We start from the raw sequence: 57,671 nt of genomic DNA on the forward strand, positions 1-57,671 counted from the left end.
CGATCGCGGTGACCTGGCCCGGCGCGGCGGCCGCGACGTGCGTGAACATCGCGAGCGACACGTCGAAGTGGTTGTTCGAATGCGAGCCCCACGTGAGGCCCCAGTCGCGGCACATCTGCGCGACGCGCACCGAACCCTGCATCGTCCAGAAGTGCGGATCGGCGAGCGGGATGTCGACGGCCTGCAACTGCACCGCGTGACCCATTTGCCGCCAGTCGGTCGCAATCATGTTGGTGGCGGTCGGCAGCCCGGTCGCGCGGCGGAATTCGGCCATCACCTCGCGGCCCGAGTAGCCGTTCTCCGCGCCGCACGGATCTTCCGCGTACGCAAGCACGTGATGCTGGTCGCGGCACAGCCGCACGGCCTCGTCGAGCGACCACGCACCGTTCGGGTCGAGCGTCACGCGCGCGTCGGGGAAGCGCTCGGCGAGCGCCGTCACGGCCTCGATCTCGCTCGCGCCTTCGAATACGCCGCCCTTCAGCTTGAAGTCGTTGAAGCCGTAGCGCGCATGTGCGGCCTCGGCAAGCCGCACGACGGCCTCGGGCGTCAGCGCGGCTTCGTCGCGCACGCGCGTCCAGTCGTCGGTCGCGCCGCGGCCGTCGCGGTAGGCGAGGGCGGTCTTCGTGCGGTCGCCGATGTAGAACAGGTAGCCGAGCATTTCGACGCGCTCGCGCTGCTGGCCCTCGCCGAGCAGCGCGGCGACCGGCACGCCGAGATGCTGGCCGAGCAGGTCGAGCAGCGCGGCTTCGAGCGCGGTGACCGCGTGGATCGTCGTGCGCAGGTCGAAGGTCTGCAGCCCGCGGCCGCTCGCGTCGCGGTCGGCGAAGGTGCGCCGCACGTCGTTGAGCACCGCGTGGTAATTGCCGACCGGCTGGCCGACGACGAGCGCGCGCGCATCGTCGAGCGTGCGGCGGATGCTTTCGCCGCCCGGGACTTCGCCGACGCCGGTGCGGCCCGCGCTGTCCTTCAGGATCACGAGGTTGCGGGTGAAGAACGGGCCGTGTGCGCCGCTCAGGTTGAGCAGCATGCTGTCGTGGCCGGCGACCGGAATCGCTTGCAGGTCGACGATACGCGGCGTGTCGTGGGAGGGCGAGGCAGTGACGGCGTTCATGGGCGGCGATGGCGAAAGGGTGGGCAATGCCGTGCGGCAAAAGCTTTACCGCGCGCGACGGGAGGTGCGATCATTCGACAACCGACATGCGCGGCGCGCAAGCCCCGCAGGTCGACGCAACCCGAAACGGGGTGGGAGCGACAACCTGACCAGCGGAGCGCAGAACGCGAACGCTGGCCGATCGTAAGGCATGGGACCAGGCGGCGCAGAGCTGCTCGCTTGAGTCGACAGGAGATCCGTGTTTCGATCATCAGTCGTCGGATGACTTGTGACGCAGTATAATGAATCATCGGCTTTCGCTCAAACCCCGCGTAAACCCTCGGCTCACATTACGATCATTCAAAAAGGAACCGGCCTCATGTCCGTGCCTACGCTTCCCGCAGCGCCGCGCCGTCGCGCACGCAGCCTCGCACAAGATGTCGTCGACGCGCTGACCGCGCAGATCGAAAACGGCACGCTGCGTCCCGGCGACAAGCTGCCGACCGAAACCGAAGTCATGGCGGCGCAGGGCGTGAGCCGGACGGTCGTGCGTGAGGCGATCTCGCGGATGCAGGCGAGCGGCCTCGTCGAGACGCGCCACGGCATCGGCAGCTTCGTGCTGGAGCCATCGCGCCGCCAGACGCTCGGCATCGACCCGGCGACGATCACGACGCTGCGCGACGTGCTCGCGGTGCTGGAACTGCGCATCAGCCTCGAAAGCGAATGCGCGAGCCTTGCCGCGCAACGCGCGAACGATACCGACCTGGCCGCGCTGCGGCGCGCGCTCGACGCGATCGCGTCGGGGGCCGGCGGCGGCCGCGACACCGCGCAGCTCGACTTCCAGTTCCACCTGCAGATCGCGCAATCCACCGGCAACCGCTATTTCGTCGACATCATGACGCAGCTCGGCACGTCGATCATTCCGCGCACGCGCGTGAATTCGGCCCGCTTTGCCGGCGACGATCTGGAGCGCTACGTCGGCCGGCTGAACCACGAACACGAGGATATCTACGAGGCGATCGCGCGCCACGACCCGGAAGCGGCACGCGCGGCGATGCGCACGCACCTCACCAACAGCCGCGAACGGCTGCGCCGCGCGCACGAGGCGGCCGAGGCCGAGGCTGGCTGACGCACCGGGCGGCGCGGCCCACAGTGCCGCCGGCCCGGTCGAATTGCCTCAACATCAGTCGTCATACAAGATCGATATCCGTTCATCGATCACCGGGGCCGGGCGGCGTTGCCGCCGCCGGCCGCCGGCACCGCCGATCAGCCTCCCTTCGTCGTGATCGTCTTCCACGCACCGCTCTTCACCTGGTACAGCGTCGACATCCCGCTCTTCAGCGAGCCGTCGTTCGCGAACGAGATGCGGCCGGTGACGCCTTCGAAGTCGATCTTCTTCAGCGCCGGGCGATAGACCTTCGGGTCGGTCGAGCCGGCCGCCTGCATCGCCTTGATCGCCGCCCACGCGGCGTCATAGCCGAACTGCGCGTACGACAGCACGTCGACGCCGAAGCGCTTCTTGAAGCGCTGTTCGAAATCCTTCCCCTGCGGCAGCTCGTCGAGCGGCCGGCCGTATTCCCACGCCATCGCGCCTTCGGCGGCCGGGCCCGCGATCTTGATGAACTCGTTGTCCTTCACGCCGCCGCCGCCGACGAACTGCGCGTTCAGCCCGAGCTGGCGCATCTGCTTGATGAAGTTCGCGGCGAGCGAATCGAGGCCGCCGAAGAAGATCAGGTCGGGGTTCTTCGCCTTCAGGCTTGTGATCTGCGCGCGGAAGTCGACCGCCTGGTTGCTGGTGAATTCGCGGCCGATGAGGTTGCCGCCCGCGGCCTTCACGGCCTTCTCGAACTCGTCGGCCTCGCCCTGGCCGAACGCGGTGCGGTCGTCGATGATCGCGATGCGCTTCGCCTTCGTCACGTCGACCGCGTACTTGCCCGCGTTGCCGGCGTTCTGGCCGTCGGTCGCGATCACCATGAACATGTTCGCGAGCCCGCGCGCGGTGAGCGTCGGGTTGGTCGCGGCCGGATCGATCACCGGGATGCCGGCCTTGTCGTAGACGACCGACGCCGGAATCGTTGTCCCCGAGTTGAAGTGGCCGACCACGACCGACACATTCTGGTCGACGAGCGCCTGCGCGGCCTGCACACCGATGCGCGGGTCGGCCTGGTCGTCCTGCACGACGAGGTTGAAGTGGGCAGGCTTGCCGGCGATCTGCACCTTCTGCGCGGCGGCATCGTCGAGCGCGAGCTGCACGCCGTTCTGCAGATCCTTGCCGTAGCCGGCGTTCACGCCCGTGAGCGGCGCGGCGAAGCCGACCTTCACGTCGGTCGTATCGGCGGCCTGGGCGGCCTGTTGCGAGAGGATGGCAAGCGCGGATGCAATCGACACCGACAGCAGGGAATGACGGAATTTCATGTTGTTCCTCTTGTTCGACACCTGCGAGTGAGTACCGCATGCGCCCGGGCGGGCCGGACGCGTGCGACGGGCGGGCGGTTCGACCGCTTCTCGGAATCGGGCGGGGGAGGCCGGCATCGTTATCCTCGGAAGAATCTCCCGTCAGGCTCCGCGAAGAAGAGCCCCGATCGCCTCGATATATAGGTCGCCGATATGCCCGGGTCTTGGCAATTCGCCGCGCATTCGGTGCGGATTTGCGCATAGCTTCCGCGCGTGCGGCGGCAGCCGGTATCGGGAGTTTCCCGTCGCGAACGGAGCGGGCCGAGAGGAGGGGGAGCAGGGAGGCGGCGCGGCCCGCCCGGGGCCGCGCCGCGCACGGGATGCCGTCAGTCGGACAGGGCGTCCGATGCGGCTTCCGCATCGTCGTGCGATGCGTGCGTGCGGATCAGCGGATCACTGGTGCTCGGGCGGCCGGTTTCGACGTGACCCGCGAAGCGACGCAGGAAGCCGAGCAGGCGGCCGTCGCTGACGGTCAGGTCGTACCAGCCGTGGCTGCCGCGCAGATCCCAGTAGTCGTCGACCTGCTGGCCCGGTGCGAGGTCGAACGTGCGCGCGTGGCCGTGGCCATACGCGTTGGTGACCTTGAGCCGCACGGCCTTGTGGCCGCGGTTCATCAGGCGCAGCGTGATGTTGCCGTTCGCGACGTCGTAGCCGTAGATCACCTCGGGGTTCACGTTCGCGCTGCCGACACCGGTCGCGAACGGGCCGCGGAAATGGCAGTAGAAGCCGTTCGGGCCGTACACGTCGAGGTCGTACAGGCCGAGCGACGCCGCGGCGCTCCACGTGTCGGCGATCCGCTTGCCGGCTTCGACCGTGTACGCCCACGGGCCGTCGAGGCGATTGCGCGACTGCACCTGGAACGCGGCGCCTGCCCGGCCCGTGTTCGCGAAGGTCAGCCGGAACAGGCCGTTCACCGATTCGACGCGGCCGTGCACGAACAGCTCGTACGGCAGCGCGCGCGCCGGACGCAGCCCGGCCTCCTGCTTCGGCAGCTTCTGCAGCACCGGCGGCACGGGGATGTAGTCGGGATGGCGCAGGCGGTCGGGCGGCGCATAGCCGCTCGTGTCCGGCAGTGTCGGCCAGCCGGCATCGGCCGTCGCGAAATCGAACGCGGCGGTCAGGTCGCCGCACACCGTGCGGCGCCACGGCGAGATGTTGCCGGCCTTGACCGGGTATTGCGCGCCGAAACGTGCCTCGATGAATTGCAGCAGCGACGTGTGATCGTAGGTCTGCGAGCAGACCCAGCCGCCCTTCGTCCACGGCGACACGACGAGCATCGGCACGCGCGGCCCGAGCCCGTACGGGCCGGCCATGTGCGATGCGTCGCCGGGGAACACCTCGTTGGTCGTCGCGACCGTCGACAGCCCGTTGTCGCGCGACTGCGGCGCGAACGGCGGCGGCACGTGGTCGAAGAAGCCGTCGTTTTCGTCGTACGTGATGAAGAGCGCGGTCTTGCTCCATACCTCCGGATTCGACACGAGCGCCTGCAGTACCTGTTCGATGTACCACGCGCCGTAGTTCGCCGGCCAGTTCGGATGCTCGGAATACGCTTCCGGCGCGCAGATCCACGACACCTGCGGCAGCGTGCCGTTCTTCACGTCCTGCTGCAGCACGTCGAACAGCGTGCCGCCCGCGCTGATGTTGGTGCCGGTGCGCGCCTTCTCGTACAGCGGCGTGCCGGGCAGCGCGGTGCGGTACTGGTTGAAGTAGAGCAGCGAGTTGTCGCCGTAGTTGCCGATGTACGGGTTCTGCGTCCAGCCCCACGACCCGGCGGCGTTCAGGCCGGTGCCGACGTCCTGGTAGATCTTCCACGACACGCCGGCGTTCTCCAGCACTTCCGGATAGGTCGTCCAGCCGTAGCCCGCTTCCTCGTTGCCGAGCACCGGGCCGCCGCCCGTGCCGTCGTTGCCGACGTAGCCGGTCCACATGTAGTAGCGGTTCGGATCGGTCGAGCTCGGGATCGCGCAGTGGTACGCGTCGCAGATCGTGAACGCGTCGGCGAGCTGGTAGTGGAACGGGATGTCGTCGCGCTTCAGGTACGCCATCGTCGTGGTGCCCTTGTTCGGCACCCACTGGTCGTAGCGGCCCTTGTTCCAGGCGGCGTGCATGTCCTGCCAGCCGTGCGGCAGATCCTGCAGGAACTGCAGGCCGAGCTTGTCCGCGCCCGGGTGGAACGGCAGCAGCTCGGCCGGGCCGACCGGCTGGTGGAACACCGACTTGCCGTTCGCGAGGCGCAGCGGACGCGGGTCACCAAAGCCGCGGACACCGCGCATCGTGCCGAAGTAGTGGTCGAACGAGCGGTTCTCCTGCATCAGGATGACGATGTGTTCGATATCGCGGATGGTGCCGGTGCGGCGGTTCGCGGGAATCGCAAGCGCATCGCGAATCACGGGGGGGAACAGGTTCAGCGCGGCGGCGCCGGCGGTGCCGGCAGCGACGCGCAGGAAGTCACGACGGTTCGATCGGGTCATGGTCGTTATCGTGCGGTAAAGGGGGGAGCCGATTGGCAGGACCTGCTGGAAGGGCGCGCCCGGATCGCAGGATGCGGCTGCGCCGGGTGGTGCCGCCGCGAGCATAGCGAGAAATCGGTGTCATTCATGTGAAGTCCGGAAACGTTTGCATCCGCATCGAAGCGATATCGAAGCGGCATCGGGATGCATGTCGCCGGCGGTCGCGGTGCGGCGGGGGGAGGCGGGAAAGCGATGCGGCGCGGGATGCGCACCGGTGAAGCGGAGGGCGATGCCGGCGTGTCAGGCATCCGTGACCCACGCGCCGAACCATTCGCTCGGGCGCGCGATTTCGTCCTGCGCGGCGACGAGTTCGAGCTCGTAGCGGCGCGCATCGTAGGTGGCCTTCACGACCGCGTGGACGGCCGCGAGCGTGTGCTCGAACGCCGCGCGCACGGAGTCGCCGCGCAGCCGGCATGCGACGAAGATTGCGCTGGTCAAGTCGCCGACGCCGACCGGATGGCGCGGAAACGCGTACAGCGGGCGCTGGCCGATCCACGCTTCGGTTTCGGTGACCGCGAGCATGTTGAAACGATCGGCGGGGCTATTGCGGTCGTGCAGGTGCTTGACGAGGATGATCTGCGGGCCGCGACGGATCAGCGCGCGACAGGCTTCGACGGCTTCGGCGACGGTTTCGATGCGCCGCCCGGCGAGCTTCTGCAGTTCGGTGTGGTTCGGCGACATGCCGTCCGCGAGCGCCGGCACCTCCTGGACCATGAATTCCTCGACGCCGGGCTCGGGCCGGATGCCGCCTGTCTGGCCCATCGCCGGATCGCAGAAGTACCACGCGTTCGGGTTCATCGCCTTCACCGAGCGGACGATCTCGATCGCCGCACGCGCCTGCGGCGGCGAACCGAGGAAGCCGGACAGCACGGCGTCGCAGCGCTTGAGTGCGCCGATCGCGGCGATGCCGTCGACGAGCTGCTCCATCTTCGCGGCATCGATCGCGCTGCCGGCCCAGTTCCCGTACTGCATGTGATTCGACAACTGGACGGTATTGAGCGGCCAGACGTTGACGCCGAGGCGCTGCATCGGGAACACGGCCGCACTGTTGCCGGCATGGCCGTAGATGACGTGCGACTGAATGCTGAGGACGTTTTTCATGGGAATCGCCTGCACGCGTTTCAGGGTCACGTCACACGATACCCGAGTTCGTCGCGCGCGCGGAAGTCGCGCGGCGCCGGAGTGTTGCGCGCCGTCGTCAGCGCGACCGCGTAGAATCGCGGGGCGCGAGGCGGCCCGGCCGCCCGCGTGCGTCTCCAATCACCGTGATCGCCATGCTTTCGATTCGCAAGATGTTGTTTGCCGCGCGCGCCGCCGTGCTCGGCGCGGGTGTCGCCGTCGCGTGCGCCGTGCCCGCCATGGCGGCCGCCGCCTCGCCCGCCGGCAACGACGGGCCCGTGTATGGCCCGCGCCTGGAAGGGTTCACTTATCCGGCGCCCGTGCATCTCTACACGTTCGTGTCGCAGCGCGAAACCCTCGAGATGGCCTACCTCGACGTGCAGCCGGCACACCCGAACGGCCGCACCGTCGTGCTGCTGCACGGGAAGAACTTCTGCGCGGCGACCTGGGAGGACACGATCGGCGTGCTGAGCCGCGCCGGCTATCGCGTGATCGCGCCGGACCAGATCGGCTTCTGCAAGTCGTCGAAGCCCGATCGCTACCAGTACAGCTTCCAGCAGCTCGCACGCAATACGCATGCGCTGCTCGAATCGATGGGGGTGAAGTCGGCGACGATCGTCGGCCATTCGACGGGCGGGATGCTCGCGATGCGCTACGCGCTGATGTATCCGAAGGCGACCGACCAGCTCGTGCTCGTGAACCCGATCGGCCTCGAGGACTGGAAGGCGCTCGGCGTGCCGCCGCTGCCGGTCGATTACTGGTATGCGCGCGAACTGAAGACCACGGCCGACGGCATCCGCCGCTACGAGCAGGGCACGTACTACGCGGGCAAGTGGTCGCCGTCGTACGAGCGCTGGGTGCAGATGCTGGCCGGGATGTACCGTGGCGCCGGTCGCGACGCGGTCGCGTGGAACTCCGCGTTGATCTACGACATGATCCTCACGCAGCCGGTGGTCTATGAACTCGGCGCGATCCGCGTGCCGACGCTGCTGATGATCGGCAACAAGGACACGACCGCGATCGGCAAGGACGTCTCGCCGCCCGACGTGCATGCGAAGCTCGGCCGCTACCCGGAACTCGCGAAGCGCACGCAGGCGGCGATCCCCGGCGCGCAGCTCGTCGAGTTCCCGGCGCTCGGGCACGCGCCGCAGATCCAGGATCCGGGCGCGTTCCACAAGGCGCTGCTCGACGGGCTGGAGGCCGTGCACCCGCAGTGATGCGGGGCCGGCCGCAGGCGGCCCGGGCGCGCGCCGTCAGCGCGTTTCGCTCGCGAGCTCGTCGCGGATCTGCGCGGTCAATTCGAACGAGCGCAGCCGTGCCGCGTGATCGTAGATCTGTGCGGTGACGATCAGCTCGTCGGCCCCCGTCTGCGCGATGCGGTCGCGCAGCTTGTCGCGCACCGTGTCGCGCGAGCCGACGGCCGCGAACGACAGCGAATGCGCGACGGTCGCGAGTTCGAGCTCGTTCGCCTCGAGCACGTCGACCGGCGGCGGCAGCTTGCCCGGCGTGCCGCGCCGCAGATTGATGAACTGCTGCTGCAGCGACGTGAACAGGCGCCGCGCCTCGTCGTCGGTATCGGCGACGAACACGTTGACGCCGACCATCGCATGCGGCTTCGGCCACGCAGCCGACGGCCGGTACTGCGCACGATAGATCTCGAGCGCGCGCATCAGGTAATCCGGTGCGAAGTGCGACGCGAACGCGAACGGCAGCCCGAGCATCGCGGCGAGCTGGGCGCTGAACAGGCTCGAGCCGAGCAGCCACACGGGCACGTCGAGCCCTGCGCCGGGCACCGCACGCACGCGCTGGCCGGGCACCGGCTCCGCGAAGTAGCGCTGCAGCTCGGCGACATCATCCGGAAACGAGTCGGCGCTGCCGATCAGGTCGCGGCGCAGCGCGCGCGACGTGGTCTGGTCGGTGCCGGGTGCACGGCCGAGGCCGAGGTCGATGCGCCCCGGATACAGCGACGCGAGCGTGCCGAACTGCTCGGCGATCACCAGCGGCGCGTGGTTCGGCAGCATGATGCCGCCCGACCCGACCCGGATCGTCTGCGTGGCGCCCGCGACATGGCCGATCACGACGGCCGTTGCCGCGCTCGCGATGCCGGGCATGTTGTGATGCTCGGCGAGCCAGTAGCGCCGGTAACCCCAGCGTTCCGCATGCTGCGCGAGATCGACGGTATTGCGGAATGCCTGGGAGGCGTCGGCGCCGGCCGGAATGGGGGCGAGATCGAGTACGGAAAACGGAGTCATCGGATGGCCTTCGAAAGGGGCGCGCGCGGTGATGCGCTGACGCAACAAATGCCAAGGATTTTGCCAAAGGGTTCCGGAACGTGCTGGAGGCGGCCCGATACCCATGCGCCTTTCAGGGGCGCAGGGTCGAATTCGGTGATCGTTGCAAAAATCAATCTAATCAATGATTAATTACCAATCTTTACGGCGATTGGATGTGAATTCGCATCGACGTACAAATTTGCACGAAACGTATGATTTTCAAGACTGCAATACGCCTGCAAACCGCTTACGCTAACGTGAACGCGGGTGCGCCCAAATGGTTCGCCGACTGCACAGCTTTGCCGGAAATGCACCAGTCCGTTTCTCGTAGTGCCGAGCGCGGGGTGCCGCAGGCTGCTAAAATCCGGCGCCTACCCATGTTGTGCCGAAGGTAGCCATACGAATCTTCCCGCATCCCGTCCGGGCGTCGCGCGGAGATGCACCACGCGAAGCCGGGCATGGCCGTATCCGAAAGATGGGTCGAGCCTCCCCCATACACAGACGCTGCTGGAACAAGGAGTCGGGTCGTGCCCGCGTTCGTCGTTGCCGGAATATCGAATCACGCTCAATCATGCTCAAGCGTTCTCCATGGCGTTCAGGTCGCCGGGAGGCGTCGCGCATGACGGCACCCGCAACGATGCTCGACTGGCTCCTGATCGTCTTCACGCTGGCCGCGGCCGGCTATGCGCTCGTCGCCGCGTTCGCGCCGCGGCCGCGTACGCCGCGCACGGCCGTGCGCGACGGTTTCGAGCCGGTCAGCGTGCTCAAGCCACTGTGCGGCGCGGAGCCGCACCTGTACGAAAACCTCGCGACGTTCTGCGAGCAGCGCCATCCGCGGTATGAAGTGCTGTTCGGCGTCGCATCGGCGGCCGATCCGGCGATTGCCGTGGTCGAACGGCTGCGCGCCGATTATCCCGAGTGCGACATCACGCTCGTGATCGACGCGCGCGTGCATGGCAAGAACCTGAAGGTCAGCAACCTGATCAACCTCGCCGAGCGCGCGAAGTACGGCCGCATCGTGATCGCGGACAGCGACATCGCGGTGAAGCCCGACTATCTGGAGCACGTGACGGCGCCGCTCGCCGACGTGTCAGTCGGTGTCGTCACGTGCCTGTATCATGCGCGCAGCGTCGGCGGGTTCTGGACGCGGATCGGCGCGCAATTCGTCGACGCATGGTTCGCACCGTCGGTCCGGATCACGCACCTCGGCCGCTCGAGCCGCTTCGGCTTCGGCGCGACGCTCGCGCTGACGCGCGACACGCTCGACCGGATCGGCGGCTTTCCCGCGCTGAAGGACGAACTGGCCGACGATTTCTGGCTGGCCGAGCTGCCGCGCCGTCTCGGGCGACGCACCGTGCTGTCGGAGGTCGAGGTCGCGACCGACGTGATCGAACCGTCGTTCGGGCCGCTGTGGCACCGCGAGACGCGCTGGCTGCGCACGATCCGTTCGCTGAACCCGGCCGGCTTCGCGTTCCTGTTCATTACGTTTACCGTGCCGTGGCTCGCGATCGGCGCGGTGCTCGCGCTGCGCCTCGACGGCACCTTCGCCGGCTCGCTGGCGGGCTGGGCGGCCGTGGTGGGCGCGTTCGGGCGGCTCGTGCTGCACGCCCGCGGCGAGGATGGCTGGCGCGCGTTCTGGCGCGACCTGCCGCTCGTCGCGGTGCGCGACACGCTGCTCGCGCTCGAGTGGCTCGCGGCCGTGTTCGGCACGCACGTGGTGTGGCGCGGCGCGAGGATGACGGTCGTCGGCGGCGAACGCGCGACGGCGGCAGTGGAAGCAGTGGACGGCCGCTAGGGCCGTTCCGACCGAACCCGGCCCGAGGGCCGAGACGCGCTGCGCGGCGAGGCCGCGCGGCGCGACATGACAGAGAGGCGGGCGCCGGCACGGCGGCCCGCGGTTTTTTGACTGAATCGTTGTGACGAATCGAACTATGCAGGCTACCGGAGCATTCATGAAAACGCTGTTCTTGCAGGCCCCTTCGTATGACGGCTTCGACGGCGGAGCCGGGTCGCGCTATCAGGCGAAGCGCGAAATCCGTTCCTTCTGGTATCCGACGTGGCTCGCGCAGCCGGCCGCGCTCGTGCCGGGCAGCCGCGTCGTCGACGCACCGGCCGACGGCCTGTCGGTCGAGGAAACGCTGAAGATCGCGAACGACTACGACCTCGTGATCATCCACACGAGCACGCCGTCGTTCCCGACTGACGCGATGTTCGCGCAGGACCTGAAGAAGATGAAGCCGTCGATGCTGGTCGGCATGGTCGGCGCGAAGGTGATGGTCGATCCGCACAATTCGCTCACGGCGAGCGAGGCCATCGACTTCGTATGCCGCGAGGAATTCGACTACACCTGCAAGGAAATCGCCGAAGGCAAGCCGTTCCCCGAGATCAAGGGCTTGAGCTGGCGCGCGAAGGACGGCTCGATCGAGCACAACGAAGCGCGTCCGATCCTCGAGAACATGGACGAATTGCCGTTCGTCGCGCCCGTCTACAAGCGCGACCTGAAGATCGACAACTACTTCATCGGCTACCTCAACTATCCGTACGTGTCGATCTACACGGGCCGCGGCTGCAAGTCGCGCTGCACCTTCTGCCTGTGGCCGCAGACGGTCAGCGGCCATCGCTACCGCACGCGCTCGGTCGAGAACGTGCTCGCGGAAGCGAAGTGGATCCGCGACAACATGCCGGAAGTGAAGGAACTGATGTTCGACGACGACACCTTCACCGACGACCTGCCGCGCGCTGAAGCCATCGCCATCGGCCTGGGCAAGCTCGGCATGACGTGGTCGTGCAACGCGAAGGCGAACGTGCCGTACAAGACGCTGAAGGTCATGAAGGAAAACGGCCTGCGCCTGCTGCTGGTCGGCTTCGAATCCGGCGACGACCAGATCCTCGTGAACATCAAGAAGGGCGTGCGCACCGATTTCGCGCGCCGCTTCAGCGCGGACTGCAAGAAGCTCGGCATCAAGATCCACGGCACCTTCATCCTCGGCCTGCCGGGCGAGACGCAGGAAACCATCAAGAAGACGATCGAGTACGCGAAGGAAATCAATCCGCACACGATCCAGGTGTCGCTCGCCGCGCCGTATCCGGGCACGACGCTCTACAAGCAGGCCGTGGAAAACGGCTGGATGGAAGAGAACAAGACCATCAACCTGGTGAGCAAGGAAGGCGTGCAGCTCGCGGCGATCGGCTATGCGCACCTGTCGCGCGACGAGATCTATCACCATCTCGAGCAGTTCTATCGCCAGTTCTACTTCCGCCCGTCGAAGATCTGGGAGATCGTCCGCGAGATGCTGACGAGCTGGGACATGATGAAGCGCCGCCTGCGCGAAGGCGTCGAGTTCTTCCGCTTCCTGCGCGCGCACGAGGCCTGATTCGTGGCGACGCACCCGGCGGCGCGGGCGCTGATCTTCACCGCGGACGACTTCGGGCTGCACCCGCGCGTCAACGCGGCGGTCGAGCGCGCGCACCGCGACGGCGTGCTGAACGCCGCCAGCCTGATGGTCGGCGCGCCCGCCGCGCAAGATGCGATCGAGCGCGCGCGGCGGCTGCCGTCGCTCGCGGTCGGCCTGCATCTCGTCCTCGCGGACGGGCCGGCCACGCTGCCCGCACGTGAGATTCCCGCGCTCGTCGGCCCCGACGGGCGGTTCGGCGATGCGATGGCGAAGGACGGCTGCCGCTTCTTCTTCCTGCCGCACGTGCGCGCGCAGTTGCGCCGCGAGATTCGCGCGCAGTTCGACGCGTTCGCGACGAGCGGCCTGCCGCTCGACCACGTGAACGCGCACAAGCATTTCCACCTGCATCCGACCGTACTGTCGCTGATCATCGAGATCGGCCGCGACTACGGGCTGCGCGCGGTGCGGCTGCCGTACGAGACGAGCGCGCCCGCGCTGCTCAAGCCGTGGATCGCGCTCGTGCGCGCGCGGCTCGACCGCGCGGGGCTCGCGCACAACGACTACGTGGTCGGGATCGAGCATACGGGCGCGATGGACGAGGCCGTGCTGCTCGACGCGCTGGCCAAGCTGCCGCCGGGCGTCGGCGAGATCTACTGCCATCCGGCCGAGGCCGGCGACGGCCCGATCACGCCGACGATGGCCGGCTACCGTCCGGTGGACGAACTCGATGCGCTGCTGTCGCCGCGTGTCGCGGCCGCGCTGAAGGCCGCGGGCGTCGCGACCGGCGGCTTTGCCGACATGTTCGGCCAGGCCGCCGCACGGCGCGGCACGCCGGCGTCGCGCGCACCGGGAGCGCAGCCGTCATGACCAAGTGGATCAAATGGCTCGGCTGGCCGCTCGGCATCGGCATCCTGCTCGCGCTGGGGCTGCACGAGGGCATCGGCGACGTGTCGCAGATGCTCGCGCGCGCCGGTTATGCGCTCCTGTGGCTCGTGCCGTTCCATGCGCTGCCGCTGCTGCTCGACGCGTACGCGTGGCACCTGCTGCTCGACAAGCGCTCGTCGCTGCCGTTCCTGTGGTGGATCGCGACCGTGCGCGAGGCCGTGAACCGGCTGCTGCCGGTGGTCGGGATCGGCGGCGAGATCGTCGGCATCCGGCTCGCGCGCTGGCAGGTGCCCGACGCGAGCCGCGTGACGGCATCGGTGATCGTCGAGCTGCTCGTGACGATCGTCGTCCAGTATGCGTTCGCGGCGCTCGGCCTCGTGCTGCTGCTCGCGACGACGGACAGCATGGGCGGCGGCACGATCGGCCTCGCGCTGCTGCTGACGCTGCCGTTGCCGGTGCTCGGCGTCGTGCTGATGCGCCGCGGCGGCATCTTCCATGCGATCGAGCGTTTCGCGGGCCGCCTGCTCGGCGATTCGCACCGGCTGCTGCAGGGCGTCGACGGCAAGCGGCTCGACACCGACATCGACGGGCTGATGTCGCGCACGGGCCTGCTGTTCAGCGCATTCTTCTGGCAGCTGGCCGGCTACGTGCTCGGCGCGCTCGAGATCTACTGGGCGCTCGCGCTGCTCGGCCATCCGGTGTCGATCGGCGGCGCGATTGCGATCGAGGCGATGACGCAGGCCGTGCGCCATGCGGCGTTCATGGTGCCGGGCGGCCTCGGCGTGCAGGAGGCGACCGTCGTGCTGCTCGCGCAGATGTTCGGCGTCGACCGGGAGACGGCGCTGTCGCTCGCGCTCGTCAAGCGCGGCCGCGAGGTGCTGTTCGGCTGCCTGGCGCTCGGTTCGTGGCAGCTGGCCGAGCTCGTGCGCACGCGGCGCCGCATCAGTGCGCCGCCGGCCGTGCCGCGCTCGCCCCAAGCGGCGAGCCGCGTGGCCGAGACCGAAACCGAAACGACGCACTGAATACGAGACGGGCCGCGCGCCCGTCTCGCGCTTTTGGCGTTGCGCGGGTATCCTTGCCGCGTGTTTTCTCGACGCGCAACTCTTCCGATGATTTTCCGTTTCCGGCTGCTTCCCGTGACGATGCTGGCCGCCGCGCTGGCGCTGACCGGCTGCGACGACCAAGGCCATCTCGACGTGCAACGTATCAGGGACTTCTTCAACGCGATCAAGCCCGCGCCGCTGCTGCTGAAGGGGCTGAAGGTCGGCGAATCGACCGAGGCCGACGTGCGCGGCACGATGGGCAAGCCCGAGACCGTGCGTGAGTTCACCGACGGCTCGAAGCGCTACGAATATCCGCGTGGGCCGATGGGCAACCAGACGTGGTTCGTCGATCTCGATGCGAACGGCCGCTACACGGGCGCGACGCAGGTGCTGACCGCCGAGAATTTCGCGAAAGTGCGCCCGGGAATGAACGAGGACGAGGTGCGGCGCCTGCTCGGCAAGCCCGGCGACATCGCGCAGTATCCGCTCAAGCCCGAGATCGTCTGGAGCTGGCGCTGGCTCGAGGACGGCGTCAACACCGACGCATTCTTCAACGTCCATTTCGGCCCGGACGGGCTTGTCTATACGACTTCGCGCTCCGACATCCTGAAGGGGCGGTAGGCGCAACCCGTCTTCGGCGCTATATCGAAAAAGCGACCGGAAAATTGCAAAAAGTCCGCTTCCCCGCCGGTTATCCGGTTGTCAGGGAGCGGCTTTTTTCCTTTTGAAACAGCGCCATAGGTCGCAGTTGCAAATGATGGGACGGATTGTTGCGATGCAGCAATCGCGTGCCAGGTGGTTTGAGGCAATCAATTTCGCTTGCGACTATCCGCGTCAGCCCGGCGCGGGACAGGTAGACGCGTCGGCATCCATTCCAACTCTGGAGACGCGCGTGTTCCTTTACGGCTTTGGTCCTGTCCTCTGGGCCGGCACCGTGCAGACCATCGAGCTGTCGGTGCTGTCGCTCGCCACTGCGGTGGCGCTGGGGCTGATCGGCGCGGTGGCGAAGCTGTCGCACAACCGGGTGCTGCGAGCGATCGCGACCGGCTATACGACGCTGATCCGCTCGGTGCCCGATCTTGTCCTGATGCTGCTGTTGTTCTACAGCATCCAGATCTGGCTGAACCAGTTCACCGACTTCGTCGGCTGGGACCAGATCGACATCGACCCGTTCGTGGCCGGCGTGCTGACGCTCGGCTTCATCTATGGCGCGTACTTCACCGAGACGTTCCGCGGCGCGTTCCTGTCGGTGCCGCGCGGCCAGCTCGAAGCCGGTGCGGCTTACGGGATGAGCGGCGCGCGCGTGTTCGCGCGGATCATGTTTCCGCAGATGATGCGCTTCGCGCTGCCCGGGATCGGGAACAACTGGCAGGTGCTCGTGAAGGCCACCGCGCTGGTGTCGATCATCGGCCTCGCGGACGTCGTGAAGGCCGCGCAGGACGCCGGCAAGAGCACGTTCAACATGTTCTTCTTCATCCTCGTCGCGGCGCTGATCTATCTCGCGATCACGACCGTTTCCAACCTCGTGCTGATCCAGCTCGAGAAGCGTTATTCCATGGGCGTGCGGCACGCAGAACTATGATCGAGATCCTCCAGGAATTCGGCCAGGCGTTCCTTTACTGGGACGGCCAGCGCCTCTCCGGCCTCGCGGTGACGCTGTGGCTGCTCGTCGCGTCGATTTCGCTCGGCTTCGTGTGCGCGGTGCCGCTCGCGGTCGCACGTGTATCGAAGAACAAGTGGGTGTCGACGCCGGTGCGGTTCTACACGTACGTGTTCCGCGGCACGCCGCTCTACGTGCAGTTGCTGCTGCTCTACACGGGCATGTACAGCCTCGAGTTCGTGCGTTCGCACTCGCTGCTCGACGCGTTCTTCCGCAGCGGCTTCAACTGCGCGATTCTCGCGTTTGCGCTGAACACCTGCGCGTACACCACGGAGATCTTCGCGGGTGCGATCCGCGCGATTCCGCACGGTGAAGTGGAGGCTGCGCGGGCGTACGGGATGTCGCCGTTCACGATGTACCGTCGCGTGATCCTGCCGTCGGCGCTGCGCCGCGCGCTGCCGCTATACAGCAACGAGGTGATCCTGATGCTGCACGCGACGACCGTCGCGTTCACCGCGACCGTGCCGGATATCCTGAAGGTCGCGCGTGACGCGAATTCGGCGACCTACATGGCGTTCCAGTCGTTCGGGATCGCCGCACTGATCTATCTTGCGGTATCGTTCGCACTCGTCGCGGCGTTTCGTCGCGCGGAGCGCCACTGGCTTGCGTATCTCGCGGCCGCCCGTCATTGAATCACTTCGAGGAGAGCCAGTTGGCCGAGATCACTCAAACGAGCGCTGCCGCTTCCACCAAGCTTGCCGCGGTCGACATTCACAAGCGCTACGGTGACAACGAAGTGCTCAAGGGCGTATCGCTGAACGCGAAGGCCGGCGACGTCATCAGCATCATCGGCGCGAGCGGCTCGGGCAAGAGCACGTTCCTGCGCTGCATCAATTTTCTCGAGCGGCCGAATGCGGGGCAGATCATCGTCGACGGCGAGGCCGTGCGCACGAAGACCGACCGCGCCGGTGCGCTCGAAGTCGCCGATCACAAGCAGCTGCAGCGCATCCGCACGAAGCTCGCGATGGTGTTCCAGCACTTCAACCTCTGGGCGCACATGAACGTGCTCGAGAACGTGATGGAAGCGCCGGTGCACGTGCTCGGCATTTCGAAGAAGGAAGCCGAGGAACGTGCGCGCACGTATCTCGAGAAGGTCGGTCTCGCGCCGCGCGTCGAGAAGCAGTATCCGTCGCACCTGTCGGGTGGCCAGCAGCAGCGCGTGGCGATTGCGCGTGCGCTGGCGATGCATCCGGACGTGATGCTGTTCGACGAGCCGACGTCGGCGCTCGACCCGGAACTGGTGGGCGAAGTGCTGAAGGTGATGCAGAAGCTGGCCGAGGAAGGTCGCACGATGATCGTCGTCACGCACGAGATGGGTTTCGCGCGCAACGTGTCGAACCACGTGATGTTCCTGCATCAGGGGCGGACCGAGGAAGAGGGCGATCCGAAGGAAGTGCTGGTCCGCCCGCAGAGCGAGCGGCTGAAGCAGTTCCTGTCGGGCAGTCTCAAGTAACGCGACAGGGCAGGTTTCAACCGTGGTACCGGTGTCTCGTCCCGCAGGCGCCACCCGCACGACGCAGGTGGCGATCGTTGCATTGCCGCCCGTGTCGATGTCGGGCGTGGGTCCGATCGTCGATGCGCTGAACCTCGCGAACGAGATTGACGGGCGGCTGCTGTATCGGTGGCAGGTGTGTTCGTGGGACGGGCGGCCGGTGCCGCTTGCCGGCGGCGCGCAGTGGCATGCCGATGCCGCGTTCAACGATGCGATCGCGTGTGACTGGGTGATCGTCGTGTCGGAGCGGTTTCAGCAGTTTGCCGACTATCGGTTGTTTCTCGCGAGTCTCGCGAGGGTGGGGCAGCGGACGCCGGTCGTGACCGGTATTCACCACGGCGTGTGGTGGCTCGCGATGGCCGGGCAGCTTTCCGGGTATCGCGTGAGCGTGAACTGGGAGACGTATCAGCAGTTCGCCGAACAGTTCGAGCGGTCGATCGTCACGCAGCAGATCTTCGAGATCGATCGCGATCGGGCTACCTGTGCTGGTGGGCAGGCTACCGTTGATTTCATGCTGGCCATGATTGGCCGGGAACATGGGCCGGATCTCGCCGAGAGGATCGCCGATGCGCTCGGCGCCGGGACTTTGCGCAGTGGCGAGGAGCGGCAGCGGATTCCTTTTGTTACTGCGCCGGGCGAGCGGCATCCTCGGTTGAATGATGCGTTGCTTTTGATGGAAGCCAATGTCGAAGATCCTTTGACGACCGATGAGATCGCCGAGCTCGTTGGCGTGTCACGCCGGCAACTCGAGCGGCTCTTTCGACAGTATCTCGGGGCGATGCCCTCCAAGTATTACCTCAATCTTCGGTTGCTCAAGGCCCGGACGCAGTTGCAGCGGACCAGCAAGTCGGTTGTGCAGGTTTCTCTCGCTTGTGGGTTTTCTTCTGCCGCGCATTTTTCTAATGCGTACCGCGAACGGTTTGGTGTGACGCCGCGGGAGGATCGGAGAGCCTGGCTCGAAAAGCAGACCGGCGGTGGCGGGGAGCCTCGGGGCGGCGCGCTTGTCGAGCGCGGTGCGAAGGATTGATTTTTTTTTGTGGTTCGCTTGCGGTTGGCGTGAAGCACCTGTGGACTTGTCGGTCTATTAGTGTCGCCCCTGCGCGGGGCGGCGGTTACTTTTCTTTGTCTTGCCAAAGAAAAGTAACCAAAAGAAAGGCGCTCGGAGAACGCATGACTTCCCGGTGCCATAGCACTCAGAGTGGACCGCGCCTAAGTGTCCGCGCCAGTCACGAACACGGAGTGGTTCGAGCAATGGTTCTGACACCTCCCACTACCCAACAGAGCGGTATACCGCCCGCCAGCTCCATCCTCGCTACGCTCGGCTGCAAGGTACTTCACGTCGCATTGCATGCGCTCACATGCTTCTGCCAGCGCTGCATCGGCAAACCGCCACCCCCCCTTTTCTCAGACCATTCGTACCTATCGGACTGCTTGCCATCGGTGAAGTGTTTGGTAACGTCGTCAGCACGTAAGTGCGTGCTGCGTCCCTTTTTCCTGGCGAATGAGGGCATGCTTTGATTCGCTGAATTCGGGGTGCTCGCGAGCGATTGCTGGAACTAATTGACCTGAAGCGTTACTGGAGGGGGTGCCCCTGTCGGCCGAGCGAAGCGAGGGCGGAGCTAGCGGGCGGTATACCACTCTGTAGGGTAGTGGAGGGTGTCAGAACCATTGCTCGAACCACTCCGTGTTCGTGACTGGCGCGGACACTTAGGCGCGATCCACTCCGAGTGCCACGGCACCGGGAAGTCATGCGTTCTCCGAGCGCCTTTCTTTTGGTTACTTTTCTTTGGCAAGACAAAGAAAAGTAACCGCCGCCCCGCGCAGGGGCGACACTAATAGACCGACAAGTCCACAGGTGCTTCACGCCAAACACAAGCGAACCACCCAAAAAGCCTCAAAATACCGACACTCAACGAACCACCCCCGCCCGAAAGGGCAAAAACAAACCGCACTATCCGCTTCCGATAGAACCCGTCGCAATTCCGCAAGACGCTTGCGTCACCCTTACCTAAACTTGATCCTGTTGAACCCTCTTACGAAACCGAAAGGAACGACCATGACGACCTCGACCGTGACCCGCCAGACATTCGATGAAGTGATGGTGCCGGTATTTTCCCCCGCCCCGTTCGTGCCGGACCGTGCAGAGGGCTCCCGCGTGTGGGACACGGCCGGCCGCGAGTACATCGATTTCGCGTGCGGCATCGCGGTAACGTCGCTGGGCCACGGCCACCCGGAACTGCTGAAGGTGCTGGACGAACAAGGCCGCAAGCTCTGGCACATCGGCAACGGCTACACGAACGAGCCGGTGCTGCGCCTCGCGAAGCGCCTCGAATCGCTGACTTTCGCCGACCGCGCGTTCTTCGCAAACTCGGGCGCGGAAGCAAATGAAGCCGCACTGAAGCTCGCGCGCCGCGTCGCGTTCGACCGCCACGGCGCCGACAAATACGAAATCGTGTCGTTCGTGCAGTCGTTCCACGGCCGCACGTTCTTCACGGTCAGCGTCGGCGGTCAGCCGAAGTACTCGGAAGGCTTCGGCCCCGTGCCGGAAGGCATCAAGCACCTGCCGTTCAACGACATCGAAGCCGCGAAGGCCGCGATCGGCCCGAAAACCTGTGCCGTGATCGTTGAGCCGGTGCAAGGCGAAGGCGGCGTGATCCCGGCCGATCCGGCGTTCCTGAAGGCGCTGCGCGAAGCGTGCGACGCACACGGCGCGCTGCTGATTTTCGACGAAGTGCAAACGGGCGTCGGCCGCACGGGCCAGTTCTACGCGTACATGGATACCGGCGTCACGCCGGACATCCTGACGACCGCCAAGGCGCTCGGCAACGGCTTCCCGATCGGCGCGATGCTGACGACGAACGAACTGGCCGCGCACTTCAAGGTCGGCGTGCACGGCACGACGTACGGCGGCAACCCGCTCGCATCGGCGATCGCCGACAAGGTCGTCGAACTGATCGGCGACCCGGCACTGCTCGAAGGCGTGCGCGAACGCAGCGTGCGCCTGAAAGGCGCGCTCGAGCGCATCAACGCGCGCTTCGGCATCTTCAAGGACGTGCGCGGCAAGGGCCTGCTCGTCGGCGCGGAACTCACCGCGGCATTCGACGGCCGTGCGAAGGACTTCGTCACCGCCGCCGCGGAAAACGGCCTGATCATGCTGATCGCCGGCCCGAACGTGCTGCGCTTCGTGCCGTCGCTGGTGATCCCGTTCGACCTGCTCGACGAAGGCATGAAGCGCTTCGAGAAGGCAGTCGAGCAAGTGCTCGCCGCCCAGGAAGCCACCGCGCGCTGATCGGCGCACCCATCGCAGACAGGAACGACGATGCTATTTGTTCGCCCCGGCAAACTCACGGATCTCGATGCGCTCGCGCACATGGCGCGCACCGCGCAGCCGGTCCTGCACTCGCTGCCGCACGACCGCGCGGCGCTCGAAGCGCGCGTGGCGCTTTCCGAGGATTCGTTTCGCGCGGACGTCGACTTCGCCGGCGAAGAGTTCTACCTCTTCGTGCTCGAGGATTCGTCGACCGGCAAGCTGCTCGGCACGGCGAGCATCGTGGCCGCGGCCGGCTACTCGGAACCGTTCTACGCGTTCCGCAACGACGCCTTGATTCACGCGTCGCGCGAGCTGCACGTGAACCGCAAGATCCACGCGCTCACGATGTCGCACGAGCTCACCGGCAAGAGCCGGCTGGCGGGCTTCTACGTCGATCCGTCGCTGCGCGGCGACGCGGCCGCGCACCTGATCTCGCGTGCGCGGATGATGTACATCGCCGCGAACCGCCGCCGCTTCACGCCGGAAGTGTTCACGCTGCTGCTCGGCGTGAGCGACGGCAACGGCGCATCGCCGTTCTGGGAAGCGGTGGGCCGCAAGTTCTTCGGCCGCGACTTCACCGACGTCGACATCGCGTCGGGCGGCCGCAGCCGGACCTTCATCGCGGAAGTGATGCCGGCCTATCCGCTCTACGTGCCGCTGCTGCCGGAAGCCGCGCAGCGCGTGCTCGGCGAGCCGAACGAATCGGCGCTGCTCGCCTATGACATCCATCTCGAGGAAGGCTTCGAGCCCGACCGCTTCGTCGACATCTTCGACGCGGGCCCGGTGCTGACCGCGCAGGTCGACCGCACCGCGTGCGTGAAGCACGGCGCCGAGCGCATCGTGCGCGAGGCCGCGCACCAGCAGGGCGATGTCGCCTACATGGTGTCGACGGGCAGCGGCGAATCGTTCCGCTGCGTGCTGGCCGACCTGCCGGGCGATGCGGGTGACGCGCCGCTGGCCGGCGACGTGCGCGCGGCGCTCGATGTGAAGGATGGCGATGTCGTGCGCTGCGTGCCGCTGCACCGCCGCGACGATGAAGATTTGAAGGGAGACGCAGCATGATCGTCGTTCGGGTCGTACAAACGGGCGACGTCGACGCGCTCGTGTCGCTCGCGAAGGAAACCGGGCCGGGCCTGACCACGTTCAAGCCCGATCGCGACGCGCTCGCCGCGCGCATCGAGCGCACGCGCCGCACGCTCGCGGGCGAGGCGGCGGCCGGCGAGGCCGGCTACTTCTTCGTGATGGAAGAATCGAAGACGGGCGACATCGCGGGCGTGTGCGGGATCGAGACGCAGGTCGGCCTCGAACAGCCGTTCTACAACTATCGCGTGAGCACGGTCGTGCACGCGAGCCAGGAGCTCGGCGTGTGGACGCGGATGTCCGCGCTGAACATCTCGCACGACCTGACCGGTTACGCGGAAGTGTGCTCGCTGTTCCTGAGCCCGCGCTATCGCACGGGCGGCGTGGGCGGCCTGCTGTCGCGCTCGCGCTTCATGTTCATCGCGCAGTTCCGCGAGCGCTTTCCGGAACGCATCTGCGCGGAACTGCGCGGCCACTTCGACGAGGACGGCACGTCGCCGTTCTGGCGCGCAGTCGGTTCGCACTTCTATCAGATCGATTTCAACGCGGCCGACTATCTCAGCTCGCACGGCCGCAAGTCGTTCCTCGCGGAACTGATGCCGCGCTATCCGGTGTACGTCGACCTGCTGCCGCAGGACGCGCAGGACGCGGTCGGCCTCACGCACCGCGACACGCTGCCGGCCCGCAAGATGCTCGAGGCGGAAGGGCTGCGTTACCAGAATCACGTCGACATCTTCGACGCGGGCCCCGTGCTCGAATGCCACGTCAACGACCTGCGCACGGTGCGCGAAAGCGTCGTCGTGCCGGTCGCGATCGGCGTGCCCGATGCACGGGACGACGCCCCCAGGTCGCTCGTGTCGAATACGTCGCTCACCGACTTCCGCGTCGGCGTCGCGCCGGGCGTGGTCGCGAACGGCTCATTCGTGCTGTCGGCCGACGATGCCGTCGCGCTCGACGTGAAGGCCGGCGATCCGGTCCGCGTGCTGCCGCTCAAAGTCAAACAGGGATAAACGAATCATGACGGAACTCTTCATCGACGGCGCCTGGGTCGCAGGCTCGGGCCCCGTGTTCGCTTCGCGCAACCCGGGCACCGACGAGATCGCATGGCAGGGTGAAAGCGCGTCGGCAGCCGACGTCGATCGTGCAGTCGCAAGCGCGCGCCGCGCATTCGCCGGCTGGTCGGCGCTCGACTTCGAATCGCGCTGCGCGATCGTCAAGCGTTTCGCCGCGTTGCTCAACGAACGCAAGGAAGCGATCGCGACCGCGATCGGCCGCGAGACGGGCAAGCCGCTGTGGGAAGCGCGCACGGAAGTCGCGTCGATGGCCGCGAAGGTCGGCATCTCGATCCAGGCCTATCAGGAACGCACCGGCGAGAAGCGCCAGGACATGGCTGACGGCGTCGCGGTGCTGCGTCACCGCCCGCATGGCGTCGTCGCGGTGTTCGGCCCGTACAACTTCCCCGGCCACTTGCCGAACGGTCATATCGTGCCGGCGCTGATCGCCGGCAATGCGGTCGTGTTCAAGCCGTCGGAGCTCGCACCGGGCGTCGCACGTGCGACGGTCGAAGTGTGGAAGGACGCCGGCCTGCCGGACGGCGTGCTGAACCTCGTGCAGGGCGAGAAGGACACCGGCATCGCGCTCGCGAACCACCGGCAAATCGACGGGCTGTTCTTCACCGGCAGCTCGGATACCGGCACGCTGCTGCACAAGCAGTTCGGCGGCCGTCCGGAAATCGTGCTCGCGCTCGAGATGGGCGGCAACAACCCGCTCGTGATCGGCGAAGTCGAGGATATCGACGCGGCCGTCCACCACACGATCCAGTCGGCGTTCCTGTCGGCCGGCCAGCGCTGCACGTGCGCGCGCCGCATCTTCGTGCCGCAGGGCGCGTTCGGCGACCGCTTCCTCGCGCGCTTCGTCGACGTCACGTCGAAGATCACGGCCGATGTGTTCGACGCCGATCCGCAGCCGTTCATGGGCGCGGTGATCTCCGCGCGTGCCGCGACGAAGCTCGTCGACGCGCAGTCGCGCCTGATCGAGCAGGGCGCGAAGCTGATCATCGCGATGACGCAGCGCGATCCGCGCCTCGGCTTCGTGAACGCGGCGATCGTCGACGTGACGGGCGTGGCGAACCTGCCGGACGAAGAGCACTTCGGCCCGCTCGCGCAGATCGTCCGCTACGCGACGTTCGACGAAGCGATCGAGCGCGCGAACGACACGGCGTTCGGCCTGTCCGCCGGCCTGCTCGCCGACGACGCGAACGCATGGGAACACTTCCGCCGCACCATTCGCGCCGGGATCGTCAACTGGAACCGGCCGACCAACGGCGCATCGTCCGCCGCGCCGTTCGGCGGCACCGGCCGCTCGGGCAACCATCGCCCGAGCGCGTACTACGCGGCCGACTATTGCGCGTATCCGATGGCGTCGGTGGAAAGCACGCAACTGACCTTGCCCGCGAGCCTGTCGCCGGGCCTGCATTTCTGATCGAGGGAACGACGATGAACGCACAAGAAGCCAATTTCGACGGGCTCGTCGGCCCGACCCACAACTACGCCGGGCTGTCGTTCGGCAACGTGGCGTCGCTCAACAACGAAAAGTCGGCCGCGAATCCGAAGGCTGCCGCGAAGCAAGGGCTGCGCAAGATGAAGCAGCTCGCGGATCTCGGCTTCGCGCAAGGCGTGTTGCCGCCGCAGGAGCGGCCGTCGCTGCGCCTGCTGCGCGAGCTCGGCTTCTCCGGCAAGGACGCGGACGTGATCGCGAAGGCCGCGAAGCAGGCGCCCGAACTGCTCGCCGCGGCGAGCTCGGCATCGGCGATGTGGACCGCGAACGCGGCCACCGTCAGCCCGTCGGCCGACACGAGCGACGGCCGCGTGCACTTCACGCCGGCGAACCTGTGCAGCAAGCTGCATCGCGCGATCGAGCACGAAGCGACGCGCCGCACGTTGTCGACGCTGTTCGCCGATCCCGCGCATTTCGCGGTGCATGAAGCGCTGACCGGCACGCCGGCACTCGGCGACGAAGGCGCGGCGAACCACACGCGCTTCTGCGCCGAATACGGCAAGCCGGGCATCGAATTCTTCGTGTACGGCCGCGCGGAATACCGCCGCGGCCCCGAGCCGAAGCGCTTCCCGGCGCGCCAGACCTTCGAGGCGAGCCGCGCGGTCGCGCATCGCCACGGCCTCGCGGAAGAAGCGACGGTCTATGCGCAGCAGGATCCGGACGTGATCGACGCGGGCGTGTTCCACAACGACGTGATCTCGGTCGGCAACCGCGACACGCTGTTCACGCACGAGCGCGCGTTCGTCAACAAGCAGGCGATCTACGACACGCTGACCGCCGCGCTCGACGCACGCGGTGCGCGCTTGAACGTGATCGAGGTGCCCGAGGCCGCCGTGAGCGTGAACGATGCGGTGACGTCGTACCTGTTCAACAGCCAGCTGCTGTCGCGCGCGGACGGCTCGCAGGTGCTCGTCGTGCCGCAGGAATGCCGCGAGAACGGCAACGTCGCGGCCTATCTCGACGAACTCGCGGCCGGCAACGGCCCGATCCACGACGTGCTCGTGTTCGACCTGCGCGAAAGCATGAAGAACGGCGGCGGCCCTGCATGCCTGCGCCTGCGCGTCGTGCTGAACGAAGCGGAGCGCGCGGCCGTCACGTCGAACGTGTGGATCAACGACACGCTGTTCGCGTCGCTCGACACGTGGATCGACCGGCACTATCGCGATCGCCTCGCCCCGGAAGACCTCGCCGATCCGGCGCTGCTCGACGAATCGCGCACCGCGCTCGACGAGCTTACGCAGATCCTGCGCGTCGGTTCGCTGTATGACTTCCAGCGCTGATTCCCGCATGGCCGACGCGCTGCTCGACGACTTCCTCGCGTTCACGCTGGCCGGCGGCGCACCGTCCGCGACGGACGGCACCTGCGCCGCCGGCGCCGTGCGCTGGCAATGGCGCGGTGACGGTCTGCTCGCGTTCGAACCGGTTGCGGCCGACGCCGCCGGCACGGCGCGCGCGAGCGTGCTCGTGTCGGCCGGCGTGCACGGCGACGAGACGGCGCCGATCGAGCTGCTGTCGATGCTCGTGCGCGATCTCGCGTCGGGCGCGCTGCCGCTCGCGTGCCGGCTGCTCGTCGTGCTCGGCAACGTGCCGGCGATGCGCGCCGGCGAACGCTATCTCGACGACGACCTGAACCGGCTGTTCAGCGGCCGTCACGCGCAGGTGCCCGACAGCCGCGAAGCACCGCGCGCCGCGCAGCTCGAAGCCGCTGCCACCGCGTTCTTCGCGGCCGCGCCGGCCGGCGCCGCGCGCTGGCACATCGACATGCACACGGCGATCCGCGCATCGGTGTTCGAGCAGTTCGCGCTGCTGCCGCACACGGGCATGCCGCCGACGCGCACGATGTTCGAATGGCTCGGCGACGCGCGGATTGCGGCCGTGCTGCTGCATACCGCGAAGGGCAACACGTACTCGCATTTCACGGCCGAGCACTGCGGCGCGCTCGCGTGCACGCTGGAACTCGGCAAGGTGCGCCCGTTCGGCCAGAACGACCTGGCGCGCTTCGCGCCGGCCGACCGCGCGGTGCGCAAGCTCGTGTCGGGCGCCGCTCGTGAGGTCGACGTTCCGTTGCCGCGCGTCTTCACGGTGATCGACCAGATCACGAAGCGGAGCGACGCGCTCGAGCTGTTCGTCGCGGCCGACGTCGCGAACTTCACCGCGTTCGCACGCGGCACGGTGCTCGCGCAGGACGGCGACTACCGTTACACGGTGACGCACGACGAGGAGCGCATCGTGTTCCCGAATCCGTCGGTGAAGCCCGGTTTGCGCGCGGGCCTGCTCGTCGTCGACACGACCCGCGAGACCGTCGCCGCGCTCGTCTGACGGTCACCGATTGCGCGTGGCCGCGGCGACCCGCGGCCCGCGCATCGTCCGGCCACCATTCCGATTTCGAGATAACGCTCGCGCGCCGCGCAGAAGGCCCGCGGGTCGCGCTTGCGTATTTGCGACATCGTCTTGCAAGTTCGACGGGGAGCCAGGCTGACGTCGGCGCCCGCAGCGCAGCATCGCGTGCCGGCGGCTGCTTTGCCATATCGGGCCGCGCGGATTGGTACAATCGCGGCCTTGCGGCTGTTGCGCCGCATCACGGCGCGGCGGCGGCATTGCCGTGGTCATCCGACCCTGCAATGATGCATGCGCCCGTAGTTCCGGAACATTCGAGTATCGAGGAGAACACCTGATGAAGTTGGATTGGCGTAAAGTGGCCGCGCACGCGGTGGTGGCGGCATCGGCCGTGGCGGCAGGCAGCGCGATGGCGGCGGATCTGAAAGAGATCCGTTTCGGCGTCGAAGCCTCGTACGCGCCGTTCGAATACAAGACGCCCGACGGCAAGCTGACCGGCTTCGACATCGACATCGGCAACGCGGTGTGCGCGAAGCTGAAGACGAAGTGCGTGTGGGTCGAGAACGACTTCGACGGCCTGATCCCGGCGCTGCAGGCGCGCAAGTTCGACGCGATCAACTCGGACATGACGATCACCGATCAGCGCAAGCACGCGATCGCGTTCACCGACGCGATCTACACGATCCCGAACCAGCTGATCGCGAAGCAGGGCAGCGGCCTGCTGCCGACCCCGCAATCGCTGAAGGGCAAGCGCGTGGGCGTGCTGCAGGGCACGATCCAGGAAGCGTACGCGAAGAAGAAGTGGGCGCCGGCAGGCGTCGAAGTCGTGCCGTACCAGACGCAGGACCTGGCCTACGCCGACCTGAAGTCGGGCCGTCTCGACGCGACGTTCCAGGACGCGGAAGCCGGTTCGAAGGGCTTCCTGACGAAGCCGCAAGGCCAGGGCTTCGCGTTCGCGGGCGGTACCGTGAGCGACGCCGAGATCCTCGGCTCGGGCGTCGGCTTCGGCCTGCGCAAGAACGACGCGGCGCTGAAGACCGCGCTCGATCAGGCGCTGAAGGAACTGAAGGCCGACGGCACGATCGACAACCTCGCGAAGAAGTACTTCAGCGTGCCCGTGACGCTCAAGTAAGCGTTGCGTTCGATCGCACGATGCAAGCAAACCGGCCGCTGATGCGGCCGGTTTGCTTTTGGGAGCGGGAATGGGCGGGAAATGACGGGAAACGGCGCGGCAGCGACCGGCGGCCGCGTCAGGCCGGAAAGAACCGGCCCAGTTCGCGCGCCAGCTCGTTGAGCACGGCCATCTCCTGCTGCGTGATCTTGCGCGCGGGCTGCGCGCCGGCCCAGTCGCCGTACAGCAGCGCGACGGTCGTCGTGCCGACGCGCACCGGCAGCAGCACGAACGCGCGCGTGTCGTCGAATGCGTCGAGATACCACGCGGGCAGGCGCTTCATCATCTTCGGCTCCTGCGCCTGCTCGATGAAGATGCCGACCGAGTTCGAGATCGCGAGATGAAACACGTCCGGCTCGAAGCGCTCGTCGAAGCGCAGCCGGTCGAGCGTCGTATCGACGCCGGGGCCGAAGCCGAGGCGTGCGGCGAACATGCCGTCGTCATGGCGCACGAACATCACGGTGCGCGTGAACGCAAGGCCGGCCAGCAGGCTTTCCGACGCGAGCGCGAGCACCGGCGTCAGCACGTGCTCGGACGGCAGCGCACGCAGGTCCGCGAGACCGGCCTCGAGGCACGCCTCGGGCGCGGCCTGCGCACGCGCGATCGCATCGGCGTTCGCGCGCAGCTCGACGATCTCGCGCATCACCGTATCGCTCGCTTCCTCGCGCGCGAGCCGCTCGGCGATCTCGACGAGCACGTCGGATTCCATGTCGAGTTCCGCGCCGTAGTGCTGCGCGAGCGCCGCGATGCGCGCATCGCGCTGCGGGCTCGCGGGCATCACGAGCGCACCCGCGACGTCGGTCGAGCAGCGGCTGATCGTGCGCAGCCAGCGGACGCGGTCGGCCGGGCCGTCATCGGTTGCATGGCCCGTATCGTGATCGTCATCCTCGTTGCCGAACGCATCGGCATGGATCACGTGGTCGTGATCGGCCATCCCCGCGCGGATCACGTCGGGCAGGCGCCAGCGCGCGGCCGCCTCGAGCCCGATCTCGTCGAAGCCGACGCCGAGCACGTCGACGCAGGCGGCCGCTTCGTCGCCGTTCAGCTCGGCCGCGCGACGGCGGATCCGGTCCCATTCGCTGTCGAGATAGCAGACCACGAGCAGCTTGCCGACCTGGCGCATCAGCGTGCAGACGACGGCTTCCTCGCCCGAGCGCAGCTCGGCGCGCTCGGTGAGCTTGCGCGCGACGCAGCCGGACAGCAGCGCGCGGTTCAGCTCGAGCTTCGCGTCGATGCGCCGCGGCGTACTGTGGTGGAAATGGTCGACGAGCTTGAGCCCGACGACCAGATGGCCGACGGCGTCCATGCCGAGCACCATCAGTGCGCGGGTCACGGTCGTGATGTTGCCGCCGAACGCCATGTACATCGCGGAGTTCGCGAGCCGCAGCACTTTCTGCGTGAGCGCGAAGTCCGACAACACGACGCGCACGAGCGCGGTGAAGTCGAGGTCGTCGTTCTTCATCGCGGCCATCGTCGCGCGCAGCGATTCCGACAGCAGCGGGAAATCGCCCCGTTCGTTCATCCGGGCCCACAGCTTGTCGAGTAATGCGGTGCGGGGCAGGTGTTCGGTGATTGACATACGGATCTGTCCGGTTCGCCGCGCGCGTCAGGCGGCGGCGTGCAGGTGCAGCTGCTGCGCCTCGAAGCGCCGCGCGAGCTCCTCGGACGGCAGCGCCTGGCAGACGAGCCAGCCCTGGATATGGTTGCAGCCCATCTCCGTCAGCAATTCGCGCTGCGCCTCGGTCTCGACGCCTTCCGCGACGAGCTCGAGATCGAGCGTCTGCGCGAGGCCGACCACCGCCGACACGATCGCGCGGTCATTGCGCGAGGTCAGCAGGTTCTCGACGAAACTGCGGTCGATCTTCAGCTTCGCGAGCGGGAAGCGCTGCAGGTACGCGAGGCTCGAATAGCCGGTGCCGAAATCGTCGATCGCGAAGCGGATGCCGAGATCGGTCAGCTCCTCGAGCAGCCCCTTTGCCTGCGCGGGATCGTGCATCAGCAGGCTTTCGGTGATCTCGAGCACGATGCGGCGCGGGTCGATGCCCGTCAGCGCGATCGCCTCGCGCACGCTCTGCGTGAAGCGCGGGTCGCGGAACTGCTGCGGCGACACGTTGACCGCCACGTACTGTAGCGCGAGCCCCTGGCGGTCCCAGGCGACGAGCTGCATGCACGCGGCCTTGAGCACCCAGTTGCCGAGATAGTTGATCAGGCCGATCGATTCGGCGAGCGGAATGAAGGTCGCCGGCGGCACGAGGCCGTGCACCGGATGGCGCCAGCGGATCAGCGCCTCGACCCCGACCACCGCGCCCGACTGGCTGCGCGTGATCGGCTGGAAATGGAGCGAAAACTCGCCGTTGCGCACGCCGTCGTACAGGTCGGCCTCGAGCTTCAGCCGTTCGGCGTCGGCCGGATCGTCGACGGGGGCGTGGAACGCGAGCGCATTGCCGCCCGACGCCTTCGCCTGCGCGAGCGCATGGTCGGCGCGGCGCAGCAGCGGGCTGTGGTGCTGCGCGCGATGCGGCGCCGAGCGCTCGTCAGGGTAGAGCGCGATGCCGATGCTCGCGGACAGGTGCACGGTCTGCCCCTGGTACACGTAGGGCTCGCGCACCGCGGCCTGCAGCCGGCGTGCGAGTGCGTCCGCCGCATCGCTCGCCTGCGCGCGGTTCGGTGCGCCGAGCACGACCGCGAACTTGTCGCTTGCGACGCGCGCGAGCTGCTCGTTCGGCGTGACGAGCGCCTTCAGCCGCTGCGCGGTCTCGCGCAGCAGCGTGTCGCCCGCGTCGTAGCCGAGCGCGCGGTTGATCCGCTGGTAGTCGTCGAGGTCGAGCAGCAGCAGCGCCGCGCAGGTGTCGTCCCCGTCGGCGGCCTGCTGCGCGCGGATCAACGCGGGCACGAGCGCGGACAGGTTGTCGAGCCCCGTCATCGGGTCGTGGTGCATTTCGTAAGTCAGGCGCGCCTCGAGCGCGCGCCACGACGACACGTCGAACGCCGCGATCGCGAACCCGTCGACCCCGTGGTGGCGGCTCTTGAACGCGCGGATCTCGACGTCCAGCGGGTAGGTGAGCGACTTGACGATGCACATCGTCGCCTTCTCGACCTGGCCGGAACGCGCGGCGCGTGCAAGCAGGCCTTCGAGCGCCGCGGTATCCTGTTCGGCGATCAGGTCGCGCAGCGTCAGCGTGTGCAGGTAGTCGCGGTGGTAGCCGATGAAGCGCAGGCTCGCGTCGGACACGTACAGAAAGCGCAGCTCGCGATCGACATGGGCGAGGAAATCCACCGTGCCGACCGTCTGTTCCAGCCAGTTGCGCACGGAGTCGTCGCGTCGCGGCGCAACGGCGCGCGCGGGCATCAGCGCGCCGCCCGACCGAGCGAAGCGGCGCAGCGTATGCAAGGCGCTGCGCCAGGAGCCCTTGCGTGACGTCTGTTTCCTGTTGGCTTCCATGTTTCTCGCTGACGTGAAGGGCTGGAACCGGTTGTCCGGAAGGAATAACGGCAGACTGTGCGGAATCTTTAACGGACCGGCCGCGGATGGCGTTGCCGCTGGACCGGATCGGTCACGCGGGTGTTCGTCAGGCGAACGCCGGCGGGGCCTGCATCGAGGCTGACTTTATAAGAAATGAGGACGCAGATGAAGCGAAAACTGTTGCTGGGCGCCGCCGTGGCGGCGCTGGTGGCCGGCCATGCACTGATTGCGCAGGCGGAATTGAAGCCGGGTGCCGCGGCGCCCGATTTCACGACGCAGGCGTCGCTGGGCGGCAAGACTTACACATACTCGCTCGCGGACGCGCTGAAGCAGGGGCCGGTCGTGCTGTATTTCTACCCGGCCGCGTTCACGAAGGGCTGCACGATCGAGGCGCATGCGTTCGCGGACGCGGTCGACCGTTACAAGGCTTACGGCGCGACGGTGATCGGCGTATCGGCTGACAAGATCGACACGCTGACGAAGTTCTCGGTGAGCGAGTGCCGGAGCAAGTTCCCGGTCGCGGCCGATCCGGACGCGAAGATCATCCGCGAATACGACGCGAAGCTGCCGGCGATCGACAAGGCGAACCGCGTGTCCTACGTGATTTCGCCGGAAGGGAAGGTGCTCTACGAATACACGAGCCTGTCGCCTGACAAGCACGTCGAGAACACGCTCGCCGCCGTGAAGGCGTGGGCTGACGCGCATCCGAAGCAGTAAGCGGTTGCCCCGCACGGCAAAGCGGCCCGTCGTGCGGGCCGCCGGTGCGGAGCAACGCGCCCGCCCGAGCGGCGGCGTGCGAGAGGCCGCTAGGCCCGCAATGCCTGCTCGATCGGCACGCTGCCGCCGACGAAGCCGACGATCTTGCGCGAGATGCCCAGCTTGATCGCCTCGATCGCGGCCCAGGCCACATCCTGGCGCGACACGGGCGGAGCGGCTTCGAACCACGCGTCGGTCAGCGCGATCTTGCCGACGCCCGGATCGTCCGTGAGCGGGCCGGGGCGCAGGATCGCGTAGTCGACGCCCGACGCGATCACGCGATCGTCGCCTTCGCGCTTCATCTGCGAATAGTGGCGCAGCGCGTCCGGGCCGAGTTCGGGCTGGTACGCGGACAGCGAGCTGATCACTACGAGCTTCTGCGCGTTGTAAGCCAGCGCGTATTCGGCCGCGCGGGCGACCGCGTCGCGGTCGATCTGCTCCTCCTCGGTCGCGCCTTCCGATTCGGCCGAGCCGGCCGCGTAGATCACGTGCGAGATGCCCTGGAATGCGTGCGAGAAATCGTTCGTCAGGTCGGCCTCGACCACCCGTGCGCCTGGCAGCGCATAGCCGTGCCGGCGCACGAGCGCCGTGACCTCGAACTCCGGCTGCTTGAGCAGCAGATCCGCGCAGGCCTGGCCCGTTCGGCCGGTCGCGCCAATCAGCAGTACCTTCGTCGTCATGAAACCGCTCCTTGCTCGATGCGTCATCCTTCCAGATAGGGACGGACGACCGATAACTCAAGTGTAATGTCGATTTGCCGATGCGGCGGGTGTGTATTAAGGGGCGTACCGGCATCGGGCGTACCGGCACCGTGCGCCGGCCAGGGCTGCCCGGTGTGGGCGGGCGATCCCCGGCGGCGCAATCGACACCGACATTCCGGTCGCCATTCGTTCACACGGATGCGGGAATGACGCGCCGACCGGCTATCATGTGCGCGATGCATTTTTCGCCGTTACGTCATACAACGCATCGGCCCACTGGTTGGAGTACACATGGCATTACCCCTGGACAACGTCAGCATGGCCGTGTTCTGCGACTTCGAGAACGTCGCGCTCGGCGTGCGCGACGCGAAGTACGAGAAGTTCGACATCAAGCCCGTGCTGGAGCGCCTGCTGCTGAAGGGCAGCATCGTCGTGAAGAAGGCTTATTGCGACTGGGATCGCTACAAGGGCTTCAAGGCGTCGATGCACGAGGCGAGCTTCGAACTGATCGAGATTCCGCACGTGCGCCAGTCGGGCAAGAACTCGGCCGACATCCGGCTCGTCGTCGACGCGCTCGACCTCTGCTACACGAAGTCGCACGTCGATACGTTCGTGATCATCAGCGGCGACTCGGATTTTTCGCCGCTGGTGTCGAAGCTGCGCGAGAACGCGAAGAAGGTGATCGGCGTCGGCGTGAAGAAATCGACGTCGGACCTGCTGGTCGCGAACTGCGACGAATTCATCTTCTACGACGACCTGGTGCGCGAGCAGCAGCGCGCGCTCGCCAAGCGCGAACAGCAGCAGCGTGCGGGCAACGGCGGCGCGAAGCGGCCGGACGAGCCGTCGCGCAAGCACGACTTGGACGCGCGCAAGGCCGAGGCGATCGCGCTGGCGGTCGAGACGTTCGACGCGCTCGCGTCGGAGCGGGACGACGTCGGCAAGATCTGGGCGTCGGTGCTCAAGAGCGCGATCAAGCGCCGCAAGCCGGATTTCAACGAGTCGTACTACGGATTCCGCGCGTTCGGCAACCTGCTCGACGAGGCGCAGGCGCGCGGCCTGCTCGAAGTGGGGCGTGACGACAAGTCGGGCGCGTTCGTGTCGCGGGCACGCCAGTCGTCGGCCGCGGAGCAGGCCGGCGACGGCGGTGCCGCCCACCATGGCGCGCACCACGGGGCGCGCGCGGCGGAGCCGGCGCGGGCCGGTCGCGAGCCGCGACGCCGCGAGCAGCGGGCGGAAGCGCCCGTGCACGACACCGTGCAGGCCGACGCGGAAGAGGCGGCGATGGCTGAAGCCGCCGAAACCGCGGCGGTCGTGCCGGCTGAAACGGCTGAAGCGGTGGACGTGGCCGAGGGGCACGGCGACGCGAAGGATGGCCGCAAGCGTGCGCGCAAGAGCCCGGCGAAGAAGGCCGGCGCGAAGAAGGGCGCCGCCGCGAAGTCCGCAGGCCGTCAGGCGGCCGGGAAGCCGGATGCCGCCGGGCATGGCGCGCCGAAGCACGCTGGCGACACGCACGCGCACGGCAAGCATGCGGACGAGACGCATCGTGACGCGGAGCAGGGCGATGCGCGGCACGCCGCAGTGACGCACGCCGAGTCGGCGGACAGCGATGTCGGCGGTGAGGTGGCGGCTGCGCCGGCCGAGGCGGCTGGCGACGCGCCTGCCGAAGCCAAGCCGAAGAAACCGGCCCGCAAGGCGGCGCCGCGCGCGCGGCGTCCGCGCAAGACGGCGACAGCGGCCGAGTAATGGCGGAATAGCGGCCGAATAGCGGCCGCCGGCCTCGGGTGTCGTCCGCAACGCAACCGGCGACACCCAGGCGGGCCCCGCTCCACGCCATGGCGCCCGGCGCAATGCCGGCCCGCCAGCCGGACTAGTCGTTCAGCACATAAGGCTGCGTCATCACTTCGAGGAAGTGGCCGTCCGGATCGTCGAAGTACACGCCGCGTCCGCCGTTGTGGCGGTAGATGTCACCGGGTTGCCGCTTCGCCGGATCGGCCCAGTGCGGCAGCCCGCGCTCGCGAATGCGCGCGAGCACGCGATCGAAGCCTGCTTCGTCGAGCAGGAACGCGTAGTGCTGCGACGCGATCTCTCCCGACCGTTCATAAAAATCAAGCGATACGCCGTTGCCGAGCGGGACGACCAGCATCGCGCCGAACGGCGTCGGCGGCGGCAATTCCAGCAGCTCGGTGAGGAAGCGGCTCGACGCGCGCTTGTCGCGGCACCAGACGATCGTATGGTTGAGCTGGACGTTCATCGCGGGTTCCGGGGACGGCGGTGGGCATGGACATACGATAGCCGATTGCGGCCCGTCCGCAAGCCGGGGCCGCGGCGAGCCGGGTGGCACGCGCCATTCGTCGACTGAAACGATCTGGACGAACGGCTACTTTTTCGGGAGCAAAGGTCATTGGCGCCGCTTTTTGCGCCGCCAAGAATTCCTGTCAAGCCATCGCCGTTATCCGCCGGATGACGACCGGGCGATGCGCAACAGGGAGACAGACGATGCGCTTCATGCTGAACGGCCAGCCGTTCGATTTCGGCGGCGATCCCGATACGCCGCTCCTGTGGGTCATTCGCGACTCGGCCAGACTGACGGGCACCAAGTACGGCTGCGGCATCGGCGCGTGCGGCGCCTGCACCGTGCACCTCGACGGCGAAGCCGCGCGCGCGTGCGTGCTGCCGGCGGCGAGCGTCGCGGGCCGCGCGGTCACGACGATCGAAGGGCTGTCGCACGACCGTTCGCATCCGGTGCAGCGCGCGTGGATCGAGAAGGACGTGCCGCAATGCGGCTATTGCCAGTCGGGGATGGTGATGGCGACGGCCGCGCTGCTCGCGCGCCACCGCAAGCCGACCGACGCGCAGATCGACGCGGCAGTCACGAACCTGTGTCGCTGCGCGACCTATCAACGCATTCGTGAGGCAATCCATGTCGCGGCCGGCTGACGCGGTGCGGGTACAGCCCGTGCCGAACGGGGCGCGGCGCGTGTTCCTGAAGGGCGGCGTCGCGCTGGCGGGCAGCCTGCTGCTGCCACTGGCGTTCGGCGACGTCGTTCAGGCGGCCGGCGACGGCGCGCGTTTTCGCGAGATCAACGACTGGGTCCGCGTCGACGCGGACGGCAGGACGATCATCGGGCTGTCGCAGGCGGAAGTCGGTCAGGGTGTCTATACCGGGCTGCCGCAGGTGCTGGCCGACGAGATGGATGCGGACTGGCGCAGCGTGGCGGTCGAGTTCGTCACGGGGCGCGATGCGTACCGGATCGATGCCGCGAACGAGGCGCCACAGCAATTCGTCGGCGCATCGATGTCGGCGACGATGTTTTACACGCGCTTGCGGATCGCGGGTGCGCAGGCGCGCTCGGCGTTCCTGCGGGCCGGCGCTGCGCGGCTCGGCGTGCGCGACACGCAGTGCGTGACGCGCGACGGCCGCGTCGTCCATCCGCCGAGCGGTCGTTCGCTGTCGTACGGCGCGCTCGTCGACGATGCGGCCAGGCTGCCGCACGATCCGCAGCCGCACCTGAAGCCGACGTCCGCGCACACGCTGATCGGCCGTTCGCTGCACAAGCTCGACGTACCGTCGAAGGTCGACGGAAGTGCGATCTACGGTATCGACGTGCAGGTGCCCGGCATGCTGGTCGGCGCGCTGACGATGGCGCCGACGCTGAACGGCAAGCCGACCGCCGTGAAGAATCGCGACGCGTTGCGCGCGATGCCGGGCGTGGTCGATGTCGTGCTCGCGAAGGACGCCGTGATCGTCGTTGCGCAAACCTACTGGCAGGCGAAGAAAGCGTGTGACGCGGCCGACATAGCATGGGATGCGGGTGCCGCGACGGCGTTCGACAGCGCGACGATCCTCGCACAGCGCAAGGGCGCGTTGCAGTCCGATCACGCGGTCGTCGCGACCACGATCGGCGAGCCCGCACGCCGGCTCGCCGAAGCTCGCACGGTCATCGAGGCCGACTACCACACGCCGTACATCGTTCACGCGACGATGGAGCCCGTCAACGCGACCGTGCATGTGCGAGCGGACGAAATCGAGGTGTGGGGGCCGATCCAGGGGCAGGACAAGGTGCGCTGGACGCTGTCGTCGCTGTTCGGCGTGCTGGCCGACCGCGTGATCGTCAACACGACGTTTCTCGGTGGCAGTTTCGGCCGCAAGTACGTGCCCGATTTCGTCGTGCACGCGGCTGTCGCGTCGAAAGCGGTCGGACGACCGGTGAAGGTCATTCGCTCGCGGGAGGACGATATCCGTCACGGCTTCTATCGGCCGTGCGCGTCTGCGCGACTGCGCGCTGCGCTCGGCAGCGACGGGCTGCCGGTCGCATTGCACGCGCGCGTCGCCGGTCATTCGCTGTACGCGGCGATCAAGCGCGACCGATACGAGAAGGCGGGCGGCTGGGACGAGACGATGCTCGACGGCCTCTACGATCTTTGCTACGACGTGCCGAACCTGCTCGTCGATTCGGTCACGGTGATGCAGCCGATTCCGGTCAGCTTCATGCGCAGCGTCGGCAGTACGTCGACCGTGTTCTTCCTCGAGAGCTTCGTCAACGAGCTGGCACACGCGGCGCGTGCCGACCCGGTGCGATACCGGCGCGCATTGCTGAAACACGACGCGCTTGCATTGCGCGTGCTCGACGCAACCGCGGCGCGCGCGAACTGGTTCGGCCGCATGCCGCCCGGCCTGTCGCGAGGCGTCGCCTATTCACTGTACACGGGGCGCGGCGGCGCGTTCAGCACGCATGTCGCGACGATCGCCGAGCTGCGCGTGACGAACGGCAACGTGAAACTTGAACGGATCGTGTGCGGCATCGATTGCGGTCGCGCGATCAATCCGCTGCTGATTCGCGAGATGGTCGAAGGCGGCGTCGGCTTTGCGCTCACCAACACGTTCAGGAGCGAGATCACGTTCGAGCATGGTGCGGTCGTGCAGCGTAATTTTGCCGACTATCCGCTGCTCGGCCTCGCCGACATGCCAAGGATCGAAGTGGTGATCGTCGACAGCGACCGCGATCCGCAAGGCTGCGGCGAAGTCGCGTTGCCGCCCGTCGCACCGGCGGTGGCGGATGCGATCTGGCGCGCGACCGGTGAACGGCCGCGCGCGATGCCGTTCGATACGCCGCTCGCGACCTGAACGACCCGGTATTCCCCACCTGCCGGCGGCGCCGCGTGCGTCGCCGATCAATAGAAAGCATAACTACACAATTGGTCTGGAGACTTCGATGAAAACCATTCGTACGGCCGCGACGGCCGTCTCGTTCGCGGCTGCCGCCGCCGCATCGCCGGGCGCGCAGGCGCAGGGCAGCGTGACGCTGTACGGCATCGTCGACACCGGCGTGCAGTACTACAACCATGCGGCCGGCGGTGGTGCGGTCGCCGGCATGCCGTCGCTGACCGGCGAAGTGCCGTCGCGCTTCGGGTTGCGCGGCGTCGAGGATCTCGGCGGCGGTTACCGCACGTTCTTCGTGCTCGAAAACGGCTTCGCGCTGAACTCGGGCGCGCTGAACTACGGCGGCCGCCTGTTCGGCCGACAGGCGAACGTCGGCATCGATTCGCCGTATGGCACGCTCACGCTCGGGCGGCAGATGAACATGTCGATGCTCGTGCTGCTCAACGCCGACGTGATCGGCCCGTCGATTCATTCGATGGCGAGCTTCGACGGCTATCTGCCGAACGCGCGCAGCGACAGCGCAATCGGCTATCTCGGCCACTTCGGCGGTGTGACGCTCGGCGGCACGTACAGCACCGGGCGCGACGCTGCGGGCCCGGCCGGCCCGTCGGCCACGAACTGCGCGGGCAACGTGCCGGGCGACCCCGTGGCCTGCCGGCAATATACGATGATGGTTGCGTACGACGCGCCGCAGTTCGGCGTGGCGGCTTCGTACGACGTGATGCACGGCGGCACGGGCGCGTCGGCGCCGCTGTCGAGCCCCGGCTATACGGACACGCGCACGATCGTCGATGCGTACGTCAAGTTCGGCATCGCAAAACTCGGCGCGGGCTGGATCCGCCGCAACACGGCGGCCGCGGCCCACAGCCAGTCGGACCTCTTTTTCGCGGGCGGCACGGTCTACGCGACGCCGGCGCTATCATTCGACGCACAGGCCGTGCGCTATCTGCTGCGTGCCCGCTACGACTCGAACCTGTTCGTCGGGCGGGCCAATTACAGCCTGTCGAAGCGCACGCTGGTCTATACGTCCGTCGGTTACATGATGAACAGCGCGCTCGGCACGTCGGCGGTGGCGGCAGGCGGCACGGTCGGCACCGGCCACAACCAGGTCGGTGCGATGGCGGGCATCCAGCAGCGCTTCTGACGCGGCGGCGCGCTCCACGGAGATTTCGACGATGACGACCGATCTTCTCAGCGACGTGCTGACCGACCTGCGGGCCGATGCCGTGGTCACGGGACGCTTCACGCTGAGCGCGCCGTGGGCGATCCGCAAGCCGGCCGTCGCGGGCGCGCCGTTTCGCACCTGCGCGGGCAGCCCGTTCTTCCTGTCGGTCGCCGGCGCAGCGCCCGTGCACGTCGAGCCGGGCGACTTCGTGCTGCTGCCGCACGGCGACGAGCACGTGATGGGGTCGTCGCTCGACGTGCCGCCCGTGCCGTTCGATACGCTGATGGCCGACAAGGGCATCCGGCCGCGCTTCGATACGCCGCTCGAGTTTGTCGCGGGCGGCGGTGGCGCGACCAGCGAACTCTATACGGGAATCGTCGTGTATCGCGACATCGTGCGCAGTCCGCTGTTCTCGGTGTTGCCGACGCTGATCCACGTGCGCGCCAACGATGCGGCCGTGGCGCCGTGGCTCGCGAGCACGCTGCAGAGCTTCATCCAGGAATCGATGGCGTGCCAGCCGGGCTGGGCCGTCGCCGCGACGCGCCTGGCCGACGTGCTGTTCGTGCAGTTGCTGCGCGCGCATCTGCAATCGTCGGCGAATCACACGGGCTGGCTGCGTGGCCTCACCGATCCGCAGATCGGCCGCGCGATGGCGCTGATGCATCGCGATCCGCGGCGCAACTGGCAGCTCGCGAGCCTCGCGGCCGAGGCCGGCATGTCGCGTTCGCGCTTTTGCACGCGTTTCGCCGGACTCGTCGGCGAGACGCCGATCGGTCATCTGACCACCTACCGGATGTATCTGGCGAGCGGCGAGCTCGCGAACGGCAAGCTGCGGCTGATCGAGGTCGCCGAGCGGGTCGGCTACACGTCGGAGAAGGCGTTCGCGCGCGCGTTCCATCGCTGGTCGGGGATGGCGCCGCGCCGCTATGCGCGCAACGCACGGGACCTGTATGACCTTGCACGACATGGATGACCGCGCAGCGCGCCATCGGGTGCCGGCGCTCGCGCGCGGGCTCGCGATTCTCGAAGCGGTTGCGGCCGGGCCGTCGTCCGCGACCGCCGCGGACCTCGCGTCGCGGCTCGGCGTGCCGCGCAACTCGATCGCCCGGCTGCTGAGAACGCTGGTTCGGCACGCGTTTCTCGCTGTCGATCCGCACGGCCGCTATCGACCCGGGCCGGCTGCCGCGCGGGTCGCGGCCGCGTATCTCGGTGCGCGGCCGGAAGTCTCGCATGCGCAGCCGGTGCTGGACGCGTTGTGCGCGCGCAGCGGGCTTGCCGCGCAGTTGCTCGGACGGGATGGCGCGGAATTGGTCGTGCTCGCGCAGGCGGCGCCCGACGGGGCCGCCTGCTTCGTCACGCGCGTCGGCGCGCGGTTCGCGGGGCGGGCGGTGGCAGATGTGGATGGTGAAAACGATGCCGCCGAGCCCGACGGCCAGCCCGTCCGGCGGATTGGCCGGCAGGGCGCGTCCCGGCAGGCGGCCGGCATCGTCGCGATGCCGGTGGATGCGGACGGTGCGCTCGCGATCGGCGTCGCGCTCGATGTGCCGGGCGACGCGCGATGGCGGCAGATACCGGAAATGATCGACGACGCGGCGCGGCGCCTGTCGGACGCGCTGGCCGATCCGGCCGAGGCCGACCACCGCTGAGCGTCATCGGCCGTCGTCGCGGCCCACCGGCGCGGGCGCCGGCTGCGCGCGACCTTCGCGGCGGCGCGGGCCGACGAACGGAGCGGGGCGGTACGACATGCCCCGCCCGCGCCCGCCCTTACTCCCCGGCGACGGCCGGCCCGCCGGAATTCCCGCGGCGGTTGCGCCGCTTCTCGGCCCACACGCGGAAGCGGTCCATGTACAGGTAGACGACCGGCGTCGTATAGAGCGTCAGCACTTGCGACACGATCAGGCCGCCGGCGATCGCGATCCCGAGCGGCGCGCGCAGCTCGGCGCCGTCGCCGTTGCCGAACGCGAGCGGCAGCGCGCCGAGCAGCGCGGCCATCGTCGTCATCATGATCGGGCGAAAGCGCAGCAGGCACGCTTCGTGAATCGCGTCGAGCGACGACTTCCCGTAGTTGCGCGTCTGGTCGATCGCGAAGTCGACCATCATGATCGCGTTCTTCTTCACGATCCCGATCAGCAGGATCACGCCGATCAGCGCGATGATGCTGAACTCGGTCTTGAACAGCAGCAGCGCAAGCAGTGCGCCGACGCCGGCCGACGGCAGCGTCGACAGGATCGTGATCGGGTGGATGTAGCTCTCGTACAGGATCCCGAGCACGATATAGACGGCCAGCAGCGCCGCGAGGATCAGGATCGGCTGGTCGTTCAGCGACTGCTGGAACGCCTGCGCGGTGCCCTGGAAGCTGCCGACGATCGTCGGCGGGACGCCGACCTGCGCCATCGTCTGGTAGATCACCTGCGTCGCCTGCGACAGCGACACGCCGGGCGGCAGGTTGAACGAGATCGTCGTCGCGACGAACAGCCCCTGGTGGTTGACCGACAGCGGCGTCGTGCTCGGCCCGAACGTCGCGATCGCCGACAGCGGGATCATCGTCGACTTCGACGTCGATACCGACGCACCCGACGACGCGCTCGACTTGCCGCTCGCGGCGATCGAGTTGAGCGCCTGGTTGCGCGCGGAGTCGGACGCGATCGCGGCGGCGCTCTGCGTGGCCGTGCCGGCGCTCGACGTGCCGGCGGAGGTCGCGACGTAGGTGCCGGCCGCTGCGTTGGTGGTCTGCGAGCCGTTCGCGCTGCCGCCCGACGTGCTGACCCACACCTGGTTCAGCATCTCGGGGCTCTGCCAGTACTTCGGTGCGACTTCCATCACCACGTGGTATTGGTTCAGCGGGTTGTAGATCGTCGAGACCTGGCGCTGGCCGAACGCGTCGTACAGCGTATTGTCGATCTGCGCGGGCTTGATGCCGAACCGCGCGGCCGTCGCACGGTCGATCGTCACCATCGCCTCGAGGCCGCCTTGCTGCTGGTCGGAGTTCACGTCGGTCAGCTCGGGGCGCTTCTGCAGCGCCTCGGTCAGGATCGGCCCCCACTTGTACAGGTCGGCGCTCGAATCGCCGAGCAGCGTGAACTGGTACTGCGCGTTGCTCTGCCGGCCGCCGACGCGGATGTCCTGCGCCGCCTGCAGGAACGTGCGCGCGCCGGCCACGTCCGCCAGCTGCGGGCGCAGTTGCTGGATCACCTGGTCGGCTGACAGCTTGCGCTCGGTGCGATCCTTCAGCGTGATGAACATGAAGCCCGAGTTGGTCTGCGTGCCGCCGGTGAAGCCCGCGACGCTCTTCACGTTCGGGTTGCCCTGCACGATCCGCATCATCTCGGAGAACTTCAGCTTCATCGCCTGGAACGACGTCGACTGGTCGGCCTGGATGCCGCCGATCATCAGCCCGGTGTCCTGCTGCGGGAAGAAGCCCTTCGGCACGACGATGTACAGGTAGACGTTCAGCCCGATCGTCGCGAACAGGGTCAGCAGGATCAGGAGCGGCCGGCGCAGCGCCCACGACAGCGAGCGTTCGTAGCCGCGCTGCATGCGGCTGAAACAGCGTTCCAGGAAACGCCCGAAGCGGCCTTCGTGTTGCGGGTCGTGCGACTCGGGCAGCAGGCGCGCGCACATCATCGGCGTGACCGTGAGCGACACCGCGAGCGAGACGGCGATCGCGAGCGACAGCGTCAGGGCGAACTCGCGGAACAGCCGCCCGACGATGCCGCCCATCAGCAGGATCGGCAGGAACACCGCGACGAGCGAAATGCTCATCGACAGCACCGTGAAGCCGACCTCGCGCGCGCCGTCGAACGCGGCCTGCATGCGCGACTTGCCGTTCTCGATATGCCGCGAGATGTTCTCGAGCACGACGATCGCGTCGTCGACGACGAAGCCGGTTGCGACGATCAGCGCCATCAGCGACAGGTTGTCGATCGAGAAGCCGAGCAGGTACATCGCGCCGAACGTGCCGATGATCGAGATCGGCACCGCGACGCTCGGGATCAGCGTCGCGCGCCAGTTGCGCAGGAACAGGAACACGACCATCACGACGAGGCTGACCGCGATCAGCAGCGTGTGCTCGGTGTCCTTCAGCGACGCGCGAATCGTGGTCGAGCGGTCGAGCACGGGCGTGACGGTGATGTCGGCCGGCAGCGACGCGGTGAGCTGCGGCAGCGCCGCGCGCACGCGGTCGAGCGTCTCGATGATGTTCGCGCCGGGCGAGCGGTAGAGGATCACGAGCACCGCGCGCTTGCCGTTCGACAAACCGAGGTTGCGCAGGTCCTCGACCGAATCGACGACGTCGGACAGGTCGGACAGCCGCACGGCCGAGCCGTTGCGGTACGCGACGACGAGGTCGCGGTATTGCGACGCCTGGGACGCCTGGTCGTTCGTATAGAGCTGGAAGCGCTGCGGGCCGAATTCGATCGCGCCCTTCGGTGCATTGGCGTTCGCGGAAGCCAGCGCCGCGCGCACGTCCTCGAGGCCGATCCCGTAATGGAACAGCGACTGTGGTTCGAGCTCAACGCGCACGGCCGGGTTCGCGGAGCCGCTCACGGTGACCTGGCCGATCCCGTCGATCTGCGACAGCGACTGCTGCAGCACCGTCGACGCGGCGTCGTACACCTTCGCCGGCGACGCGGTTTCCGACGTCAGTGCGACGACCATGATCGGCGAATCGGCCGGGTTGACCTTGCGGTAGGTCGGGTTGCTCTTCAGCGCGGCGGGCAGGTCGGCGCGCGCCGCGTTGATCGCGGCCTGCACGTCGCGCGCGGCGCCGTCGATGTCGCGGTTCAGCCCGAACTGCAGGATGATCCGCGCATTGCCGACCGTGCTGGTCGACGTCATTTCGGAGACGTCCGCGATCGAGCCGAGGTGCCGCTCCAGCGGGCTCGTCACGCTGGTCGCGACCGTTTCCGGGCTCGCGCCGGGCAGCGACGCCTGCACCGAGATCGTCGGGAAATCGACCTGCGGCAGCGGCGACACCGGCAGCCTGATGAACGCGAACAGGCCCGCGAGCGCGACGCCGAGCGCGAGCAGCGTCGTCGCGACGGGGCGGGTGATGAAGGGGCGCGACAGGTTCATGGCTTACGCATCCGTGCGCGAGCCGGCTTGCGGGCCGTGGCGTTCGAACCAGCCGCGCACGCGGCGCGCGAGCGAGTCGAAGCCGAGGTAGATCACGGGCGTCGTGAACAGCGTGAGCACCTGCGACACGATCAGGCCGCCGGCGATCGCGATCCCGAGCGGCTGGCGCAGCTCGGAGCCCGCGCCGGAGCCGACGATCAGCGGCACCGCGCCGAGCAGCGCGGCGAGCGTCGTCATCAGGATCGGCCGGAAGCGCAGCAGGCACGCCTGGTAGATCGCTTCGCGCGGCGGCTTGCCTTCGACGCGTTCGGCTTCGAGCGCGAAGTCGATCATCATGATCGCGTTCTTCTTCACGATGCCGATCAGCAGCACGATGCCGATGATCCCGATGATGTCGAGGTCGTGCCCGGTGATCATCAGCGCGAGCAGCGCGCCGACGCCGGCCGACGGCAGCGTCGACAGGATCGTGATCGGGTGGATGTAGCTCTCGTACAGCACGCCGAGCACGATGTACATCGTGACGACCGCGGCGAGGATCAGGAACAGCTGGTTCGACAGCGATGCCTGGAACGCGAGCGCCGCGCCCTGGAAGCGCGTCTGGAACGACGCGGGCAGCCCGATGTCCTTCTCGGCGGCGTCGATCGCCTTGACCGCCTCGCCGAGCGACGCGCCCGCCGCGAGGTTGAACGAGATGGTGGTCGACGGGAACTGCGACAGGTGCGCGGCCAGCAGCGGCGACGGCCGCTCGTGGAACGACGCGATCGACGCCAGCGGCACCTGGCCGCCGCCCGCCGACGGCAGGTAGATGTCGTTCAGCGATTGCGCGTAGTGCTGCTCCTTCGGCTCGGATTCGAGAATCACGCGGTACTGGTTCGACTGCGTGAAGATCGTCGACACGATGCGCTGGCCGAACGCGTCGTACAGCGCGTTGTCGACGGTCGCCGGCGTGATGCCGAAGCGCGCGGCGCTCGGGCGGTCGATCTCGATGTAGACGGACTGGCCGTTGCTCTGCAGGTCGGTCGCGACGTCGGCGAGCGACGGCTCCTGCTGCAGCCGCGCGACGAGCTTCGGCACCCAGGTCGCGAACTCTTCCGAGTTCGGGCTCGTCAGCATGAACTGGTACTGCGTCGGGCTGACGGTCGAGTCGATCGTCAGGTCCTGCACCGACTGCATGAACAGCGAGATGCCGGTGATGTTCGCGACGCGGTGCTGCAGGTCGCGGATGATCTGCGCGGCCGTCTCGGAACGTTCGTCGCGCGCCTTCAGGTTGATCAGCATCCGGCCGCTGTTCAGCGTGATGTTGCTGCCGTCGACGCCGATGAACGACGTGAGGCTCTCGACGTTCGGATCCTTCAGGATCTCGGCCGCGAGCGCCTGCTGGCGCTCCGCCATCGCGCCGTACGAGATCGACTGCGGCGCCTGCGTGATCGCCTGGATCACGCCGGTATCCTGCGCGGGGAAGAAGCCCTTCGGCACGTAGACGTACAGCAGGCCTGTCAGCGCGAGCGTCAGCAGTGCGACGACGAGCGTCGAGCGCTGGCGGTTCAGCACCCATTCGAGCGCGACCGCGTAGCGCGCGATCACCCAGTCGATCGCCCGGTGCACGCGCGCCTCGAAGCGATGGCTCTCGGGCGGCGGCGAATGGCGCAGCAGCTTCGCGCACATCATCGGCACGAGCGTGAGCGACACGATCGCCGAGATCACGATCGTCACCGCGAGCGTGATCGCGAATTCATGGAACAGGCGCCCGACCACGTCGCCCATGAACAGCAGCGGGATCAGCACCGCGATCAGCGACACCGTCAGCGAGATGATCGTGAAGCCGATCTGCCTCGAGCCCTTCAGCGCGGCCTCGAGCCCCGTTTCGCCTTCCTCGACGTAGCGCGCGATGTTTTCGATCATCACGATCGCGTCGTCGACCACGAAGCCGGTCGCGATGGTGAGCGCCATCAACGACAGGTTGTTCAGCGAGAAGCCGGCCATGTACATCACCGCGAGCGTGCCGATCAGCGACAGCGGCACCGACAGGCTCGGGATGATCGTCGCGTAGACGTTCGCGAGGAACAGGTACATCACGAGCACGACGAGCGCGACCGCGAGCATCAGTTCGAACTGCACGTCGCGCACGGCGGCGCGGATCATCGTCGTGCGATCGGTGACGATCTCCACGTCGAGCGCGGCCGGCAGCGTTTCCTGCAGCTTCGGCAGTTGCGCCTTGATCGCGTCGACCGTCTGGATCACGTTCGCGCCCGGCTGGCGCTGCACGTTCAGGATGATCGCGGGGTCGGCATTCACCCACGCGCCGAGCTTGGTGTTCTCCGAGCCCGCGACGACCGTCGCGACGTCGGTGAGCATCACCGGGCGGCCGTTCTTGTACGCGACGACCGCGCTGTTGTACTGGTCGGCGCTCGTCAGCTGATCGTTCGCGTTGATCGTGTACGCGCGCGTCGGGCCGTCGAAGTTGCCCTTCGGCGTGTTCACGTTCAGGTTCGAGATCGTCGTGCGCAGGTCGTCGAGGTTCATCCCGTACTTCGCGAGCGCGGTCGGGTTCGCCTGGATGCGCACGGCCGGGCGGTTGCCGCCCGACAGGCTGACGAGACCGACGCCCGCGACCTGCGAGATCTTCATCGCGAGGCGCGTGTCGGCGAGATCCTGCACCTGCGTGAGCGGCAGCGTCTTCGACTTGACGGCGAGCGTCAGCACCGGCGCATCGGCCGGGTTGACCTTCGCGTAGATCGGCGGGGCAGGGAGGTCGGACGGCAGCAGGTTGCCGGCCGCGTTGATCGCGGCCTGCACTTCCTGCTCGGCGATGTCGAGCGGCAGGTCGAGCGAGAACTGCAGCGTGATCACGGACGAGCCGGCCGAGCTTTGCGACGACATCTGGTTCAGCGACGGCATCTGCCCGAACTGCCGTTCGAGCGGCGCGGTGACCGACGAGGTCATCACCTCCGGGCTCGCGCCCGGGTAGAAGGTCTGGACCTGGATCGTCGGATAGTCGACTTCCGGCAGCGCGGCGAGCGGCAGGAAGCGCAGCGCGACGAGACCGGCCAGCATGATCGCCGCCATCAGGAGGGCGGTGCCGACCGGCCGGAGAATGAAGAGGCGGGAGGGATTCATCGAGCGGCCCGCGCGTTACTGGGCCGCGGGGGCCGCTGCCTGCGACGCGCCGTGCTTGCGTTCGCCGCGATGGCCGCCGGCGCCCGATGCGCCCGACGCCGCACCGGCGCCGCGTGCGCCCGACGCGCCTTTCGGCTTGTCGGCCGGGATCGAGATCTTCGCGCCTTCGCGCAGGCGGTCGGACCCGTCGGTCACGACGCGCTCGCCGAGCGCGATGCCGCTGACGATGCTCGTGCGTTCGCCGTCGATCGGGCCGATCGTAACCTTGCGCACCGTGACCGTGTTGTCGGGTTTCACGACGTAGACGAACTGGCCGATCGAGCCGGTCAGCACGGCCGCGGTCGGCACGATCGTCGCGTTGCGCATCACGTCGACGAGCAGGCGCGTGTTCACGAACTGATTCGGGAACAGCATGCCTTCCTTGTTATCGAAGTTCGCGCGCAGCTTGACGGTGCCCGTGCTCGTGTCGATCTGGTTGTCGAGCGTCGCGAGCGAGCCCGTCTCGAGCGGCACCGTGTTGTTGCGGTTGTATGCGGTGACCGACAGTTTCTGGCCCGCGTTCACCTGCTTGACGATCTGCGGCAGGTTGTCTTCTGACGTCGTGAAGATCACGCTCATCGGCTGCAGCTGCGTGATCACGACGAGGCCGTTGGTATCGCCCGGCGTCACGTAGTTGCCGGGGTCGACCTGGCGCAGGCCGACGCGGCCCGTCACCGGCGCGGTGATGCGCGCATACGTGAGGTTCAGCTTCGCGGAATCGATCGCGGCCTGGTCGGTCTTCACCGCGCCTTCGTATTGCTTGACGAGGGAGGCCTGCGTATCGACGGTCTGCGACGCGATCGAGTCCTGCGACAGCAGCGTCTGGTAGCGCTTCAGGTCGAGGCGGGCCGTCGCGAGCAGCGCCGAGTCGCGCGCGTGCGTGCCTTCGGCGTTCTCGAGCGCGACCTGGTACGGGCGCGGGTCGATCTGCGCGAGCAGGTCGCCCTTCTTGACGATCTGGCCTTCCTGGAACGCCACCGATTGCAGGTAGCCGGACAGCTGCGTCTTGACCGTCACGTTCGCGAGCGGCGTGACGGTGCCGAGCGCGGACAGCACGATCGGCATTTCGCCCTGCGTCGCGGTCGCGACCTGCACGGGCTGCGGAATGTTCGCCATCGCGGCGGGGCCGCCACGGCCGCGGTGGCCGCCGGCAGCACCGGCCGCGCTTGCGCCCGCGCCGCTCGCACCCGTGCCGGCCGCCGGCGTGCGGTTCCACGGGTGCCACCACAGCAGGCCGCCGATGACGACGACCGCGAGCGCGCCGGCCATCAGCGTGCGGCGCGGGCGCCGCGCGGCGGGGGACGCGGGTTCTTTCGAAGGAGGCGTGGGCTTTTGTTCGTTATCCATCGTGATCTGTCAGGAAGACGGCGCGGCGGGCCGGAAATCGGACTGCTGAGCTGCGCGTGGGCGAGCGGTGCCGGGGAGGGGGCGCCCGGCTCGGTCCGGGCCCCCGCCGGTCTGCGCGGGAAAAGAGCGGTGCGCACCGCGAGTGCGGCGCGACGATGGGCATGATCCTACGTCCCGTCCCCGTTACAGTCCAGCGGTCTATCTTTCAACGGGTTACGGTCGTTACAGAACGCGACAGGACGATGACGAAACGATTACACGGCGATGCGACGGGCCGGTGCGCCGCCGATTTCGCGGGTGATTTTCGCGATGCATTCGTGCAGCGCGGGCACCACGTGTTCGTCCAGCCATTCGGGCGGGCACTGGTGCGACGCGCCACCGCAATTCACCGAATAGCGCTGGCCCGACGGACCGACGAAACCGGCCGCGACGGCATTCAGGCCCTCGCGCCATTCGCCGATCGCGATCGCGTGGCCGTCGCGCATCGCATCGTCGAGCGCGGGGTTCAGGCGTGCGGAAACATGCGGCCAGTCGTCGCCCGCCGTGGTGCGCAGCGACTCGAGCAACTGGCGGCGTTCGTCGTCCTCGAGTGCGGCGAGATACGCGCGGCCGACCGCGGTGCGCGCGATGTCCATCCGCGAGCCGATCTCGAGGCGCGTGACGAGCACGGCCGAGCGTGGACGGACCACGTCGATCGCGACCATGTCGAGCCGGTCGCGCACCGCGAGGTGCACGGACAGCGACGTGCGTTCGGCCAGCTCGATCATGAACGGCCGCGAACGCGCGCGGATGTCGAAGTTGCGCAGGAAGCCGTGGCTCAGTTCGAGCACCGACGCGGTGAGCACGAAGCGCTCGCTGTCGGGCAACTGAAACAGGAAACCGGCGCTGACGAGCGTCGCGGTGATGCGCGAGACGGTCGGCTTCGGGATGCCGGTCAGTTCGGTCAGCTCGCGGTTGCTGACGGGCGCGTCGGCCGCCGCGATGCGACGCAGCACGGCGAGGCCGCGGGCAAGGGCGGTGATCTCGTCGGGCGACGATTCACGGTCCCGCGACGCGGGAGGGGTTACAGTTGTCGACACGAGGGATTCTCTCTAATTCCGAAACTCGATTTCAATTTTGTTGGAATTGTAGGACTATTGTCAAAGGATGCATGTTCCACGGGTGAACCGGTCATTGGATGAGATTTTACGGGTTCACCCTTGGTTTATTAGGAAAACGCTCAAATGAGCGTTGCCAGAAAGTGCATGAACCGGTGCAAATACCGCTTGACTTGTCGGGCGGAAACGGAAAGAATGTCTCACGTTTTCGAAACATCGTTTCAAGAGTTTAACCGGCAACGATGTTTCGCGCAGTCTCTCAGGTTCTAGCACGGCCCTCGGAATGGCTAGAACTTTTTTAGCGCCACGGTCTCCGTGGCGCTTTTTTTTGCCCGTTGCCTCCCTTCGCTGGCCGGCGAGCCCGCCAGCCCGGCCGAAACCCAGCCGTTGCGCCACAGCGAAGTCTACCGCGTCACCCGTCATCCCGCCCCTTGCGCGCCCCGCTGCGTCGTTCGGCGCTCGCCGTCGTTTCCGTCGGTTCGATCCGCTTCGCGCGGCATCGCCATTCGGCCGCGCGCGTCCCGGTCATACCGAAAACGATGCGTGCCATTCGCCGAGGACCCCCTATGCAAAAGTAGGGGGGTGACCCATCCCGGCCTTGCGCGCGCGTCCGCAGAATGCCGGTACGGGCCGTGAAAGCTTCGCGGTCCGCGTCTGCAGCAGAGCATGACGGCCAGCGCGTGTCGCTGGCGGACCCCTTGAATGGAGGTCATATGTTCAGTATCCGCGCGTGTTGCAACAGTGTGGCGGCACTGTTGCTCCTGATGTGCGCCGTTCCCTCGTTTGCCCAAACGTTTCGCGTTCAATGCCCGTTCACCACGCCGTCCCATCCGACGGCGGTGCCGGCCGGCGGTGCGGAACCTGCCTACACCGGACCGTCCTTCACCGGGCCGACCTCCACGCCGACCGGTATCGTCAACGGCGCCATCAAGTGTCAGCAGATCTCGGGCGGCGACGGGTACGCCACCATGGCCGACGGCACGCAGACGTATCTGTTTGCCTTCGGCCCGTTGTCCGGCATTGCCGATATCCAGGCCGGCCGTGCCGGTACGGAATTCGCGGCGGTGTTCAACACGGTCGGCGATCCGAGAACCGACGCGACCTACAACGGAGCGGTCGGTCTCGTGCCCGACCCGGAATCGTCGCCGCCGGGCCAGTTGACCGGCCATGTGGATCCGCGGCCGATCATGAATATCGGCGTGATGAACGGCAACATGCCGGCGCCCGAGATGGCGATCGACGAGGACGACGAGTTCTTCCTGACGCTCACGAACGTCGGCATGATCATGCGCCCCGACCTGTTCGAGCAGCACACGGTGCACTTCCACGGTTATCCGAATGCGTCGTCGTTCTATGACGGTGTGCCGGATGCGTCGGTGGCGATCAACATCGGCGCCAGCTTCACCTATTACTATCTCGCGCCCGATGCAGGCACCTACTTCTGGCACTGCCACATCACGCCGCCGGAGCACCTCCAGATGGGGATGGTCGGCCAGGTCTTCGTGCGACCGCGCCAGAACCGGGTGCCGTCCGGCAAGTCGCTGTACGCCGCGCTGGTGGCGCAACAAGGCGATCTTCGCACCCGGTGCGGCAACGACATTCTGTGCTCGACGCCCCTGCCGCCTTCGAATGGCGTGCTGCACGTCAACGACAAGAGCGGCAAGCCGACGCTCTACGCATACAACGACGGCGACGGTTCGACCGCGTACGACGTCGAATATCCGGTGCAGATACACGGCTTCGATCCGAACTTCCATTTCGTGGGGATGACGTTCAATCCGGAACCGTTCACCGACATGAAGGACAAGTACTTCATGCTGAACGGGCGCAGCTATCCGGACACGGTGACCCAGGGGCCGATGCAGACCCCGGTGGCCGACGGCACGGCCCATGTTTCCCAGCCGCTGCCGACCATCATCAATATCCCGGCCGGCGGCCGCGCGCTGCTCAGGATTTCCGATCTCGACGTCACTGAATTCCAGACGCTCGCGTCGCTAGGCGTGAGGATGCATGTGATCGGCGTCAACGCCCGGCTGCTGCGCGACATGGCGGGCAACGACATGACTTACTACACGAACTCGATCACGCTCGGCGGCGGCGAATCCATCGACGTGATTCTCGATGCGAGCGACACGACGATGTACGCGCCGGGGTCGGTCTACTACCTCTACACGCCGAATCTCGATCACCTGTCGAACGACGCCGAGAACTTCGGGGGGCTGATGACGGAGGTCCGCATCTGCCCCGCCGCGCTCGACCCGGCTACGAAGTCCTGCATCTAGGAGAAATATCGTGGGCCACTTCACTCATGACATCCGGACCGCAATGTGCACGGGTGCCGGACGACTCGTACGGCTCGCCGTGGCAATGCTTGCCGCGTTGCTCTGCGGGCCGGTTCTGGCCGCCGCGCCGGGCATCACCGGCACGCATTTCGACCTGAGCGCGGAAGCGAGCCGGATCAGCCAGCCGGACGGCTCGAGCGTCTATTCGTGGGGCTACGGCTGCCGCACGGCGCCGGCGGGATTCTCGCCGGCGGGCATCACGGGCGCGAGCTGCCCGAGCATGCAGATTCCCGGGCCGACACTGATCGTGCGGCAGGGCGACGTGATCACGGTGACGCTCACGAACAACCTGCCGGCGGCCGCGGGCAACACATCGATCCTGTTTCAGGGATTCCAGGTGTGCGCGGCGGCGCTCAATCCCGACGGCTCGTGTCCGGCCGCGCTCACCGGCGTGCCCGGGCTGCTCACGCGCGAGGCGGCGCACGGCAACACGGTCACCTACAGTTTCGTCGCCGCGACGCCCGGCACGCATGCCTACTACAGCGGCACACGGGGCGACCTGCAGATCGAGATGGGCCTCTACGGCGCGATCATCGTGTTGCCGACGTCGGCGCCGGGCGTGCTTGCCGTGCCGGCGGGGTGCCGCGCAGTTGCCGCGACGCTGCCCGACGGCCAGCCGGACTACCGCAACGCGGCGGCGGCATACAACCATGGCTCGGCGTGCTATGACCGTGAGTATCTTTTTCAGTTCTCCGAAATTGATCCGCGCATTCATACACAGGCCGAGCAGGAGGCCGCGAAGACGTGCACGCTGCCGACGGGCTGCATGACCGTCGAGACCGAGCCTTATCACCCCGCGTACTTCATGATCAACGGCCGCTCGATGCCGGACGACATGGATCCGAACTATGCGATGCAGTATCCGCATCAGCCCTACAACGGCAATCCGCACATGCACCCCGGCGAGCTGGTGCTGCTGCGAATCATCGGCACGGGCCGCTGGCAGCATCCGTTCCACGAGCACGGCAATCACGTCCGCGTGCTCGCGCGCGACGGGAACCTGCTGCTTTCCAAGTCGGACGCGACCAAAGTCGCGGGTCCGCTGCTGTTCACCACGACCACGACGCCGGGCGAAACCTTGGACGGCATCTTCTACTGGACCGGCAAGGGGCTCAACTGGGACGTCTACGGGCACAAGCCCGGCGACGGCAGCGTCTGCATTCCCGATGCGAACGGCTACTACACCGCGGACCCGACGGCGCCGAACTATTACGAATGGTGCGCGGACCACAACAAGGCGCTCGAAGCGCATCCGTTCGGAAACGTCGGCAGCGGCGGACCGGTCACGCTGCCCGACTCGCACATCCTGACGAACGGTGCGTGGTATGGCGGCAGTCCCTATCTCGGACCGGATGCGACGATCCGCGCGACCTCGCCGACCGGCACGACGCCGCCGAGCGGCACGATCGCGAATCCGCCGGGAAGCGAAGCGGGCTTTGCATTCATGTGGCATTCGCACAATGAACGCGAGATCACCACGAACAACATCTTCCCGGGCGGAATGATGATGATGATGCTCGTCGATCCACAAGTCTTCGTGATCAACGAAGGCAACTAGAGGCGGGGAGAACGGAAATGCGATTCATCCAGTTCAAGGAGATGTTTCTCCGCCTGGCCAAGGCGAGCCTCGCCGCGTCCATGCTACTGGCAGCGAGCGAGGCATCGCTCGCCCAGACCGTGAACCTGACGGCGAAGGCCGTGTCCGCCACGATGCCCGACGGCGAGATCGTGCCGATGTGGGGCTACACGTGCTCGGCGGCCGCCGTGGCGCCGGCCACCTGTGCGGCGGTCAATCCCGGCGCCGGATCGGGCTGGTCGCCGGTGGTGATCACCGTGCCGTCCGGCGCGTCGCTGACGATCAACCTCACGAACAGTCTGCCTGCCTCCGTACCGACGTCGCTCGTGATCGTCGGCCAGCTGGGCGGCGGTCTCGGCAAGACGTCGACGTCGACGCCGAGCCCCGTGCATCCGCCACAAACCTCGACGACCTGGCCGATCGCCGGCACCGGCAGCGGCGCGACGTTCACGCCGCCCGCGCAGGGGCCACGGGTCCAGTCGTTCTCGACCGAGGTGGCTCACGGCGCGACGACGGCGCTGACGTGGAACAACCTGCGGCCCGGCACCTACCTGATCGAATCGGGCTCCCATCCGTCGATCCAGGGGCCGATGGGCCTCTATGGCGTGCTCGTGGTGCGGACGCCGCCGGCGACCGCGACGTCGCGACCGATCGCCTATCCGGGCGTGCCATACGATGCCGACATCCCGCTCGTGCTGAGCGAAATCGATCCGGTGCAGAACGCCGCGGTCGCCGCGGCCGTGGCGACTGCCGGCTTCAGCGAAACCAAGGTCTGGTCCGGCCTTTCCGGTGGCTGCGGGGATTCGCACTCCTCATCGTTCGGCACCTGCTATCCGCCGGCGGTGAACTACGATCCGCGTTATTACCTGATCAACGGCGTCGCCTTCGATCGTACGCATCCGGACCGGTCGTCGTTCCCCGCAACGGCTTCCGTGTCGACCGGCCAGGTGCTCCTGCGCTTCGTCAACGCGGGCCTGCGGATGCACGTGCCGTCGGTGGTTGGCGCGCAAAGCGGCAACCCGTCGGTTTCCGGCTTCACGCTCGTCGCCGAGGACGGCAATCCGTTGCCCGGCAATCCGCGCGTGCAGTCGTCCGTGTTCCTGGCGGCCGGCAAGACTTACGACGTGATGATGACCGCACCGGGCCTCAATGCGCCCGCGCTGCCGGTGTTCGACCGGCAACTGAGCCTGTCTACCAACAACCAGCGCGACGGCGGCATGCAGGCGTATCTGAGCATCAACAACGGCGCGCTTCCGTCTGCCGGTGGCGGTGGCCAGAACGTCGTCGCCAATCCCGACAAATACTTCCTCGTGGCGGGCAACACGCTGACCGTGGCGGACCCCGGGAAAGGGGTGATCGCCAACGACGTTGGCGTCTATGGCGTGCAGCTCGTGACCAAGCCTGCCAACGGAACGGTGACGCTGAACCCGGACGGCACGTTCAGCTACGTGCCCAAATCGGGTACGACTTCCGACAGCTTCGTGTATCAGGCGAACGGCAATCCCGCGGTCACCGCGACGGTGACGCTGGCTCCGTGCACGCAAGCCGCCGGCTGCCTGTCCGGTCCGCCCGTCGCCCACGACGACAGCTACACCAGCACCATCGCGTCACGGCTGCAGATCGGCGCGCCCGGCGTGCTCGTCAACGACACGGACCCGAGCGGCCTGCCGCTCGCGGCGGTGGTGGTGCCGAACAGCGCCAGCGGCGGCACGGTCACACTGAACGCGGACGGGTCGTTCAGCGTGACGCCGGCCGCGCCGCCGGTCGGCAGCGCAACCGCGGGCGTGACCTTCAAGTACACGGCGGTCAACTCGCAGAACACCGCGAGCGCGCCCGCGACCGTGACCGTCACGTTCAATGGCGGCAGCGGACTCGCGGTGAAGGTGCTGGACGCGCCGAGCGCGGCCCCGGGCAAGACGCCCGTGCAGCTCACCGACTATCGCTGGATCATCGAGGAAGACCGCACGTTCCAGATCGATCCGGCCTGCCAGGTGAACACGACGCCGCGCCCCGCGAACTGTCCGCCTCTGCCGGTGCCGAGTCTCGGCACCAGCTTCCATTCGAGCTACATGCCGGTGGTCGCGGCGGGTTGTGTCGGCACGGTGGCGTGCGAGTCGGGGCAGACGGTGTTCGATCCTGCCACCAACACGCACGTGCCCGCGGTATGCGACATCGGCGACGGCGCGTGCCGCACGACAGCCTCGCAGCAGGTGCCGGTCGACCCGAGCCAGGTGTCGCTCGATCCGGCCAAGCACTATTACATCTCGATTCTGCCGGGCGATGCGGGTAACAGTTTCTCGAACGGCGGGGGCGCCCCGAAACCCGTCGATCCGAGCAATCCCACCGGCGCGATGCGGCAGTTCGACATTTCGAAGGATTGCCCGTCCGGTCCCGGCGGCGCGGATTTCGCGCCGGGCACGGGCGCCTGCGGTCATACGATGGGCGGCGCGCCGATCGCGCCGGGACAAAAGAACGTCAACGTGCTCGTGCAGGAGACGCCGCTGCAGACCGCGAAGATTTCGGTATTCGTGTTCGAAGACGATGCGCCCGTCAACGGCGAAGTGGACGTGAGCGGCGGCAACGACGGCTTCGGCAGCGCGCATGAGCCGGGTCTCGGCGGGTTCGAGATCAAGCTGTTCGACGACGCCGGCGGCACCGGCGACGCCACCGGGCAGATGACCTACGACATGTTCAACATGCCGCTGTCGAATTCGCTGCAGGGCACCGTCGATCCCGCCACGGGCCTGAACGCCTGCCCGATTTCGACGACGTCGACCGACGGTCTCGTCGGCATGATCCCGACCTGCCCGAAATACGAGTCCGACGGCAAGACGCTGTCGCCACTGGTTGGCCAGGCAGTCATCGCGAACCTGATGCCGGGACGCTATGGCGTCGTCGCGACGCCGGGTGCCGACCGGAACGGCCGCGGCGAGGAGTGGCTGCAGACCAACACGCTGGACGGACAGAAGGCGCACGACGCGTTCATCAAGGTCGGCGGCCCGTCGTACTTCCAGGAGTTCGGGCCCGCGGGCTTCCACGTGTCGATCGGCTTCGCGAATCCGAAGATCATCAACGACCGGCTGCCGGTGGTATGCGCTCACGCGACCTGCAACAACTCGCTCGCCGGCCGGATCACGAATCTGCACTACAGCCGCCCGCCGAACGAGAACCTGTACGGCTCGGGCTCGCGCGATTCGCTGGGCTTCACGCAGTGCTACGTGAGCGTCGGCGACACCGACGGGGAGGACATCGCCTTTACCAAGTGCAATCCCGACGGCACGTTCACGATCAGCGGCCTGCCCGACGGCACGTTCCGCATCACGGTCTTCGATCAATGGAACGACCAGATCGTCGACGGGCTGGCGACGGCGACGCAGTTGAAGGGCGGACAGTCAAAGAACCTCGGCGACATCCCCGTGCTGCAGTGGCATACGAATCTGTATACGCGGACCTTCTTCG

At 67.4% G+C, this 57,671-nt stretch carries 41 protein-coding genes (2 of these 41 cut by a window edge); 28 read left to right on the top strand and 13 right to left on the bottom strand.

All coding sequences use genetic code 11. From position 1 onward, the window contains the following. On the bottom strand, window positions 1–1,111 hold the 5' portion of the coding sequence (gudD, locus tag CFB82_RS06190) for a glucarate dehydratase (protein WP_089483606.1). It extends 242 nt beyond the left edge of the window; 1,111 of the gene's 1,353 nt are visible here — the first part of the coding sequence; it begins with the start codon at window positions 1,109–1,111; its stop codon lies off the left edge, out of view. A 358-nt stretch (window positions 1,112–1,469) separates the two neighbouring features. Between gudD and CFB82_RS06200 the strand changes: the two genes are divergently transcribed. Next, window positions 1,470–2,219 (top strand): FadR/GntR family transcriptional regulator, encoded by a 750-nt coding sequence (locus CFB82_RS06200; protein ID WP_089483607.1) that lies wholly within the window; start codon window positions 1,470–1,472, stop codon window positions 2,217–2,219. 137 nt (window positions 2,220–2,356) lie between these two features. On the opposite strand, the gene CFB82_RS06205 is transcribed toward CFB82_RS06200, so the two are convergent. The 3 genes from CFB82_RS06205 to pdxY all read right to left on the bottom strand — a co-directional run bounded on the left by CFB82_RS06205 (window position 2,357) and on the right by pdxY (window position 7,155). After that, on the bottom strand, window positions 2,357–3,505 hold the full coding sequence (locus tag CFB82_RS06205; RefSeq protein WP_089483608.1) for a branched-chain amino acid ABC transporter substrate-binding protein: 1,149 nt from the start codon (window positions 3,503–3,505) through the stop codon (window positions 2,357–2,359). A gap of 365 nt (window positions 3,506–3,870) precedes the next feature. Next, window positions 3,871–6,015, bottom strand: coding sequence for a phosphocholine-specific phospholipase C (locus tag CFB82_RS06215; RefSeq protein ID WP_089483609.1), 2,145 nt, complete (start codon window positions 6,013–6,015; stop codon window positions 3,871–3,873). 279 nt (window positions 6,016–6,294) lie between these two features. Next, on the bottom strand, window positions 6,295–7,155 hold the full coding sequence (pdxY, locus tag CFB82_RS06220; protein ID WP_089483610.1) for a pyridoxal kinase PdxY: 861 nt from the start codon (window positions 7,153–7,155) through the stop codon (window positions 6,295–6,297). Between the two features lie 173 nt (window positions 7,156–7,328). On the opposite strand from pdxY, the gene CFB82_RS06225 reads away from it, so the two are divergent. After that, window positions 7,329–8,390 (top strand): alpha/beta fold hydrolase, encoded by a 1,062-nt coding sequence (locus CFB82_RS06225; RefSeq protein WP_089483645.1) that lies wholly within the window; start codon window positions 7,329–7,331, stop codon window positions 8,388–8,390. A 36-nt stretch (window positions 8,391–8,426) separates the two neighbouring features. Here the strand turns inward: CFB82_RS06225 and CFB82_RS06230 are convergent, their stop codons facing one another. Then, complete coding sequence (locus CFB82_RS06230) at window positions 8,427–9,425, bottom strand: LLM class flavin-dependent oxidoreductase (RefSeq protein WP_069249246.1); 999 nt, start codon at window positions 9,423–9,425, stop codon at window positions 8,427–8,429. Between the two features lie 640 nt (window positions 9,426–10,065). On the opposite strand from CFB82_RS06230, the gene hpnI reads away from it, so the two are divergent. The 16 genes from hpnI (at window position 10,066) to CFB82_RS06315 (ending at window position 28,336) form a co-directional block, all read left to right on the top strand. Further along, window positions 10,066–11,241, top strand: a complete 1,176-nt coding sequence (gene hpnI, locus CFB82_RS06235) for a bacteriohopanetetrol glucosamine biosynthesis glycosyltransferase HpnI (protein WP_089483611.1) — start codon at window positions 10,066–10,068, stop codon at window positions 11,239–11,241. Between the two features lie 136 nt (window positions 11,242–11,377). Next, window positions 11,378–12,820: a hopanoid biosynthesis associated radical SAM protein HpnJ gene (hpnJ, locus tag CFB82_RS06240; protein ID WP_306426965.1), complete on the top strand. Its 1,443-nt coding sequence runs from the start codon at window positions 11,378–11,380 to the stop codon at window positions 12,818–12,820. A 3-nt stretch (window positions 12,821–12,823) separates the two neighbouring features. After that, window positions 12,824–13,708, top strand: coding sequence for a hopanoid biosynthesis-associated protein HpnK (gene hpnK / locus CFB82_RS06245; protein ID WP_089483612.1), 885 nt, complete (start codon window positions 12,824–12,826; stop codon window positions 13,706–13,708). Beyond that, window positions 13,705–14,748, top strand: coding sequence for an HpnL family protein (locus tag CFB82_RS06250; protein WP_089483613.1), 1,044 nt, complete (start codon window positions 13,705–13,707; stop codon window positions 14,746–14,748). Before hpnK ends, CFB82_RS06250 begins: the two co-directional genes overlap by 4 nt. A gap of 87 nt (window positions 14,749–14,835) precedes the next feature. Next, a complete protein-coding gene (locus tag CFB82_RS06255) occupies window positions 14,836–15,390 on the top strand; it encodes a hypothetical protein (RefSeq protein WP_069247520.1) in 555 nt (184 codons plus the stop codon). Window positions 15,391–15,661: 271 nt separating this feature from the next. Beyond that, window positions 15,662–16,351: an ABC transporter permease gene (locus CFB82_RS06260; RefSeq protein WP_043182060.1), complete on the top strand. Its 690-nt coding sequence runs from the start codon at window positions 15,662–15,664 to the stop codon at window positions 16,349–16,351. Further along, a complete protein-coding gene (locus CFB82_RS06265; protein ID WP_011351456.1) occupies window positions 16,348–17,061 on the top strand; it encodes an ABC transporter permease in 714 nt (237 codons plus the stop codon). The genes CFB82_RS06260 and CFB82_RS06265 overlap by 4 nt, the downstream gene beginning before the upstream one ends. 20 nt (window positions 17,062–17,081) lie before the next feature. Beyond that, window positions 17,082–17,882 carry an ABC transporter ATP-binding protein gene (locus CFB82_RS06270; protein ID WP_089483614.1) on the top strand — a complete coding sequence of 267 codons (801 nt, stop codon included), beginning with the start codon at window positions 17,082–17,084 and terminating at the stop codon, window positions 17,880–17,882. A 22-nt stretch (window positions 17,883–17,904) separates the two neighbouring features. Then, the gene (locus CFB82_RS06275) at window positions 17,905–18,948 is read left to right on the top strand and encodes a GlxA family transcriptional regulator (protein ID WP_039348267.1); all 1,044 of its coding nucleotides are present in this window, start codon (window positions 17,905–17,907) and stop codon (window positions 18,946–18,948) included. A gap of 1,029 nt (window positions 18,949–19,977) precedes the next feature. Beyond that, complete coding sequence (locus tag CFB82_RS06280; RefSeq protein ID WP_089483615.1) at window positions 19,978–21,210, top strand: aspartate aminotransferase family protein; 1,233 nt, start codon at window positions 19,978–19,980, stop codon at window positions 21,208–21,210. Window positions 21,211–21,240: 30 nt separating this feature from the next. Next, a complete protein-coding gene (aruF, locus tag CFB82_RS06285; RefSeq protein ID WP_089483616.1) occupies window positions 21,241–22,293 on the top strand; it encodes an arginine/ornithine succinyltransferase subunit alpha in 1,053 nt (350 codons plus the stop codon). Further along, window positions 22,290–23,321 (top strand): arginine N-succinyltransferase, encoded by a 1,032-nt coding sequence (astA, locus tag CFB82_RS06290; protein WP_089483617.1) that lies wholly within the window; start codon window positions 22,290–22,292, stop codon window positions 23,319–23,321. Before aruF ends, astA begins: the two co-directional genes overlap by 4 nt. Before the next feature lie 7 nt (window positions 23,322–23,328). Then, the gene (astD, locus tag CFB82_RS06295; RefSeq protein ID WP_089483618.1) at window positions 23,329–24,792 is read left to right on the top strand and encodes a succinylglutamate-semialdehyde dehydrogenase; all 1,464 of its coding nucleotides are present in this window, start codon (window positions 23,329–23,331) and stop codon (window positions 24,790–24,792) included. 14 nt (window positions 24,793–24,806) lie between these two features. Next, window positions 24,807–26,147 carry an N-succinylarginine dihydrolase gene (astB, locus tag CFB82_RS06300; protein ID WP_047850485.1) on the top strand — a complete coding sequence of 447 codons (1,341 nt, stop codon included), beginning with the start codon at window positions 24,807–24,809 and terminating at the stop codon, window positions 26,145–26,147. Next, entirely contained in the window at window positions 26,131–27,186 is a 1,056-nt protein-coding gene (astE, locus tag CFB82_RS06305) for a succinylglutamate desuccinylase (RefSeq protein WP_089483619.1), read from the top strand. Before astB ends, astE begins: the two co-directional genes overlap by 17 nt. A 355-nt stretch (window positions 27,187–27,541) precedes the next feature. After that, entirely contained in the window at window positions 27,542–28,336 is a 795-nt protein-coding gene (locus CFB82_RS06315) for an ABC transporter substrate-binding protein (protein WP_043182082.1), read from the top strand. A 118-nt stretch (window positions 28,337–28,454) separates the two neighbouring features. Here CFB82_RS06315 and CFB82_RS06320 read toward each other — a convergent pair whose 3' ends face one another. Further along, window positions 28,455–29,954 (bottom strand): HDOD domain-containing protein, encoded by a 1,500-nt coding sequence (locus tag CFB82_RS06320; RefSeq protein ID WP_089483620.1) that lies wholly within the window; start codon window positions 29,952–29,954, stop codon window positions 28,455–28,457. Window positions 29,955–29,981: 27 nt separating this feature from the next. Then, window positions 29,982–31,724 carry a cyclic di-GMP phosphodiesterase CdpA gene (gene cdpA / locus CFB82_RS06325; protein ID WP_218829061.1) on the bottom strand — a complete coding sequence of 581 codons (1,743 nt, stop codon included), beginning with the start codon at window positions 31,722–31,724 and terminating at the stop codon, window positions 29,982–29,984. A 279-nt stretch (window positions 31,725–32,003) separates the two neighbouring features. On the opposite strand from cdpA, the gene CFB82_RS06330 reads away from it, so the two are divergent. Further along, window positions 32,004–32,555, top strand: a complete 552-nt coding sequence (locus CFB82_RS06330; RefSeq protein ID WP_089483622.1) for a peroxiredoxin — start codon at window positions 32,004–32,006, stop codon at window positions 32,553–32,555. 89 nt (window positions 32,556–32,644) lie between these two features. On the opposite strand, the gene CFB82_RS06335 is transcribed toward CFB82_RS06330, so the two are convergent. Then, window positions 32,645–33,274 carry an SDR family oxidoreductase gene (locus tag CFB82_RS06335; protein WP_089483623.1) on the bottom strand — a complete coding sequence of 210 codons (630 nt, stop codon included), beginning with the start codon at window positions 33,272–33,274 and terminating at the stop codon, window positions 32,645–32,647. A 312-nt stretch (window positions 33,275–33,586) separates the two neighbouring features. Between CFB82_RS06335 and CFB82_RS06340 the strand changes: the two genes are divergently transcribed. After that, window positions 33,587–35,038 (top strand): NYN domain-containing protein, encoded by a 1,452-nt coding sequence (locus CFB82_RS06340; RefSeq protein ID WP_089483624.1) that lies wholly within the window; start codon window positions 33,587–33,589, stop codon window positions 35,036–35,038. 124 nt (window positions 35,039–35,162) lie between these two features. Here the strand turns inward: CFB82_RS06340 and CFB82_RS06345 are convergent, their stop codons facing one another. Then, on the bottom strand, window positions 35,163–35,546 hold the full coding sequence (locus CFB82_RS06345; protein ID WP_089483625.1) for a VOC family protein: 384 nt from the start codon (window positions 35,544–35,546) through the stop codon (window positions 35,163–35,165). Between the two features lie 245 nt (window positions 35,547–35,791). Between CFB82_RS06345 and CFB82_RS06350 the strand changes: the two genes are divergently transcribed. The 5 genes from CFB82_RS06350 to CFB82_RS06370 all read left to right on the top strand — a co-directional run bounded on the left by CFB82_RS06350 (window position 35,792) and on the right by CFB82_RS06370 (window position 41,267). Next, window positions 35,792–36,232: a (2Fe-2S)-binding protein gene (locus CFB82_RS06350; protein ID WP_089483626.1), complete on the top strand. Its 441-nt coding sequence runs from the start codon at window positions 35,792–35,794 to the stop codon at window positions 36,230–36,232. Continuing rightward, window positions 36,216–38,420 (top strand): xanthine dehydrogenase family protein molybdopterin-binding subunit, encoded by a 2,205-nt coding sequence (locus tag CFB82_RS06355; protein ID WP_089483627.1) that lies wholly within the window; start codon window positions 36,216–36,218, stop codon window positions 38,418–38,420. Before CFB82_RS06350 ends, CFB82_RS06355 begins: the two co-directional genes overlap by 17 nt. 88 nt (window positions 38,421–38,508) lie before the next feature. Then, complete coding sequence (locus CFB82_RS06360) at window positions 38,509–39,600, top strand: porin (protein WP_089483628.1); 1,092 nt, start codon at window positions 38,509–38,511, stop codon at window positions 39,598–39,600. A 31-nt stretch (window positions 39,601–39,631) separates the two neighbouring features. Then, entirely contained in the window at window positions 39,632–40,594 is a 963-nt protein-coding gene (locus CFB82_RS06365) for an AraC family transcriptional regulator (RefSeq protein WP_089483629.1), read from the top strand. After that, a complete protein-coding gene (locus CFB82_RS06370) occupies window positions 40,572–41,267 on the top strand; it encodes a helix-turn-helix domain-containing protein (RefSeq protein WP_089483630.1) in 696 nt (231 codons plus the stop codon). Before CFB82_RS06365 ends, CFB82_RS06370 begins: the two co-directional genes overlap by 23 nt. 118 nt (window positions 41,268–41,385) lie before the next feature. Here the strand turns inward: CFB82_RS06370 and CFB82_RS06375 are convergent, their stop codons facing one another. From CFB82_RS06375 to CFB82_RS06390, 4 genes are all read right to left on the bottom strand, one after another. After that, a complete protein-coding gene (locus CFB82_RS06375; protein WP_069247535.1) occupies window positions 41,386–44,694 on the bottom strand; it encodes an efflux RND transporter permease subunit in 3,309 nt (1,102 codons plus the stop codon). Window positions 44,695–44,697: 3 nt separating this feature from the next. Next, on the bottom strand, window positions 44,698–47,811 hold the full coding sequence (locus tag CFB82_RS06380; protein ID WP_089483631.1) for an MdtB/MuxB family multidrug efflux RND transporter permease subunit: 3,114 nt from the start codon (window positions 47,809–47,811) through the stop codon (window positions 44,698–44,700). Window positions 47,812–47,826: 15 nt separating this feature from the next. Beyond that, window positions 47,827–49,197: an MdtA/MuxA family multidrug efflux RND transporter periplasmic adaptor subunit gene (locus CFB82_RS06385; protein WP_089483632.1), complete on the bottom strand. Its 1,371-nt coding sequence runs from the start codon at window positions 49,195–49,197 to the stop codon at window positions 47,827–47,829. 254 nt (window positions 49,198–49,451) lie between these two features. After that, the gene (locus CFB82_RS06390; RefSeq protein WP_069247538.1) at window positions 49,452–50,276 is read right to left on the bottom strand and encodes an IclR family transcriptional regulator; all 825 of its coding nucleotides are present in this window, start codon (window positions 50,274–50,276) and stop codon (window positions 49,452–49,454) included. A 731-nt stretch (window positions 50,277–51,007) separates the two neighbouring features. Between CFB82_RS06390 and CFB82_RS06395 the strand changes: the two genes are divergently transcribed. The 3 genes in view from CFB82_RS06395 to CFB82_RS06405 are tightly spaced (at most 43 nt apart) and all read left to right on the top strand, a layout consistent with a single transcriptional unit that may run on beyond the window. Beyond that, window positions 51,008–52,576, top strand: coding sequence for a multicopper oxidase domain-containing protein (locus CFB82_RS06395; protein ID WP_069247539.1), 1,569 nt, complete (start codon window positions 51,008–51,010; stop codon window positions 52,574–52,576). A gap of 43 nt (window positions 52,577–52,619) precedes the next feature. After that, window positions 52,620–54,194, top strand: a complete 1,575-nt coding sequence (locus CFB82_RS06400) for a multicopper oxidase family protein (RefSeq protein ID WP_069247540.1) — start codon at window positions 52,620–52,622, stop codon at window positions 54,192–54,194. 17 nt (window positions 54,195–54,211) lie between these two features. Further along, on the top strand, window positions 54,212–57,671 hold the start of the coding sequence (locus tag CFB82_RS06405; RefSeq protein WP_179255376.1) for an Ig-like domain-containing protein. Its footprint extends 4,829 nt past the window's final position; 3,460 of the gene's 8,289 nt are visible here — the first part of the coding sequence; its start codon is at window positions 54,212–54,214; its stop codon lies beyond the right edge, outside the window.

Origin of the sequence: Burkholderia sp. HI2714, from assembly GCF_002223085.1 — a bacterium.
GTDB lineage: Bacteria > Pseudomonadota > Gammaproteobacteria > Burkholderiales > Burkholderiaceae > Burkholderia > Burkholderia lata_D.

What these genes read in the sequence shown, in the direction of transcription:
- astE (WP_089483619.1), top strand. Translation starts at nt 26,131, where the DNA reads ATGACTTCCAGCGCTGATTCCCGCATGGCCGACGCGCTGCTCGACGAC.
- CFB82_RS06340 (WP_089483624.1), top strand. Translation starts at nt 33,587, where the DNA reads ATGGCATTACCCCTGGACAACGTCAGCATGGCCGTGTTCTGCGACTTC.
- CFB82_RS06200 (WP_089483607.1), top strand. Translation starts at nt 1,470, where the DNA reads ATGTCCGTGCCTACGCTTCCCGCAGCGCCGCGCCGTCGCGCACGCAGC.
- CFB82_RS06320 (WP_089483620.1), bottom strand. Translation starts at nt 29,954, where the DNA reads ATGTCAATCACCGAACACCTGCCCCGCACCGCATTACTCGACAAGCTG.
- CFB82_RS06335 (WP_089483623.1), bottom strand. Translation starts at nt 33,274, where the DNA reads ATGACGACGAAGGTACTGCTGATTGGCGCGACCGGCCGAACGGGCCAG.
- CFB82_RS06385 (WP_089483632.1), bottom strand. Translation starts at nt 49,197, where the DNA reads ATGGATAACGAACAAAAGCCCACGCCTCCTTCGAAAGAACCCGCGTCC.
- cdpA (WP_218829061.1), bottom strand. Translation starts at nt 31,724, where the DNA reads ATGCCCGCGCGCGCCGTTGCGCCGCGACGCGACGACTCCGTGCGCAAC.
- aruF (WP_089483616.1), top strand. Translation starts at nt 21,241, where the DNA reads ATGCTATTTGTTCGCCCCGGCAAACTCACGGATCTCGATGCGCTCGCG.
- astA (WP_089483617.1), top strand. Translation starts at nt 22,290, where the DNA reads ATGATCGTCGTTCGGGTCGTACAAACGGGCGACGTCGACGCGCTCGTG.
- CFB82_RS06350 (WP_089483626.1), top strand. Translation starts at nt 35,792, where the DNA reads ATGCGCTTCATGCTGAACGGCCAGCCGTTCGATTTCGGCGGCGATCCC.
- CFB82_RS06395 (WP_069247539.1), top strand. Translation starts at nt 51,008, where the DNA reads ATGTTCAGTATCCGCGCGTGTTGCAACAGTGTGGCGGCACTGTTGCTC.
- hpnJ (WP_306426965.1), top strand. Translation starts at nt 11,378, where the DNA reads ATGCAGGCTACCGGAGCATTCATGAAAACGCTGTTCTTGCAGGCCCCT.
- CFB82_RS06250 (WP_089483613.1), top strand. Translation starts at nt 13,705, where the DNA reads ATGACCAAGTGGATCAAATGGCTCGGCTGGCCGCTCGGCATCGGCATC.
- CFB82_RS06365 (WP_089483629.1), top strand. Translation starts at nt 39,632, where the DNA reads ATGACGACCGATCTTCTCAGCGACGTGCTGACCGACCTGCGGGCCGAT.
- CFB82_RS06400 (WP_069247540.1), top strand. Translation starts at nt 52,620, where the DNA reads ATGTGCACGGGTGCCGGACGACTCGTACGGCTCGCCGTGGCAATGCTT.
- CFB82_RS06230 (WP_069249246.1), bottom strand. Translation starts at nt 9,425, where the DNA reads ATGACTCCGTTTTCCGTACTCGATCTCGCCCCCATTCCGGCCGGCGCC.
- CFB82_RS06255 (WP_069247520.1), top strand. Translation starts at nt 14,836, where the DNA reads ATGATTTTCCGTTTCCGGCTGCTTCCCGTGACGATGCTGGCCGCCGCG.
- CFB82_RS06345 (WP_089483625.1), bottom strand. Translation starts at nt 35,546, where the DNA reads ATGAACGTCCAGCTCAACCATACGATCGTCTGGTGCCGCGACAAGCGC.
- CFB82_RS06225 (WP_089483645.1), top strand. Translation starts at nt 7,329, where the DNA reads ATGCTTTCGATTCGCAAGATGTTGTTTGCCGCGCGCGCCGCCGTGCTC.
- CFB82_RS06360 (WP_089483628.1), top strand. Translation starts at nt 38,509, where the DNA reads ATGAAAACCATTCGTACGGCCGCGACGGCCGTCTCGTTCGCGGCTGCC.
- CFB82_RS06330 (WP_089483622.1), top strand. Translation starts at nt 32,004, where the DNA reads ATGAAGCGAAAACTGTTGCTGGGCGCCGCCGTGGCGGCGCTGGTGGCC.
- hpnI (WP_089483611.1), top strand. Translation starts at nt 10,066, where the DNA reads ATGACGGCACCCGCAACGATGCTCGACTGGCTCCTGATCGTCTTCACG.
- CFB82_RS06380 (WP_089483631.1), bottom strand. Translation starts at nt 47,811, where the DNA reads ATGAATCCCTCCCGCCTCTTCATTCTCCGGCCGGTCGGCACCGCCCTC.
- CFB82_RS06355 (WP_089483627.1), top strand. Translation starts at nt 36,216, where the DNA reads ATGTCGCGGCCGGCTGACGCGGTGCGGGTACAGCCCGTGCCGAACGGG.
- CFB82_RS06215 (WP_089483609.1), bottom strand. Translation starts at nt 6,015, where the DNA reads ATGACCCGATCGAACCGTCGTGACTTCCTGCGCGTCGCTGCCGGCACC.
- CFB82_RS06265 (WP_011351456.1), top strand. Translation starts at nt 16,348, where the DNA reads ATGATCGAGATCCTCCAGGAATTCGGCCAGGCGTTCCTTTACTGGGAC.
- CFB82_RS06205 (WP_089483608.1), bottom strand. Translation starts at nt 3,505, where the DNA reads ATGAAATTCCGTCATTCCCTGCTGTCGGTGTCGATTGCATCCGCGCTT.
- astB (WP_047850485.1), top strand. Translation starts at nt 24,807, where the DNA reads ATGAACGCACAAGAAGCCAATTTCGACGGGCTCGTCGGCCCGACCCAC.
- CFB82_RS06315 (WP_043182082.1), top strand. Translation starts at nt 27,542, where the DNA reads ATGAAGTTGGATTGGCGTAAAGTGGCCGCGCACGCGGTGGTGGCGGCA.
- pdxY (WP_089483610.1), bottom strand. Translation starts at nt 7,155, where the DNA reads ATGAAAAACGTCCTCAGCATTCAGTCGCACGTCATCTACGGCCATGCC.
- CFB82_RS06375 (WP_069247535.1), bottom strand. Translation starts at nt 44,694, where the DNA reads ATGAACCTGTCGCGCCCCTTCATCACCCGCCCCGTCGCGACGACGCTG.
- CFB82_RS06280 (WP_089483615.1), top strand. Translation starts at nt 19,978, where the DNA reads ATGACGACCTCGACCGTGACCCGCCAGACATTCGATGAAGTGATGGTG.
- astD (WP_089483618.1), top strand. Translation starts at nt 23,329, where the DNA reads ATGACGGAACTCTTCATCGACGGCGCCTGGGTCGCAGGCTCGGGCCCC.
- CFB82_RS06370 (WP_089483630.1), top strand. Translation starts at nt 40,572, where the DNA reads ATGACCTTGCACGACATGGATGACCGCGCAGCGCGCCATCGGGTGCCG.